Origin of the sequence: Neisseria mucosa (genome assembly GCF_003044445.1) — a bacterium.
Lineage (GTDB): Bacteria > Pseudomonadota > Gammaproteobacteria > Burkholderiales > Neisseriaceae > Neisseria > Neisseria mucosa_A.
This window is the reverse complement of the sequence record NZ_POWX01000004.1, coordinates 115344-169816: the sequence shown is the minus strand read 5'-3', so window position 1 is coordinate 169816 and position 54473 is coordinate 115344. Positions and strand designations below refer to the sequence as shown.

Annotated in this window: 46 protein-coding genes and 4 pseudogenes (1 of these 50 only partly in view); 24 read left to right on the top strand and 26 right to left on the bottom strand. The window is 52.0% G+C overall.

Annotated elements, in window-relative coordinates; translation table 11 throughout:
• Positions 1 to 150, top strand: a pseudogene (locus DBY90_RS04020) (helix-hairpin-helix domain-containing protein); the annotation flags it as partial.
• 1060 nt (positions 151 to 1210) lie between these two features.
• On the opposite strand, the gene mog reads toward DBY90_RS04020, so the two are convergent.
• From mog to DBY90_RS03995, 5 genes and pseudogenes are all read right to left on the bottom strand, one after another.
• The gene (mog, locus tag DBY90_RS04010) at positions 1211 to 1783 is read right to left on the bottom strand and encodes a molybdopterin adenylyltransferase (protein WP_019269898.1); all 573 of its coding nucleotides are present in this window, start codon (positions 1781 to 1783) and stop codon (positions 1211 to 1213) included.
• Positions 1784 to 2145: 362 nt separating this feature from the next.
• Positions 2146 to 3314: pseudogene (locus DBY90_RS04005) on the bottom strand (molybdopterin dinucleotide binding domain-containing protein); the annotation flags it as partial.
• A 3-nt stretch (positions 3315 to 3317) separates the two neighbouring features.
• Positions 3318 to 3737, bottom strand: a pseudogene (locus tag DBY90_RS13110) (DUF2478 domain-containing protein); the annotation flags it as partial.
• Between the two features lie 238 nt (positions 3738 to 3975).
• Positions 3976 to 4806 carry a basic amino acid ABC transporter substrate-binding protein gene (locus tag DBY90_RS04000; protein ID WP_070440169.1) on the bottom strand — a complete coding sequence of 277 codons (831 nt, stop codon included), beginning with the start codon at positions 4804 to 4806 and terminating at the stop codon, positions 3976 to 3978.
• Between the two features lie 73 nt (positions 4807 to 4879).
• Complete coding sequence (locus tag DBY90_RS03995; RefSeq protein ID WP_070492654.1) at positions 4880 to 5131, bottom strand: NGO1151 family protein; 252 nt, start codon at positions 5129 to 5131, stop codon at positions 4880 to 4882.
• 102 nt (positions 5132 to 5233) lie between these two features.
• On the opposite strand from DBY90_RS03995, the gene DBY90_RS03990 reads away from it, so the two are divergent.
• Both DBY90_RS03990 and DBY90_RS03985 read left to right on the top strand, forming a co-directional pair.
• Positions 5234 to 6046: a hypothetical protein gene (locus DBY90_RS03990; RefSeq protein WP_070492653.1), complete on the top strand. Its 813-nt coding sequence runs from the start codon at positions 5234 to 5236 to the stop codon at positions 6044 to 6046.
• Between the two features lie 108 nt (positions 6047 to 6154).
• Positions 6155 to 6745 (top strand): DUF3465 domain-containing protein, encoded by a 591-nt coding sequence (locus DBY90_RS03985; protein ID WP_070492652.1) that lies wholly within the window; start codon positions 6155 to 6157, stop codon positions 6743 to 6745.
• A 73-nt stretch (positions 6746 to 6818) separates the two neighbouring features.
• Here DBY90_RS03985 and DBY90_RS03980 read toward each other — a convergent pair whose 3' ends face one another.
• Positions 6819 to 7457 carry a DedA family protein gene (locus DBY90_RS03980; RefSeq protein ID WP_070492651.1) on the bottom strand — a complete coding sequence of 213 codons (639 nt, stop codon included), beginning with the start codon at positions 7455 to 7457 and terminating at the stop codon, positions 6819 to 6821.
• Between the two features lie 56 nt (positions 7458 to 7513).
• Here DBY90_RS03980 and DBY90_RS13480 point away from each other — a divergent pair, with 56 nt between their 5' ends.
• From DBY90_RS13480 to glmS, 11 genes are all read left to right on the top strand, one after another.
• Positions 7514 to 7639, top strand: coding sequence for a hypothetical protein (locus DBY90_RS13480; protein WP_019269920.1), 126 nt, complete (start codon positions 7514 to 7516; stop codon positions 7637 to 7639).
• Positions 7636 to 8304, top strand: coding sequence for a DnaA regulatory inactivator Hda (hda, locus tag DBY90_RS03970; protein WP_070492650.1), 669 nt, complete (start codon positions 7636 to 7638; stop codon positions 8302 to 8304). The genes DBY90_RS13480 and hda overlap by 4 nt, the downstream gene beginning before the upstream one ends.
• Entirely contained in the window at positions 8301 to 8969 is a 669-nt protein-coding gene (locus DBY90_RS03965) for a histidinol-phosphatase (protein WP_107986561.1), read from the top strand. Before hda ends, DBY90_RS03965 begins: the two co-directional genes overlap by 4 nt.
• 131 nt (positions 8970 to 9100) lie before the next feature.
• On the top strand, positions 9101 to 9382 hold the full coding sequence (locus tag DBY90_RS03960) for a TonB family protein (RefSeq protein WP_070492648.1): 282 nt from the start codon (positions 9101 to 9103) through the stop codon (positions 9380 to 9382).
• Positions 9383 to 9392: 10 nt separating this feature from the next.
• On the top strand, positions 9393 to 9716 hold the full coding sequence (gene cutA / locus DBY90_RS03955; RefSeq protein WP_070492647.1) for a divalent-cation tolerance protein CutA: 324 nt from the start codon (positions 9393 to 9395) through the stop codon (positions 9714 to 9716).
• 133 nt (positions 9717 to 9849) lie between these two features.
• Positions 9850 to 10233 carry an aspartate 1-decarboxylase gene (gene panD, locus DBY90_RS03950; protein ID WP_003767516.1) on the top strand — a complete coding sequence of 128 codons (384 nt, stop codon included), beginning with the start codon at positions 9850 to 9852 and terminating at the stop codon, positions 10231 to 10233.
• Between the two features lie 87 nt (positions 10234 to 10320).
• Positions 10321 to 11163: a 3-deoxy-8-phosphooctulonate synthase gene (gene kdsA / locus DBY90_RS03945; protein WP_039856340.1), complete on the top strand. Its 843-nt coding sequence runs from the start codon at positions 10321 to 10323 to the stop codon at positions 11161 to 11163.
• Between the two features lie 143 nt (positions 11164 to 11306).
• Positions 11307 to 11768 (top strand): transcriptional regulator NrdR, encoded by a 462-nt coding sequence (gene nrdR, locus DBY90_RS03940; RefSeq protein WP_070492646.1) that lies wholly within the window; start codon positions 11307 to 11309, stop codon positions 11766 to 11768.
• Positions 11769 to 11807: 39 nt separating this feature from the next.
• Positions 11808 to 12338, top strand: a complete 531-nt coding sequence (locus DBY90_RS03935) for a hypothetical protein (RefSeq protein WP_070492645.1) — start codon at positions 11808 to 11810, stop codon at positions 12336 to 12338.
• Between the two features lie 70 nt (positions 12339 to 12408).
• Positions 12409 to 13506, top strand: a complete 1098-nt coding sequence (ribD, locus tag DBY90_RS03930; RefSeq protein WP_070492644.1) for a bifunctional diaminohydroxyphosphoribosylaminopyrimidine deaminase/5-amino-6-(5-phosphoribosylamino)uracil reductase RibD — start codon at positions 12409 to 12411, stop codon at positions 13504 to 13506.
• Between the two features lie 267 nt (positions 13507 to 13773).
• The gene (gene glmS / locus DBY90_RS03925) at positions 13774 to 15612 is read left to right on the top strand and encodes a glutamine--fructose-6-phosphate transaminase (isomerizing) (RefSeq protein WP_070492643.1); all 1839 of its coding nucleotides are present in this window, start codon (positions 13774 to 13776) and stop codon (positions 15610 to 15612) included.
• A gap of 680 nt (positions 15613 to 16292) precedes the next feature.
• Here glmS and katA read toward each other — a convergent pair.
• The 3 genes from katA to DBY90_RS03910 all read right to left on the bottom strand — a co-directional run bounded on the left by katA (position 16293) and on the right by DBY90_RS03910 (position 20082).
• Complete coding sequence (gene katA, locus DBY90_RS03920; protein ID WP_070492642.1) at positions 16293 to 17807, bottom strand: catalase KatA; 1515 nt, start codon at positions 17805 to 17807, stop codon at positions 16293 to 16295.
• Between the two features lie 309 nt (positions 17808 to 18116).
• On the bottom strand, positions 18117 to 19409 hold the full coding sequence (locus DBY90_RS03915) for a valine--pyruvate transaminase (RefSeq protein WP_070492641.1): 1293 nt from the start codon (positions 19407 to 19409) through the stop codon (positions 18117 to 18119).
• 100 nt (positions 19410 to 19509) lie between these two features.
• Positions 19510 to 20082 (bottom strand): UbiX family flavin prenyltransferase, encoded by a 573-nt coding sequence (locus DBY90_RS03910; protein WP_070492640.1) that lies wholly within the window; start codon positions 20080 to 20082, stop codon positions 19510 to 19512.
• Positions 20083 to 20265: 183 nt separating this feature from the next.
• Between DBY90_RS03910 and DBY90_RS03905 the strand changes: the two genes are divergently transcribed.
• Entirely contained in the window at positions 20266 to 20949 is a 684-nt protein-coding gene (locus DBY90_RS03905) for a 2,3-diphosphoglycerate-dependent phosphoglycerate mutase (RefSeq protein ID WP_003744516.1), read from the top strand.
• Between the two features lie 75 nt (positions 20950 to 21024).
• On the opposite strand, the gene DBY90_RS03900 is transcribed toward DBY90_RS03905, so the two are convergent.
• Positions 21025 to 21984, bottom strand: coding sequence for a siderophore ABC transporter substrate-binding protein (locus tag DBY90_RS03900; protein ID WP_019270885.1), 960 nt, complete (start codon positions 21982 to 21984; stop codon positions 21025 to 21027).
• A 212-nt stretch (positions 21985 to 22196) separates the two neighbouring features.
• Positions 22197 to 24365 (bottom strand): TonB-dependent siderophore receptor FetA/FrpB, encoded by a 2169-nt coding sequence (gene fetA / locus DBY90_RS03895; RefSeq protein ID WP_070492639.1) that lies wholly within the window; start codon positions 24363 to 24365, stop codon positions 22197 to 22199.
• Positions 24366 to 24790: 425 nt separating this feature from the next.
• Here fetA and groES point away from each other — a divergent pair, with 425 nt between their 5' ends.
• Together groES and groL are read left to right on the top strand one after the other, a co-directional pair.
• A complete protein-coding gene (gene groES, locus DBY90_RS03885) occupies positions 24791 to 25078 on the top strand; it encodes a co-chaperone GroES (RefSeq protein ID WP_003684150.1) in 288 nt (95 codons plus the stop codon).
• A gap of 96 nt (positions 25079 to 25174) precedes the next feature.
• Complete coding sequence (groL, locus tag DBY90_RS03880) at positions 25175 to 26809, top strand: chaperonin GroEL (RefSeq protein WP_003744506.1); 1635 nt, start codon at positions 25175 to 25177, stop codon at positions 26807 to 26809.
• Between the two features lie 106 nt (positions 26810 to 26915).
• On the opposite strand, the gene DBY90_RS03875 is transcribed toward groL, so the two are convergent.
• The 3 genes from DBY90_RS03875 to DBY90_RS03865 form a co-directional block, all read right to left on the bottom strand.
• Positions 26916 to 27668, bottom strand: a complete 753-nt coding sequence (locus tag DBY90_RS03875) for a lysophospholipid acyltransferase family protein (protein ID WP_070492638.1) — start codon at positions 27666 to 27668, stop codon at positions 26916 to 26918.
• Between the two features lie 336 nt (positions 27669 to 28004).
• Positions 28005 to 28571 carry a D-glycero-beta-D-manno-heptose 1,7-bisphosphate 7-phosphatase gene (gmhB, locus tag DBY90_RS03870; RefSeq protein ID WP_070492637.1) on the bottom strand — a complete coding sequence of 189 codons (567 nt, stop codon included), beginning with the start codon at positions 28569 to 28571 and terminating at the stop codon, positions 28005 to 28007.
• Positions 28568 to 29032, bottom strand: a complete 465-nt coding sequence (locus DBY90_RS03865) for a DUF7832 domain-containing protein (RefSeq protein ID WP_070492636.1) — start codon at positions 29030 to 29032, stop codon at positions 28568 to 28570. Before DBY90_RS03865 ends, gmhB begins: the two co-directional genes overlap by 4 nt.
• 212 nt (positions 29033 to 29244) lie before the next feature.
• On the opposite strand from DBY90_RS03865, the gene DBY90_RS03860 reads away from it, so the two are divergent.
• Complete coding sequence (locus DBY90_RS03860) at positions 29245 to 30477, top strand: multidrug effflux MFS transporter (protein ID WP_070492635.1); 1233 nt, start codon at positions 29245 to 29247, stop codon at positions 30475 to 30477.
• Between the two features lie 154 nt (positions 30478 to 30631).
• Here DBY90_RS03860 and DBY90_RS03855 read toward each other — a convergent pair whose 3' ends face one another.
• Entirely contained in the window at positions 30632 to 30946 is a 315-nt protein-coding gene (locus DBY90_RS03855) for a late embryogeneis abundant protein (protein ID WP_070492634.1), read from the bottom strand.
• A 255-nt stretch (positions 30947 to 31201) separates the two neighbouring features.
• Here DBY90_RS03855 and DBY90_RS03850 point away from each other — a divergent pair, with 255 nt between their 5' ends.
• Positions 31202 to 32260, top strand: coding sequence for an AI-2E family transporter (locus DBY90_RS03850; protein ID WP_070492633.1), 1059 nt, complete (start codon positions 31202 to 31204; stop codon positions 32258 to 32260).
• 224 nt (positions 32261 to 32484) lie between these two features.
• On the opposite strand, the gene DBY90_RS03845 is transcribed toward DBY90_RS03850, so the two are convergent.
• The 5 genes from DBY90_RS03845 to pxpB form a co-directional block, all read right to left on the bottom strand.
• Entirely contained in the window at positions 32485 to 33177 is a 693-nt protein-coding gene (locus DBY90_RS03845) for a YgjP family zinc-dependent metalloprotease (RefSeq protein WP_070492632.1), read from the bottom strand.
• A gap of 107 nt (positions 33178 to 33284) precedes the next feature.
• Complete coding sequence (locus DBY90_RS03840) at positions 33285 to 34478, bottom strand: NRAMP family divalent metal transporter (protein WP_070492631.1); 1194 nt, start codon at positions 34476 to 34478, stop codon at positions 33285 to 33287.
• 130 nt (positions 34479 to 34608) lie between these two features.
• Complete coding sequence (gene pxpA / locus DBY90_RS03835; protein WP_070492630.1) at positions 34609 to 35346, bottom strand: 5-oxoprolinase subunit PxpA; 738 nt, start codon at positions 35344 to 35346, stop codon at positions 34609 to 34611.
• The gene (locus tag DBY90_RS03830; RefSeq protein WP_107986559.1) at positions 35333 to 36262 is read right to left on the bottom strand and encodes a 5-oxoprolinase subunit C family protein; all 930 of its coding nucleotides are present in this window, start codon (positions 36260 to 36262) and stop codon (positions 35333 to 35335) included. Before DBY90_RS03830 ends, pxpA begins: the two co-directional genes overlap by 14 nt.
• Entirely contained in the window at positions 36259 to 36906 is a 648-nt protein-coding gene (pxpB, locus tag DBY90_RS03825; protein ID WP_070492629.1) for a 5-oxoprolinase subunit PxpB, read from the bottom strand. The genes DBY90_RS03830 and pxpB overlap by 4 nt, the downstream gene beginning before the upstream one ends.
• 184 nt (positions 36907 to 37090) lie before the next feature.
• Here pxpB and uvrD point away from each other — a divergent pair, with 184 nt between their 5' ends.
• From uvrD to DBY90_RS03805, 3 genes are all read left to right on the top strand, one after another.
• On the top strand, positions 37091 to 39298 hold the full coding sequence (gene uvrD / locus DBY90_RS03815) for a DNA helicase II (RefSeq protein ID WP_070492628.1): 2208 nt from the start codon (positions 37091 to 37093) through the stop codon (positions 39296 to 39298).
• 419 nt (positions 39299 to 39717) lie between these two features.
• Complete coding sequence (locus DBY90_RS03810) at positions 39718 to 41070, top strand: pentapeptide repeat-containing protein (protein WP_185952181.1); 1353 nt, start codon at positions 39718 to 39720, stop codon at positions 41068 to 41070.
• A 393-nt stretch (positions 41071 to 41463) separates the two neighbouring features.
• Complete coding sequence (locus DBY90_RS03805) at positions 41464 to 41997, top strand: SMI1/KNR4 family protein (protein WP_070492625.1); 534 nt, start codon at positions 41464 to 41466, stop codon at positions 41995 to 41997.
• 98 nt (positions 41998 to 42095) lie between these two features.
• Here DBY90_RS03805 and DBY90_RS03800 read toward each other — a convergent pair whose 3' ends face one another.
• The 4 genes and pseudogenes from DBY90_RS03800 to DBY90_RS03785 all read right to left on the bottom strand — a co-directional run bounded on the left by DBY90_RS03800 (position 42096) and on the right by DBY90_RS03785 (position 49114).
• Positions 42096 to 43223 carry a Fic family protein gene (locus DBY90_RS03800; RefSeq protein ID WP_234405096.1) on the bottom strand — a complete coding sequence of 376 codons (1128 nt, stop codon included), beginning with the start codon at positions 43221 to 43223 and terminating at the stop codon, positions 42096 to 42098.
• A gap of 542 nt (positions 43224 to 43765) precedes the next feature.
• A pseudogene (locus tag DBY90_RS12695) lies at positions 43766 to 43878 on the bottom strand (IS5/IS1182 family transposase); the annotation flags it as partial.
• 302 nt (positions 43879 to 44180) lie between these two features.
• Positions 44181 to 47486, bottom strand: a complete 3306-nt coding sequence (locus DBY90_RS03790) for a DUF2339 domain-containing protein (protein ID WP_107986557.1) — start codon at positions 47484 to 47486, stop codon at positions 44181 to 44183.
• 170 nt (positions 47487 to 47656) lie between these two features.
• Complete coding sequence (locus DBY90_RS03785; RefSeq protein ID WP_003760257.1) at positions 47657 to 49114, bottom strand: TrkH family potassium uptake protein; 1458 nt, start codon at positions 49112 to 49114, stop codon at positions 47657 to 47659.
• Positions 49115 to 49365: 251 nt separating this feature from the next.
• Here DBY90_RS03785 and DBY90_RS03775 point away from each other — a divergent pair, with 251 nt between their 5' ends.
• Both DBY90_RS03775 and DBY90_RS03770 read left to right on the top strand, forming a co-directional pair.
• The gene (locus DBY90_RS03775) at positions 49366 to 51000 is read left to right on the top strand and encodes a CTP synthase (protein ID WP_070492620.1); all 1635 of its coding nucleotides are present in this window, start codon (positions 49366 to 49368) and stop codon (positions 50998 to 51000) included.
• A gap of 439 nt (positions 51001 to 51439) precedes the next feature.
• On the top strand, positions 51440 to 52561 hold the full coding sequence (locus DBY90_RS03770; RefSeq protein ID WP_070492619.1) for a porin: 1122 nt from the start codon (positions 51440 to 51442) through the stop codon (positions 52559 to 52561).
• An 88-nt stretch (positions 52562 to 52649) separates the two neighbouring features.
• Here the strand turns inward: DBY90_RS03770 and DBY90_RS03765 are convergent, their stop codons facing one another.
• Positions 52650 to 53378: an SIMPL domain-containing protein gene (locus DBY90_RS03765; RefSeq protein ID WP_070492618.1), complete on the bottom strand. Its 729-nt coding sequence runs from the start codon at positions 53376 to 53378 to the stop codon at positions 52650 to 52652.
• Between the two features lie 138 nt (positions 53379 to 53516).
• On the bottom strand, positions 53517 to 54473 hold the 3' portion of the coding sequence (gene trkA, locus DBY90_RS03760; RefSeq protein ID WP_070492617.1) for a Trk system potassium transporter TrkA. 456 nt of this gene lie beyond the right edge of the window; only the last 957 of its 1413 coding nucleotides appear in the window; its start codon lies off the right edge, out of view; the stop codon is at positions 53517 to 53519.

Below are 54473 nucleotides of genomic sequence, written 5' to 3'. Positions count from 1 at the left end.
CAGCATGGTGCCTTCAAATCGGTGGAAGAGCTCAAAAACGTTAAAGGCATCGGCGAGGGTATCTTCTCCAAACTGAAGGCCGAAGCAACCGTCGCGCCCGCACCTGCAAACACAAAAGCTAAAAACGCCGTCCCATCACCTAAAAAATAAACCTATCCGCGTATTCGTGAAATTACAGATGAATACGATGGCCAAACTAAAAAACGTCCAATCCCGGAAGGGAGCGGGCGTTTTTGTTTGTTGGACCGATCTTGTTCCCGTGGCACAGAGCGGGGAAAGACAATGTAACGTTTCGGCAATTCCTACAATTACAATATTGTGAAATTATACTCGTATGAATGGTAATGATCTGATGTAAGAAAACATCGAGTTGTTTACACAACAGGTTGAGAAAAATAAGCCTGTAAAACCTCAAAAGGCACTCCCTTCAGACTTTTATGTGATTTTACTATATTTTATAAAAATTCACAAATTATTGCGGTTTATTTTGCTGGTATTCTGAATCCCTAAATAGAAACTCATTATGCCATATTTCCATCAAGGTGCGGATCACACGTTTCGCCTTCCTGTTGATCTGCGGTCAGGTAACTCGAATAAAATTCTAACCAATACTGCCCTCATAACAAGTCATACCGAAAGCATGGTTGGCCAAGCTTTTGTATCGCGTACTTATTATCAGAGTAAACGTATTTAATCAGGTGCTTGGTCAGAATCTTGACTGTTCTGTCTGAGGTTTTGTCCAGCAAAATGGCGGTATATAACTTTATTGAAAATCCGTCGATAGCGATAAACAGGTAACCAAAAGCTTATCGGTGGCTTTCTATCCTTTGAGTAGTGGTAGCCTTTTGGTACCCAAATGATGTAAATACTCAATTATATTTAGGTTATGAATTATTATTCAGCTATATGATGTAAAGGAGTAAAGTTAGAATAGAGAGTCGTCTGAAAAGGAGGGTAGGATTAAGTTTGCTTTTCAGACGACTTTTATAATTTTAGACTTTTGAAACGGTGGATATTCATAGTAAGCATATAGCTTTGAAATTATGTATTGATTATGGTTTGTTTACAAAAGCTTGATGCTAACAGTTTTTTAATTTATTTGTCCTATAAATAGGAGTTAAGCGATTAGAATCTTCGTGCAGGTATGATTCAGCAGTTAGAGAGCGGGAGTAACTATAGCCGGCCATAAAAATATGGAAGAAGTTTATTTTTATTTGGGGCGGAAGGTGGTACAAATGGCGGTATCGGTTTCAATGAAATCACCGCCGATTAAATCTACGCAATAAGGAATGGCGCCGAATAGACCTGGTACAACGATGCTGCCATCTTCCGAACGTACGCCGCCCAATGTTTCAGCAATGGCTTTCGGTCGGCCGGGTAGATTCACAATCAGGCTGTTGCCACGAATGCCTGCTGTTTGGCGTGACAAAATGGCTGTGGGTACATAATGAAGGCTGATACGGCGCATTTGTTCGCCAAAACCGGGCAGTTCTTTGTCTAATACGGCTTGCGTGGCTTCGGGGGTGATGTCGCGAGGGGCAGGTCCTGTGCCGCCGGTGGTAAAAATCACATCGCAATGCTCTTCATCTGCCATATGGATAAGCACGCTTTTGATTTCGTCTTGATCGTCAGGAATAAGGGCTTCTACATAACGGATCGGATTGAGGACGGCTTTGTCAAGCCAGCTTTTGAGTGCGGGAATTCCTTCATCGGCATACACGCCGCTGCTGGCGCGGTCACTGGTGGAAATTAGGCCGATGGTGATGGTAGGGAGTGTGTTCATGATAATAGCAGACCCAAAAGATAGAAAACTACATTGTACCTGATTAGCTGTATCTGTTGTGGGTGTTGGCAATGTGCAAAATAGCAGGACTTAAAATACATATCTTCAGGTAAAGGCTAGCTTGAGAAGTTGTCTATAAAAATCATTTCTCAATAAATGTACTCAATCTCAAATAGGATGATATTCTGATTATCTCCTCATTATTGTTCTGCTCAACAAGTAGTTAGCTATGAATGAAATCTTGTGCATAAATTGCCTCAGCCGCTTTATTTCCTATTGACGGAGAATTTGATAATAAAAAATGCCTGTCTGAAAGTTTCCTCTTAGACAGGCATTGCTCTTCACTAAGTTTTCAGACGACCTTAACCTGCCGGTTCGTCCATCCAATCCACTTTGTTCATTTTACGCACAATCACCCATTCATCACGGTTAGAGCCTACTGTGCCGTAGTAGTTGAAGCTGTACGCCAATTGCGCGTAGCCGCCTATCATGTGGGTCGGGTTCAAGACCGCCTTGGTTACCGAGTTGTGGATACCGCCGCGTTTTTTGGTGGTTTCTGCCGCCGGAGTATGTACCAGTTTTTCCTGAGCGTGGTACATCAAAATCATAGTTTCGGGAATACGCTGGCTCACAATCACACGGCAGGCAATCGAACCGTTGGTGTTGAACACTTCCACCCAGTCGTTATCCACCAAACCGGCTTTCTTGGCATCGATTTCGGAAATCCACACGTGCGGGCCGCCGCGTGAGAGCGTGAGCATACGCAGGTTTTCCGAATAGGTACTGTGGATACCCCACTTCTGGTGCGGCGTGAGGAAGTTGAGTGTGATTTCCGGATTGCCGTTAGGCATTTTACCCAGCAGCTGTTTGGTGGTTTTGGTGTCCACCGCCGGACGGTACACGCAGAAAGCAGCACCGAAATCGCGCATCCACTTGTGGTCTTGGTAGAACTGCTGGCGGCCGGTCAGCGTGCGCCACGGAATCAGCTCGTGCACATTGGTATAGCCAGCGGTGTAGCACACTTCTTCGCTCTCCACGCCCGACCAAATCGGTGAGGTAACAATCTTGCGCGGCTGGGCGACGATGTCGTGGAAGCGGATTTGCGTGTGCTCGCTGGCATTAATCAGATGTGTATGGTCGCGGCCTGTAGCTTTGCCCAAGGCTTGCCAAGCCTTTTTTGCCACATGTCCGTTAGTTTACGGAGCGAGGGTTAATATCATCTCGCAGGCGTCAATGGCAGTTTCGATTTTCGGTTGACTTTTTCCAGCAACGGGCCGACTGAAGTGAATTTTTCGTAAATCGCGCCGTAATCGCGCTCGACCACGGTAATTGCAGGCATGGTTTTGCCCGGAATCGGGTCGCATTCGCCATGTTTCCAGTCTTTCGGATCAAACGGTTGTCCGAGCTCTTGCGGGCTGTCGTGCATCAGCGGTGTCAGTACGACGTCTTTTCGCACGCCGATATAGTCTTTGGCCAATTCGCTGAATTTCTTAGCGAAGCCTTTGTAGATTTCACAGTCGGTTTTGCTTTGCAAGGTGGTTAGAACCGGAATGCCTGAGCTGATAGCGGCAAGGTATTCCGACAACAAACCGCAGCTATCGATTTCTGCATGGCCAAATTTGTTAATGACTACCAAATCCGTGCCTTCCGCTATGGCTTCGCGAATCACCGAACCTGCTGCTGCCAGTGCGCCGGCATCTAGTTTGCAGCCGCTGGAATGGTTGCCGAGATTTTGGAAGATGGAAAAGCATCGGTTGTCTGCGACGGAAGCCAGCTCCGAATTGCTGTGCTTGCCTTTGTTGTCTATCGGATTCAATAGTCCTGCCACGCGCCATCCGTCTTGTTGCAACCGGCGCACGGCCTGCCATAATGCAGTTATCGCAGCATCGCCTTCATCAGCATATACCACGGCAGCGATGGCATAGTCTGATTGTTGTTCTATTTGATTAGACATAAATTCACTTTCAAGGGTATTGAAGTTTTGGGCAAAATCTTGCAATGTCGTTGCAAACATTAAAAAAACGTTTGAATCTCTTGGGACGATTGTTCGTAGATGTCAGTCGGAAAATTGTAGGGACAGTATAGCCGTCATTAGAGATAAAATGGCCGGCTCATTAAACAAAAGGTCGTCTGAAACCCGTGATACAGGCTTTCAGACGACCTTTCTTATTGCTTAAGAACGTTGAAACAGATTATTTGGCTGCTTCAGGTTGGCTGGCGGCTGCCGCTTTATCGCCTTCTTTGGCGAAGTATTTGGCGTGGATTTTGTCGTATTCGCCGCTGTCGCGTACTTTTTTCAGCGCTTCGTTCAGCATTTTGACGGTCGCTTCGTCGCCTTTGCGTGCGGCGATGCCGTAGTTTTCAATCGTGAAATCAGGCAGGGTGATGAAGTCCATGCTTTTGGTCGGGTTGTTTTTCACATAATTGGCGATGACCGCGCTGTCGCTGACTACGGCATCCACGCCGCCGTTTTCCAGTTCTTTGATGACCAAGGGAACGCTCTCAAAGCGGGCGATTTTAGGATTGTCGTTGCCCAAGAGTTTGGAAACGGAGAAGTCGCCGGTTTGACCGGTAACGACACCGACTTTCGCCATGTTTTTGAGGTCGTCTGAAGAGGCGACTTTTTTGCCTTTGGGAACGAGGACGACTTGGGTGATTTCAAAATAAGGGTCGGTGAAATCCATGGACTGCTTGCGCTCGTCGGTAATGGTTACGCCGGAGATGACGATATCCGTATCGCCGTTTTTGAGCGCGGGGAAGAGGCTGTCCCAAGGCTGGTGTTTGAATTCGACTTTGAATTCGCCGGCTTTTGCCATGGCGTTCATCAAATCGACGTCGAAACCTTCAACGTTGCCGGCGGAATCCAATGATTCGAAAGGGGCGAATTCGGCGTTGGCGGCAACGCGGTACACTTTGTCGGCTTTAGGGGCTGACGAGGATGCGTCTTTGCTTTGACCGCCGCAGGCGGAGAGTGCCAGAGCGGAGCAGGCGAGGGCGGCTGCAATCCATTTTTTCATGTTCATGGGGAGGTTCCTTCTTTACGGATATTAATAAATAAACGGATAGTTTAACACGGTTTGGGGAAGTCGCTACGCGTCAGTGTTCTTTTTCGCGGAAAAAAGCGTAGGTTACGTCATGGAAGAGGTCGGTATGCGGGCTGTCTTCGTAGTTCAACTCGGCGAGTGCGTCTTCAAAGGCAAGCTGGATGGACTCGACGGATTCGTTTGCCATCTCGGACGGCAGCGAACGGATCAGGCCTTTGAGGGCGGTGGCGAGGACGTGGTTCTGCATACGCAAAACGTCGTTGGCTTCTTCCAAATATTCGAGGCGTTGTTCGATGCTGCTCATGATGTGTTCCTGGGAATCTGTTAAAATACCGCATTATAGCAAATCACGGCATTCGCTATGCGCGTGAAATGAAATGACACAACGGAAGAACGAAAGCTAAAAATGGATACGAATCGTCCCGATACGCCACAACAAACGGATGAAAGCCTGGATTGGGAAAGCCGCTTGGAAAAGCTGCGGCAAACCCGCCAATTGAACGCACCTTACACACACGCGCCTTTGGTGCGCGAATCTCAAGAGCCAGCCGTCGAGCAGAAGCACAAAGCCAAAACCGCCAAGCTCGACGATGCCAACCGCGATGCCGTCTTGACGGAATATCTGCGCAAATGGCAGGAGGAACACAACGCCATGCTGGAGGAAGACGCTGCCGAAACGGCGGAGACCGATGCGATGGTGATTTTGCAGGAAAACTGGCTGAACGCGCAGTCTTCGCTGCAAATGAGCGCGTCCGACAGGCAAATTGAGTCCACGCGCACGGTTTGGCTGAACCCGAAACGTAAAACGGTCGAATTTGACGCGCCTGCAAAGGCAGAGGCAACGTCGTCTGAAAACGAAAATCCGCAGGTGCAAGAGCAGGTTTCAGACGACCCCAAAGAAGAAACGCCGCCAATTACCGTCCATATCAACGTATTAAACCCGCAGGTCATCAACCGCAGGGAAGTGTTCTGCATTTCCGAGCAAGACCTGAGCGAGCGTTTAATCAAACGCCTGCGCCCGCACGTTGCCGATGCCGTCAACGGCATGATACGCACCGCCGTGCAGAAACAAATGGCGCTGTTTACCTACCAGCTCCAACAAACCCTCAGCGAACAGGCGCCCGATTTGGTGGAACAGCTTTTGGATTACAACGTGAAAAAAATCCTGAACGACATCAAATACGAAATGAAATACAGTCAGGGGAACAAAAAAGCGTGATAACGCAGCCGCCGCTTCAGGTATCGGACTGAAAATGCTGATTTTTCCGCCGGTTTTGTATATAATGGCGGCTCACGTTATCGTGATTTAACTCCTTTCAAATAATTTATGCCCGATGAACCGTCGGGCATTTTTTTGGGCGTGGATTTTATGAACAAAAACAAATGGATTTGGATACTGATTGTTGCCGCCGTGGTAGTCGGTTATCAAAAAATGCAGCAGGGGCGGCAAGGTCAGGCAGCGGATACCGTACCAACCCAAACGCAGCCCCAAACCCAGGCGGAAAAACGCCAATCCGAGCAGTCTGAATCCAAAAAATCGCAACCGAAGCAGCCGAAGTCCGACCGCCAAGCAGGGCATGGCAGCGCGGAACAAATATTGCAGCAAGCCTTTGAAAACCAAGAGAGCGATATTCAAGTGAAGGGTGCAGGTACGGTTCTGAAAACGCTGCCCGACGACAACCAAGGCACGCGCCATCAGCGTTTTATCTTGAAACTTTCCAGCGGGCAAACGCTTTTAGTGGCGCACAACATCGACCTCGCCGACAAAATCAAAGGCTTGAAAAAAGGCGATAAAGTCGGCTTCTACGGCGAATACGAATGGTCGGAGCAGGGCGGTGTCCTCCATTGGACGCACCACGACCCCGCAGGCCGCCATACCGACGGCTGGCTGGAACACAATGGATGTGTTTATCAATAAAAGACTGGAACGATTGTAAAAGGTCGTCTGAAAAACGTTTTCAGACGACCTTTTCTTATGGCTCAAACAATTTTTATTTCTTCGCCGCCCTTCTCGCGCGTATGACTTCGACCACGCCCGGCAGGATGGAAATCACGATAATCGCCACCATCACCAAAGCCAAATTGTTTTTGACAACCGGAATATTGGCGAAGAAATAGCCGGCATAGGAAAACGACAAGACCCATAATACCGCGCCGATGATGTTGTAGCGGATGAAGGTGCCGTAGTGCATGCTGCCCATGCCTGCGACAAACGGAGCGAACGTCCGCACAATCGGGACGAAGCGGGCGATGATGATGGTTTTGCCGCCGTGTTTTTCGTAGAACGCGTGGGTTTTCTCCAAATACGACCGGCGGAAGATTTTGGAATCGGGGTTGGCAAAGAGTTTGCGCCCGAAAAACTTGCCGATCATGAAGTTGGCGGCATCGCCCAAAATCGCGGCGGCCAAAAGCAGCGCGACCATGACATGAATGTTCATGCTGCCGACCGCGGCAATCCCGCCCGCGGCAAACAGCAGCGAATCGCCCGGCAGAAACGGCGTAACCACCAAGCCCGTTTCGCAGAAAATAATCAAAAACAACACCGCGTAAATCCATACGCCGTATTGCGCGGAAATCTCGACCAAATGCTGGTCGATGTGGAGGATAAAATCAATAAGGGTCGAAATCACGAAATCTTCCTGAAATGAAAAAGACAGGGGTCGTCTGAAAACAGACGCGTCGCCAAATGTCTGCCATTGTATATGAAACCCATGCCGCGCGCCCCTTTTTCAGACGACCCCGCGCCTTGATACGCGCTGACAAAACAACGTACAATAAACCCGATTCCAACCCATCCGGTATGCCTTTGTGAACCAGCTTATTTTCGATTTCGCCGAACGCGGCTATCCCGGTTTCGACAAATTCCTCGGAACGGAAAATGCCGAACTGGTCTATGTGTTACAGCATAAACACGACCCGTTTATCTACGTCTGGGGCGAAGAAGGCGCGGGCAAAAGCCACCTGCTGCGCGCGTGGGTCGCCCAAGCGCTCGACGCGGGGAAAAAAGCCGTCTATATCGACGCCGCCGCTACGCCGCTGACCGAAGCTGCCTTTGAAGCCGAATACCTCGCCATCGACCAAATCGAAAAACTGGGCAACGAAGAACAATCCCTCTTGTTTGCCGTATTCAACCGCTTCCGCAACAGCGGCAAAGGCTTTCTGCTGTTAAGTTCCGAACACGCGCCCCAACAGCTCGTCATCCGCGAAGACTTGCGCACCCGCATGGCGTACTGCCTCGTTTACGAAGTCAAACCCCTGACCGATCAAGAAAAAATCGACGCGCTCGTCAGCATAGCGGCGGCGCGCCAAGTCACCATAGACCCCGAAATCTTCGAATACCTGCTCAACCACTGGCGGCGCGACATGGACAGCCTGATGCAGATGCTCGACACGCTGGACAACTACGCCGTTACCATGGGCAAACGCATCACCCTGCCGCTTCTGCGCCAGCTTCTGAAACAACAGGAAACCCAATGAAAAACCTCGCCATCTTCGACCTCGACAACACCCTCATCAACACCGATTCCGACCATTCATGGCCGCAATACCTCATCAAAAAAGGCCTGGTTGACGCTGCCGAAACCGAAGCGCAAAACGAAAAATTCTACCGCGACTACCAAAACGGCTGCCTCGACATCGACGCCTTCCTCAAATTCCACCTCGCCCCGCTCGCCCGTTACAGCAAAGAAGAGCTGGCGGAATTTCACCGCGAATTTATGGCACAGTTCATCACGCCCCACATCTCGCCCATGCAGCGCATGCTTGTGCAGAGCCACCAAATGGCGGGCGATGAAACCCTCGTTATCTCCTCGACCAACGAGTTCATCATCACCCCCATCTGCCACCTTTTCGGCATCACCAACATCATCGGCACCCAACTCGAAACCGGCACTGACGGTCGCTACACCGGCAACTACATCGGCACACCCAGCCTAAAAGAAGGCAAAATCACCCGCCTGAACCAATGGCTCGCCGAACGCGGCGAAACGCTCGAAAGCTACGGCAAAACCTATTTTTATAGCGATTCCAAAAACGACCTGCCGCTGCTGCGTCTCGTCAACGAACCCGTCGCCGTCAATCCCGATGCCGAGCTGGAACAGGAAGCCAAAGCAAAAGGTTGGCCGATATTAAACTTCAAATAATCAAAACCGCGCCCGCCCGCTCAAACGGGTTCAATGCCGTAGCGTGGGCTTCGCCCACGGAAAACAAAGGGTCGTCTGAAAACAAATGGCAGCAAGTTGCTTGAAAAACTTTTCAAACAAGGAAAACAATCATGACCATCCGCGCCATCATTCTCGCCTTGCTGCTTGCCCTTACCCTGCCTGCGGCCGCGCAAAACGACAATCCGGTAAAACAAGCCTCCGCCCCCGAAAATTCCGTCAAACTCGCCGTCATTGTTTCTCCCGAAGGCGAAGCCAAGGAGATTAACATCATCGAATCCGGTGGTTACAGCAAATTCGACAAAGTAGCCGTGGCCGCTGCCCAAAAAGGCAATTACAACGCCACAGGACGATGGATGAAATATCTCGCAACCGTTGAATTCAAACCCCAATAGGCCGTCTGAAATGTCCGCGTTCAAACCCGTTATCGTTACCACCACCGCCCCGACCCGCGAAGAAGCCGAAAAAATCGGCAGCCTGCTGCTGGAAAAGCAACTCGCCGCCTGCGTGCAATACGAAGCCATCACCAGCCAATACCTTTGGAACGGCGAAATCTGCCGCGACGACGAAATCCGCATCACCATCAAAACCTCGCGCCACTGCTACCGCGAAATCCAAAAAACCATCCTCGCCAACCACAGCTACGAATGCCCGCAAATCCTGATGCAAAACGTCTCGCGCGGATACGCCCCCTATTTGCGCTGGCTGAAGCAGAGTTTAGGTTTATAAGCAGCTACTCGAGGTCGTCTGAAAAACGCCCAAGCATCATTATGAATTTACAGGGAAGTCCACTATAATGACGGCTTTTGATTTTCAGACGACCTTACGTCTGCATCCGCAATCCCAAACCAAAAGGAAACCCATGTTCCGCACCATGCTCGGCGGCAAGATACACCGCGCCACCGTTACCGAAGCCGACCTCAACTACGTCGGCAGCATCACCATAGACCAAGACCTGCTCGACGCCGCAGGCATCCTCGTCAACGAAAAAGTCGCCATCGTTAATAACAACAACGGCGAACGTTTTGAAACCTACACCATCCCCGGCGAACGCGGCAGCGGCGTCGTCTGTCTCAACGGCGCCGCCGCACGGCTCGTCCAAAAAGGCGACATCGTCATCATCATGTCCTACGTCATGCTGTCCGAACCCGAAATCGCCGCACACGAACCCAAAGTCGTCCTCGTGGACGAACACAACAAAATCCGCGACATCCTCTCCTACGAGCCGCCGCACACCGTCCTATAAAACACAAAGGTCGTCTGAAACCGCAAAATCCGCTTTCAGACGACCTTTCAACCATTTTTAGACGACCCACGAGAAAGCCCCATCATCATGAACATCCGCATCAACAACCTCACCGTCGGCAACGACCTCCCCTTTACCCTGTTCGGCGGCATCAACGTACTGGAAGACCTCGATTCCACCCTCAAAGCCTGCGAACAATACGTCAAAGTAACCGACAAACTCGGCATTCCCTACGTCTTCAAAGCCTCCTTCGACAAAGCCAACCGCTCCTCCATCCACTCCTTCCGCGGCGTCGGCTTGGACGAAGGCATGAAAATCTTCCAAGCCGTCAAACGCGAGTTTAACGTGCCCGTCATCACCGACGTCCACGAACCCTACCAATGCGCCCCCGTCGCCGAAGTCTGCGACGTCATCCAACTGCCCGCCTTCCTCGCCCGCCAAACCGACCTCGTCGTCGCCATGGCAAAAACCGGCAACGTGATCAACATCAAAAAACCCCAGTTCCTCAGCCCCTCGCAGATGAAAAACATCGTTGAAAAATTCCAAGAAGCGGGCAACGGACAAATCATCCTCTGCGAACGCGGCGCCAACTTCGGCTACGACAACCTCGTCGTCGATATGCTCGGCTTCGGCGTCATGAAACAAACCTGCGGCGGCCTGCCCGTCATCTTCGACGTCACCCACTCCCTGCAAACCCGCGAATCCGGTGCAGCCGCATCCGGCGGACGACGCGCGCAAGTGCTGGATTTGGCGCTCGCCGGCATGGCAACCCGCCTCGCAGGCCTCTTCCTCGAATCACACCCTAACCCCGACCAAGCCAAATGCGACGGCCCCAGCGCCCTGCCGCTTGCCCAGCTGGAAGACTTCCTGACCCGCGTCAAAGCCGTGGACGAAACCGTCAAATCCTTCGCGCCTATGGACATCCGTTAACGGGTATTGCAAACGAAAGGTCGTCTGAAAAACAGAAAACAGTTTTCAGACGACCTCTTCAACCCACAATAAACCCACCGACTATACGGGAATAGCTCAATCGGCTACAATTCCGTTTCACAAACAAATAAATTCAAAAACTTATGAAATGTCCGTTTTGTCAGCATCCTAATACTCAAGTCACTGATTCGCGACTCTTGGAAGAGACGAACAGCATCCGCCGCCGCCGCCGCTGTTTGGAGTGCGGGCAGCGGTTCAGTACGTTTGAAACGGTTGAAATGCGGATGCCGCAGGTCATTAAATCCAACGGCACGCGCGTGGCGTTTAATCCGCACAAGCTGAAAACCAGTTTGGAACGGGCTTTGCACAAACGCCCCATTGCGCAGGAAAAAATCGACGAAACGGTTGCGCTGATTGAGCAGCGTCTGTATCAGTCGGGTAAAAAGGAAGTGCCGTCGCGCATGGTGGGGGAAATGGCGATGGAGGAATTGGCAAAAATCGATCAGGTCGCTTATGTCCGTTTTGCTTCCGTTTATAAAAGTTTCAACGACGTGTCCGAGTTTACTCAGGCAATCGCCACGCTGGTGCAGACCGACGGGAAATAGGTCGTCTGAAAGCGGTGTGTTGATATGAAGAGGATGTTTATGAAAAGAGTTTTATCCGTAGCCGCCGCACTATTCTGCCTTGCCGCCTGTAGCCCCGAGCAGGGCGATACCGTGTCGAAAGCCGCCTCCGATACGGTTCAAACGCTGACGAGCATGGATGGCAAAATTTCTATCTCCGTTCACAACAGCCACTTCACCGACATCATTGCCGATTCCGCCCGCCATCCGAAAAACGTTCCCGCCTCCAGCCTGATTCTGCTCCAACACGACCCTGAAGCGCGCATTACGATTTATGCGGCGAACAACGGTCCAGCCCAAACGGATGCCAAAGCCTATTTCGCCGAACTCAAAACCGCGCTGCAATCGGACGAGACTCAAAATGTCCGCGTCGGTATCGCCACCGACAACCGCATGAATTACCAAACCGACCGCGAAGACCGGCAAGGAAAGTTCAACCAATACTGCATCGCCATTCACGAAGCCAATATTTATACCGTTTGCGCGTACAGCCATCACGCGGGCCAGAAGGAATTGTCGGAAGTGTTGAAAGAATTGAGCTTGTCGCGTTAATGCTTTGACGAACTGAATACGGTGAAAGAAAAGGTCGTCTGAAAACGGAAAACTTTAAGAAATCCAAATTATGTTTGATTGTATTGATACCCAAATGATGCAAAACGCCCTTGCCCTTGCGCGGCTCGGGCGTTTTTCCACTTCACCCAACCCGCGCGTTGGCTGCGTGATTGCACACGGCGGCCAAATCGTCGGACAGGGGTTTCATGTCAAAGCGGGCGAACCGCATGCCGAAGTACATGCGCTACGGCAGGCTAGCGAAATGGCGCACGGGGCGACGGCTTATGTGACGCTCGAACCGTGCAGCCATTACGGTCGCACGCCGCCTTGCGCCGAAGCCCTGATTAGTTCAGGCGTATCACGCGTGGTCGCCGCCATGACTGACCCCAATCCTCTGGTGGCAGGCAAAGGCTTGGCAATGCTGGAAGCCGCCGGCATCCGCACTGAAAGCGGTTTGCTGGAAACCGAAGCGCGCGAACTCAACCGCGGCTTCCTCTCCCGTATTGAACGCGGCCGCCCGTTTGTCCGCGTCAAATGCGCCGCCAGCTTGGACGGCAAAACCGCGCTCGCCGACGGACGCAGCTACTGGATTACCGGCGAAGCAGCGAGGGTAGACGTACAAACCTTGCGTGCCGAGAGCTGCGCCGTCTTAACCGGCATCGGCACAGTGCTTGCAGACAATCCTCGCCTCAACGTCCGCACCTTTCCAACGCTGCGCCAGCCCGCGCGTATCGTGTTGGACAGCAAACTGCAAACGCCGTTGGGCAGCCACATGGTTTCAGACGACCTCAGCCCCATCGTCATCGTAACCGCCGTCGATGACGAAGAACGTCTCAAACCATACCGCGCATTCCCTCATATCCGCATCTTGAGGTCGTCTGAAAACGCCGCAGGACGCATAGACCTCGCCGCCCTGCTGCCTCAGTTGGCAGAACTGGGCTACGGCGAGATTATGGTCGAAGCGGGCGCGACACTGACCTCTGCCTTTATCGAAGCGGGCTTGGCAGACGAAATCGTGTTGTACCAAGCGCCGAAAATATTAGGCGAAGGCAGAAGCCTACTCACCCTCCCTGCCAACCCCGCCGTTTTAACTTCGGAAGGCGAGTGGGAAAGCCGTTCGGTAGAACTGATCGGGCAGGACGTAAAATGGGTTTTGCGTAAAAAATAGGCTGATGATTGGATTTTGAAACTGTTTTAGTTATCTAGGAAAAAAACAGTTATTTTGTTACTAGAGCAGGGGAAAGGCCGTCAGAAGCTTTGGAAATGCTTTTTAGCCCGCCGTTTATGCCGATATGGCAAGCGTATTGCATGGTTTTTAAATGTTAATTTCTTTAAAATTCAGTATGATACATTCTGCTGTGATATAATACTCGGGCAAGGCGTTCGGAAGCCGGCGTCTTGTCTTTTTTCAACTTTTAGATACTAAGGAACTTATATGTGCGGTATCGTCGGCGCCATCCGCGCCAATTACAATGTAGTCGATTTTCTGACCGACGGTCTCAAACGCCTTGAATATCGTGGCTATGACTCGTCGGGTATCGCCGTCAACGCAGACGGCAAAATCAAACGCGTGCGCCGTGTCGGCCGCGTGCAGCTGATGGAGGACGCCGCGCGCGAAAAAGGCGTGTTCGGACACATCGGCATCGGCCATACCCGTTGGGCGACCCACGGCGGCGTAACCGAACCCAACGCCCACCCCCACATCTCCGGCGGCATGATCGCCGTCGTCCACAACGGCATCATCGAAAACTTCGAAGCCGAACGCGAACGCCTCAAAGCTTTGGGTTACACCTTCGAATCGCAAACCGACACCGAAGTCATCGCCCACAGCGTCAATCACGAATACACCCAAAACGGCGGCAAACTGTTTGAAGCCGTCCGCGCAGCTACCGCCCGTTTCCACGGCGCGTACGCCATCGCCGTGATGGCGCAGGACAAACCCGAAGAAATGGTCGTTGCACGCATGGGCTGTCCGCTCTTGGTGGCATTGGGCGATCAAGAAACCTTCATCGCCTCCGACGTATCCGCCGTCATCGCCTTTACCCGCCGCATCGCCTATTTGGAAGACGGCGACATTGCCGTATTGAGTGCGAACGGTATTGAAAAACTGATCGACAAAACCGGTGCCGACACCCAACGCAAAGTCAAAGTATCCGAGTTGTCGCTCGCTTCGCTGGAGTTGGGCCCTTACAGCCACTTCATGCAAAAAGAAATCCACGAACAACCGCGCGCCATCGCCGATACCGCCGAAGTCTTCCTTGACGGTGGCTTCGAACCCGAAAACTTCGGCGCGAACGCACGCGAAGTGTTCGACGACATCCGCAGCATCAAAATCCTTGCCTGCGGTACGTCCTACTACGCCGCGCTGACCGCCAAATACTGGCTCGAGTCCATCGCCAAAATTCCGACCGACGTCGAAATCGCCAGTGAATACCGCTACCGCGACGTGATTGCCGATCCGAAACAATTGGTCATCACCATTTCCCAATCCGGCGAAACCTTAGACACGATGGAAGCCCTGAAATACGCGCAGTCTTTGGGACACAAACACAGCCTGTCCATCTGCAACGTCATGGAATCCGCCCTGCCGCGCGAAAGCGAATTGGTGCTGTACACCCGCGCCGGCGCAGAAATCGGTGTCGCCTCAACCAAAGCGTTTACCACGCAACTGGTTGTTTTGTTTGGTTTGGCGGTAACGCTGGGCAAACAACGCGGCTTTGTTTCCGCCGAAAAAGCGCATGAATACGTCGAAGAACTGCGCCAACTGCCCGGCAGCATCCAACACGCCCTCAACCTTGAGCCGCAAATCGCCGCTTGGGCGCAAAAATTTGCCAAGAAAAACAGCGCACTGTTTTTAGGTCGCGGCATCCACTTCCCGATCGCTCTCGAAGGCGCGTTGAAGCTGAAAGAAATCACCTACATCCATGCCGAAGCCTATCCCGCAGGCGAATTGAAACACGGCCCGCTGGCATTGGTGGACGAAAACATGCCCGTCGTCGTCATCGCGCCGAACGACGGTTTGCTGGACAAAGTCAAAGCCAATATGCAGGAAGTCGGCGCACGCGGCGGCGAACTCTTCGTCTTCGCTGATTTGGACAGCAATTTCAACGCCACCGACGGCGTGCACGTCATCCGCGCCCCGCGCCACGTCGGCGTACTCTCGCCGATCGTGCACACCATCCCCGTGCAGCTTCTGTCCTACCACGCCGCCCTCGCACGCGGCACGGACGTGGACAAACCGCGTAATCTGGCGAAATCGGTTACAGTTGAATAAAGCCTGATTGGAACGGTAAAAGGTCGTCTGAAAACTAGGAAACCAAGTTTTCAGACGACCTTTTTTAAATCAACGAACGCTTGAGAGAAACCAACATCGTAGCGTGGGCTTTGCCCGCGAGATTTGTTGTCCGTCAGTATGAATCGGGCAGTTGTGCGCTTACATCTGCTTCGCGGGTAGAACCCACGCTACGGTTTGCTTTGAGGGTGTCTTATCTATTTCCTGAACTGATTAAGAAAGCAGGGTTGAGATTGAAAAGAGGTCGTCTGAAAACTTTGGTTTCCCAGTTTTCAGACGACCTTGATTAATCAAAACACGCTGTGGATAAGCCGAACCCCGTAGCGTGGGCTTCGCCCGCGAGATTTTTTTGTCCGTTAGTCTGAGTCGGGCAGTTGTGCTTACATCTGTTTCGCGGGTAGAACCCGCGCTACGGTTTGCTTTAATGGTATATTATTCACTTCCTAAGTCGCTTAAGAGGGCAGGTTTGAGATTGAAAGAGGTCGTCTGAAAAAACGGATTCCCAAGTTTTTCAGACGACCTTATATATTGCTCCCAAAAAAGGGATGCTTAACAATACTTCCTTATTTGCGTATCACGCCCAAGTCGGCGGTTTACGGTTTACGGTATCTGATTGCGTGGGATAACAACGCTTCAATCTCTATCCACATAACCCCTCCCATTTACAGCAAACCGGGCTGACCCAATGCGGGGTCGGTCGCGCGGGCGGCTTGTGCGTCTTCAACGGTCAGCCCCAAGGCTTTTGCCACGCCTTCGCCGTAGGCGGGGTCGCAACGGTGGCAGTTGCGGATATGGCGGTATTTGATGAAGTCGGGCGCGTCGCCCATGGCGGCAGCGGTGTTGTCGAACAAAGCCTGTTTCTGCGCGTCGTTCATCAGGTTAAACAAGGCGCGCGGTTGGCTGAAGTAGTCGTCATCGTCTTGACGGTAGTCCCAGTGCGCTGCGTCGCCGTTGATTTTCAAAGGCGGTTCGGCGAAGTCGGGCTGCTCCTGCCATTGACCGAAACTGTTGGGTTCGTAGTGCGGCAGGCTGCCGTAGTTGCCGTCGGCGCGGCCTTGTCCGTCGCGCTGGTTGCTGTGGACGGGGCAACGCGGGCGGTTGACGGGGATTTGGCGGAAGTTCACGCCTAAGCGGTAGCGTTGCGCGTCGGCGTAATTGAACAGACGGGCTTGCAGCATTTTGTCGGGGCTGGCGCCGATACCGGGCACAAGGTTGCTCGGTGCGAAGGCGGATTGTTCCACATCGGCGAAGAAGTTTTCGGGATTGCGGTTCAACTCGAATTCGCCCACTTCAATTAACGGATAGTCTTTTTTCGGCCAAACTTTGGTCAGGTCGAAAGGATGATACGGCACTTTTTCCGCATCGGCTTCAGGCATGACTTGGATGAACATCGTCCATTTCGGAAACTCACCACGTTCGATGGCTTCGTACAGGTCGCGTTGGTGGCTTTCGCGGTCGTCTCCGATGATTTTCGCAGCTTCTTTGTCGGTCAGGTTTTTAATGCCTTGCTGAGTGCGGAAATGGAATTTCACCCAAAAACGCTCGCCCGCTTCATTCCAGAAGCTGTAAGTATGCGAACCAAAACCGTGCATATGGCGGTAGCTGGCGGGGATGCCGCGGTCGCTCATGACGATGGTAACTTGGTGCAGGGCTTCGGGCAACAGCGTCCAGAAGTCCCAGTTGTTCGTGGCAGAACGCATATTGGTGCGCGGGTCGCGTTTGACCGCCTTATTCAGGTCGGGGAATTTGCGCGGGTCGCGCAGGAAGAACACAGGCGTGTTGTTGCCGACCATGTCCCAGTTGCCTTCTTCGGTATAGAACTTCAAGGCAAAGCCGCGGATGTCGCGTTCTGCATCGGCTGCGCCGCGCTCGCCTGCCACGGTGGTGAAACGGGCGAACATCTCGGTTTTCTTACCGACTTCGCTGAAGATTTTGGCGCGGGTGTATTTTGTAATGTCGTGCGTCACGGTAAACGTACCGAATGCGCCCGAACCTTTGGCGTGCATACGGCGTTCGGGAATCACTTCGCGCACGAAATCGGCAAGTTTTTCATTCAGCCACAAATCCTGCGCCAGCAACGGACCGCGCGGACCGGCGGTCAGGCTGTTTTGGTTGTCGGCAACGGGCGCACCGTTGTTCATGGTCAGGTGGGTTACAGGGCATTTAGAGACGGTCATGGTGATTTCCTTTGTGAAATGGTAGGTGGTTTATAAAACGATTTGCCGAAAGGCATATTCGTAGCCGGTTTCTTGGCATTCATAAATTTCTTGTATCGACATTTATTTTTCCTTTTGTTTAAGCTATGAATAAGACTATACAGAAAGATTTTGTCTATTAAAACTATGACTTCAATTTAATATTGTTATTATTAATTGAATTTTTATTTTTGTTAAATTTTTATTATCAACTAACACATGAAATAGAAAAAGGTCGTCTGAAACTGTTTTCAGACGACCTTTTGACTGAATGGTTCTCAACTTTACTGTTTACGCCGCATCATACAACCCGCGCACCACCCTGCCGATGGCGGCGATGCCTTTTTCCAGCGTTTGAGCGTCCTGCGCGATGCTCATGCGGATGCACTCGTGGGCATGCGGATAATCTTGCGTGTCGATGCCGACGAAGAAATGTTCGCCCGGAATAATCAGCGTGCCTTCGGCTTTGAGCATTTCGTACAGGGTTTGCGACGAAACGGGCAGGTTTTCAAACCAAAGCCACAGGAAAATTGCGCCTTCTGGCTTGTGGATTTTCAGCGGATACGCGCCCAGCTCCCGCTTGAGCAGTGAGACGGCAGTTTGCGCCTGATTGCGATAAAACGGCCGGATGACGTCGTCTGAAAGCTGTTTCAGACGACCGTCCCGCAACAGCGGCGTTGCGATGGCCGCGCCGAAGCGGGTGGGCGACAGATTCACAATCGCGTTCAGGCTGCTGACGGCTTTGACCACTTCGGGCGCGGCGACGATGATGCCGGTGCGCACGCCCGGTAAGCCGACTTTGGACAGGCTGAAGCAGAGGATGATGTTTTCGTGCCAATTCAGCGTAACGTCGCTGTAAATGATGTTGGGGAACGGCATTCCGTAGGCGTTGTCGATAATCAGCGGAATGCCGTGTTCTTGCGCCAAAGCATCCAGCCGCGCCATTTCGCCGTCGGTCAGCACGTTACCGGTCGGGTTGGTCGGGCGCGAACAGCAAATCGCGCCGATTTTGCCCGCTTTGAGTTCGGGCAGGCTTTCCAGCGCGTCAAAGTCCACGCGGTATTTGAAGAAGCCTGCTTCGCCTTCGTGTTCGACAGCTTCGATTTTCGGTTTGACGGAAACGAAGTGCTGCCCTTCGACATGCACGTCGGCATAGCCGATGTATTCGGGCGCGAGCGGCAGCAGGATGGCTTTCTCTACGGAAAGGTCGTCTGAAACCTTGAATTTGCCGCCGAAGAGGTTGAAAAGATAGAAAAACGCGTTCTGCGAACCGTTGGTCAACGCGATATTGTCGGCGGTCAGGTTCCAGCCGTATTCGCGGTTGAGGAAGGCAGTCAACGCGTCAATCAGCGCAGCATCGCCTTGGGGATTGGAGTAGTTGCCGATGTTCTCGACCGCGTGTTCCGCCGCCAGCTTGGAAAATACGTCGGCGAACACGGCGTTGACTTCGGCGATTCGCGCCGGATTGCCGCCGCCGAGCATGTTGACGGGCTTGTCGCTTTTGAGCGCGTCGCCGAGGTCGTCCATAAGTTGCAAGATGCCGCTGTGTTGTGTGAATTTTTCGCCGAATGCCGAGAACTGCATGATGACTCCGTGTAAATATGATTGGCGGGGATTATATCAGCTTGATATGGAGGGAGGCTTTCTGTCGGCCTGAAAACGGGTTTCAGACGACCTTTGATGTTTAGGAAGATGTTCCACCCGTCCATTCGGGTACGGTGCCGGTATCGAAGCCTAAAAGTGAAAGCGCGTGGGCGGTGCTGTGGGTAATGATGTCGTCTATGGTTTGCGGCTGCTGGTAGAGGGCGGGGGTAGGCGGGAAGACGATGCCGCCCATTTCGGTAACGCGGCGCATATTGTCCAGATGGGCAAGGTTGAGCGGGGCTTCACGCACCATCAGCACAAGGCGGCGGCGCTCTTTCAGGACTACGTCCGCCGCGCGTGTCAGCAGGTTGTCGCCGAAGCCGTTTGCGACTGCGGCCAGCGTGCGCATCGAACAGGGGGCAATCAGCATCCCGTCGGTTTTAAACGAACCGCTGGCGATGGCTGAGCCTATATGGTTTATCGGATGGACGACATCGGCAAGGCGGTAGAGTTCGTCTTTTTCATACGGTGTTTCCAGCGCGCGCGTCATTTCCGCGCTTTTGGATACCACCAGATGCGTTTCGACATCGTGTGCGCGCAAAAGTGCCAAGGCCTTGATGCCGTATTGGAAACCGCTGGCTCCGCTGATGCCGATAATCAAACGTCGGGTCATGAAAGTCTTTCGTAAAAGCGTATTTTGGCAACATTATAAAGCAGGTCGTCTTAACAGGCAGGTTTCATATTTTGAAAAGCGGCTGTTTGACTGAAGGCAAGGGTAGGGTAGGTGGTTCGGCAGAAGCCGTCGAAATATGTTATAAATAAGCCCTTCTACCGAACTCAAATTGGAGCATACGACATGGAATTGGTATTTATCCGCCACGGACAAAGCGAATGGAACGCAAAAAACCTGTTTACAGGCTGGCGCGACGTGAAACTGAGCGAGCAGGGGCTTGCCGAAGCTGCCGCCGCCGGTAAAAAACTGAAGGAAAAAGGCTACGAGTTCGACATCGCCTTCACTTCCGTCCTGACCCGCGCGATTAAAACCTGCAACATCGTTTTGGAAGAATCCGACCAACTGTTCGTGCCGCAAATCAAAAGCTGGAGGCTGAACGAACGCCACTACGGCCAGCTGCAAGGTTTGGACAAAAAACAAACTGCCGAAAAATACGGCGACGAGCAAGTCCACATCTGGCGCCGCAGCTACGACACCCTGCCTCCGCTGCTCGATCCGAAAGACCCGTTCTCCGCACACAACGACCGCCGTTATGCCAACCTGCCCGCCGATGTCGTACCCGACGGCGAAAATTTGAAAGTTACTTTGGAGCGCGTATTGCCGTTTTGGGAAGACCAAATCGCCCCTGCATTGCTCAGCGGCAAACGCGTCTTGGTCGCCGCACACGGCAACTCCCTGCGCGCATTGGCAAAACACATCGAAGGCATTTCCGACGAAGACATCATGGGCTTGGAAATCCCGACCGGTCAGCCGCTGGTGTACAAATTGGACGACAATTTGAAAGTGGTTGAAAAATTCTATCTGTAAGTTTTGCGGATAATAAAAAGGTCGTCTGAAACCCTGATTTGTGGTTTCAGACGACCTTTTTTAAATCAAATCAACTTACTTCGCCGCATTAAACGCGTCGGTAACTTGTTTGGACGCGTTCAGCAATTCTTGTGCGCCGCCCGCCGCCAAGTAGGTTTCGGGAACGAGGTAAACCACCTGTCCTTTTTTCCATGCAGTCGTTTCGGCGACCAGCGGATTGTTCAACACGTCTTTCGCCGCCTGCCCTTCTTCGCCGATGGCTGCGCTTCGGTCTAGGACAAACAGCCAGTCGGGATTTTTCTCTTTCAGGTATTCGAAGCTGACGGGCTGACCGTGGCTGCCTTCTTTGATGGCTTCGTCAACGGCCGGAACGCCGATGTCTTTGTGCAGCCAGCCGCCGAGTCGTGAAGACGGTCCGAAGGCGGACATTTTCCCGCCGTTGACCAGAATCACCAAACCTTTGCCTTTACCTTGCGCGGCAGTTTTCGCGGCTTCAAAAGACGCGTCGATTTCCGCCTTCAGCTTGTCGGCTTCCGCCTGTTTGCCGAAGATTTGCGCCAAAGCGTCGATACGCTCTTTGGCACTTTCTTTGAGGTTGGCGGTATCGGCGGTCATCTCGATGGTCGGCGCAATGGCGTTCAACTTGTCAAACGCTTTGGCTGCGCGGCTGCCGATGATGATGAGCTGCGGTTTGTAAGCGTTGAGTGCTTCGTAATCCGGCTCGAACAGCGTACCGGCAGGTTTTGTCGTTTTGAAATATTCGTCCAAATAAGGCAGACGGTTTTTATCGACGGACAAACCGGTTTTCACGCCCAATTTGCTTAAAGTATCGAGCATACCCAAGTCATAAACGGCGATGCGTTCAGGATTTTGCGGCACTTTCGCGTCGCCGCGCGTCGTTTTGACGGTCAAATCTGCGCCTTCGGTTTGGGCTGCGGAAGCGGTTTGGGCGTTTTGGTTTGAAGCGGAATCTTTCGGCGAACACGCGCCCAAAGCAAGGGCGCAGCATACGGCTAAAGCAGTTAAACGTAACATGGGATAATTTCTCCGTTGTCGGGTTCGGGGCAGATAATATGGACGGGTCGTCTGAAAATCCGCAAAGCGGATGCTCGCATCAAACACCTGTTCCAATCCTGCCGTTGTCAAAAAAGTTTGGAAAATGCCAGATTGAGAAATCCGATTGACAGGCAGGTCGTCTGAAAACCGAAGCTGATTCAGACGACCTGCCCGTATTTTACCCGCTCTTTTTAGAAGCGGTAGTTCACGCCCAAGCGTACATCACGTCCGGTACCTGGTAGGGTATTGGTCCAGCGTTGACTGTGCGGATAGTAGAACTTGTTGAACACGTTGTTAACTGAAAGATTGATATTGAGCGTGTCTTTGCCCAATGGTTTCCAGTTGGCGAAGACATCGTTCACACCGAAACCTTGGCGTACAACGTTTTCCAGTTTGCCGTCGCGACCTTTTTGACCTGCCACCAATATCGAACCCACGGCTTTTTGAACATAGCGTCCGCGCCAGCCGATTTCCAGATTCGGATTTTGGAAGCGGTAGGCAAGGGAAGCCGTCCAAGTGCGGCCGGTTTGTGCGCCAAACTCGGGGTTCGCGCTTAACAATTTATCTTTGTGTGTATCGTAAAAACGCGGTTTGCTGTGGCTTACGCCGACTTTGGCAGTCAAGCCGCCGGTGCGGTAGGACGCGCCCAATTCGTAACCGTGGTTTTTGATGTAGCCGGCATTGACGGCTTCACGGATGGCGACAGAGTCGTGGCGGTTTTGCGGATTGGCAAGCGCGTCTTTGATGGTCTGCCAGAAGTAGCTGCCGTTTGCGGCAAACGTGCCGTCGTTGTAGTTGAAACCGATTTCGGTATTGCGCGCGCGTTCGGCTTTGGTGCCGTCGGCAATCGAGATGATGCCGCGCTTGCCGTGGGTTTGCAGCGCGTCATACAGGCGCGGGCTGCGGCTGGCGTAGTTGTGGCTTGCGCTGAAGCTCCAGTGTTCGTGCGGCTGCCAAATCACGCCGAAACTCGGGTTAAGGCTGCTGCTTGAAACGGTTTTGCCGTCATGGGTTTTCACCTTGAAGCGGTCGTAACGCAGTCCGCCGGTCAGGGTAAAGCCGTTAATTTCGTGAATGGCTTCGATATACGCGCCGGTATCGGTTTTGGTCGGGTTGGACAGTTTGTAGGAATGGACAAGATCCATATCTTTCTTGTCTTTCGCTTTTTCTTCATCAGTCTTATCTATTTCTTTTTTAGGATCTTTTGGGTCTGGTTTCTTACCGGAGATCTTAAATTCGTTGTTCAAAAACGCTTGCGGCTCGATTTCCTGATGGCGGTAGTTGATACCGTATTTCAACAGGGTTTGTTCGGCAAGGCGGCTGTCGAAGTTGAAGTTCGCACCACGAGTGGCGATTCGGGTATGGTTAGGGCCGACCACATTGCCTGCGTAACCGCTGCCGCTGTCATCGGCGGAATAGCGTTCGTTTTCCAACACATAGGCGTTGGCGTTCAGTTTTTCGACAAAGCCCAGGTTTTTACCCGTGTACTCCAAGTTGGTGTTGGATTGGGTAGTTTCACGGTATGAGGGTTTCTGCCTGTCTTTTGCAGGGTCGGACTCGAAGATTGTAAACTCTTCACGCACAGTACGGATGCCCCGGTGCTGGTCTTTCATGTGGCTCAACACGATGCGGTGGTCGCCGTCGCCGAAGGTTGTTCCGATTTTGGCCAGGTAGCTGCGTTTGTCCAGTGCGCTGTGAGGTACGGTTTTGCCGCCGTTGGGACTTTTGTAGCCTTTACCTGCTTCGTAATCTTTTTCATCGTTGCGGTTGTAAGAGAACAAACCGTCGAAGTTGCCCTCTTTTCCGAATACGCTTGCGCCGTAGTTTACGCCGTCATTAGAGGCATAGCCGCTGCTGAGGCGCACGCCCCAGTTTTTATCCAAGCCTTTGAGCAGGTCTTGGGCATCGACGGTTTTGGTAATAATCGCGCCGTTGGTCGCGCCGATACCGGCAGATGCGGAGCCTGCGCCTTTCTGTACGGAGACGATTTTGACCAGCGCAGGGTCGATGATGAAACGGCCTTGGTGATACAGTATTTGGCTGTCGGAATAGGCATTGTCCACCTTAATATCCACCGAGTTTTGACCCATGCCGCGCAAAGTCAGGTGTTGGGACGTGCCGTTGCCGCCGCCGAAATCGATGGCAGGTTCGTCTTTCAACAATCCGCGCAAATCGGTTGCCGTGCTTTCGTCTTTTTGTTGAAGGGTAACGATATTAGTTTTGATTTTGCTGCCTTGGCGGTCACCTTTTACGGTAACGGTATCAAGGGTAACGCTTTCTTTTGCTTCGTTTTCCGCGTGGGCAAAACCGGCGGCGAGTGCCATTGAAAGCAGGCTGAAGCGGAACAGGGGCGAAGTCATGGAAATTTCCTTCTGTTGGATAAGTTTCAGTTAATCGATAAATTATTTATTAATAATAATTTTTATTTATTTTAAAGGTGGGATATTATTTTGTAAAGGTGTGCATAGTTTTGCGCCAATAATGTTTGGTTTTTTGTTGATTGAAGCATGTGAAGCCCCCCGTCTGTAAAAGGTCGTCTGAAAATGCCTGCCTGCTTGATCAGCATTGAAAGTAGGGCGGGGATGGTGCGCAACTTGTCATGTCTGTTTTCAGACGACCCCGCATAGAAAATTTTTACTTCTTCCCTTGAATTTATCGGGACAAACCCTAATTTGCCGCTGTGTTAAGGTAAGTTTGTTGACAAACTTGCCGCCTTCTTTTTCAAACCGCATCTGCCGGATAAAGGCAGATGATTGTTTTCAAACTATTTATCGGAGCATAAAACATGACCATCCGTCCTTTACACGACCGCGTCGTCGTCAAACGCTTGGAAGCTGAAGAGAAAACCGCATCAGGCATCGTCTTGCCGGGCGCAGCCGCTGAAAAACCCGATATGGGCGAAGTGATCGCCGTAGGTGCGGGCAAAATCGGTAAAGACGGCGAACGCCGTCCGCTGGATGTCAAAGTCGGAGACAAAGTGATTTTCGGCAAATACAGCGGTCAAACCGTTAAAGCCGACGGCGAAGAGCTGTTGGTTATGCGCGAAGAAGATATTTTCGGTATTGTCGAATAAACATTCCGTGCATTCAGAACGACAGGTCGTCTGAAAAGGCATACAAGGTTTTCAGACGACCTCAGACAACATTAAACAATTTTGGAGAATCAAAACATGGCAGCAAAAGACGTACAGTTCGGTAACGAAGTCCGCCAAAAAATGGTCAGCGGCGTGAACACTCTGGCAAACGCCGTCCGCGTAACTTTGGGTCCTAAAGGCCGCAATGTAGTGGTTGACCGCGCATTCGGCGGCCCGCACATCACCAAAGACGGCGTTACCGTCGCTAAAGAAATCGAACTGAAAGACAAATTCGAAAACATGGGCGCGCAAATGGTGAAAGAAGTCGCGTCCAAAACCAACGACGTAGCGGGCGACGGTACGACTACCGCCACCGTACTGGCTCAAGCCATCGTTGCCGAAGGCATGAAATACGTTACCGCCGGTATGAACCCGACCGACCTGAAACGCGGTATCGACAAAGCCGTTGCCGCTTTGGTTGAAGAGCTGAAAAACATCGCCAAACCTTGCGATACTTCCAAAGAAATCGCCCAAGTCGGCTCGATTTCCGCCAACTCTGACGAACAAGTCGGCGCGATTATTGCCGAAGCGATGGAAAAAGTCGGCAAAGAAGGCGTGATTACCGTTGAAGACGGCAAATCTTTGGAAAACGAATTGGATGTCGTCGAAGGTATGCAGTTCGACCGCGGCTACTTGTCCCCTTACTTCATCAATGACGCGGAAAAACAAATCGCTGCGCTGGACAATCCGTTTGTTTTGCTGTTCGACAAAAAAATCAGCAACATCCGCGACCTGCTGCCTGTTTTGGAACAAGTGGCCAAAGCCAGCCGTCCGCTCTTGATTATCGCTGAAGACGTAGAAGGCGAAGCCCTGGCGACTTTGGTGGTGAACAACATCCGCGGCATCCTGAAAACCGTTGCCGTGAAAGCTCCGGGCTTCGGCGACCGTCGCAAAGCCATGTTGCAAGACATCGCCATCCTGACCGGCGGCACCGTGATTGCCGAAGAAGTCGGTCTGTCTTTGGAAAAAGCCACTCTGGAAGACTTGGGTCAAGCCAAACGCATTGAAATCGGTAAAGAAAACACCACCATCATCGACGGCTTTGGCGACGCTGCCCAAATCGAAGCGCGTGTTGCCGAAATCCGCCAACAAATCGAAACCGCAACCAGCGATTACGACAAAGAAAAACTGCAAGAGCGCGTTGCCAAACTGGCAGGCGGCGTGGCAGTGATTAAAGTCGGTGCCGCTACCGAAGTCGAAATGAAAGAGAAAAAAGACCGGGTGGAAGACGCGCTGCACGCTACCCGCGCAGCCGTTGAAGAAGGCGTGGTTGCCGGCGGCGGCGTAGCCCTGTTGCGTGCCCGTGCCGCTTTGGAAAACCTGCACACCGGCAATGCCGACCAAGACGCAGGCGTACAAATCGTCTTGCGCGCCGTTGAGTCTCCGCTGCGCCAAATCGTTGCCAACGCAGGCGGCGAGCCTAGCGTAGTTGTGAACAAAGTGTTGGAAGGCAAAGGCAACTACGGTTACAACGCAGGCTCCGGCGAATACGGCGACATGATCGAAATGGGCGTACTCGACCCCGCCAAAGTAACCCGTTCCGCGCTGCAACACGCCGCGTCTATCGCCGGCCTGATGCTGACGACCGACTGCATGATTGCCGAAATCCCTGAAGAAAAACCAGCTATGCCTGACATGGGCGGCATGGGTGGTATGGGCGGCATGATGTAAGGTTGCCCAAACCTGAGCGCAAACAAAAACCTGCACGGACAACCGTGCAGGTTTTTTCTTATTTGAGGGAAGGTCGTCTAAAAACTGATTTTCAGACGACCTTTTATCATGATGGCGATGCTGTTGCTTTCCTATTTTTTGCGGCAAACGGTCCTTTTCCTTCGATAAGGGGTTGTTGCGTTTCAATCCGTTTTTCGCATTCCGCCATCAATTCGGCTTCCGTCCCTCTGCTGTGGGGGATGACGGGGTTGATGACGACGGTGATGGTGCCAGGGTGTTTGAGGAAGGCATTTTTCGGCCAAAATTCGCCGCTGTTGAGGGAGACGGGGACGATGTCCATTTCAAACATTTTCGCCATGCGCGCGCCGCCGAGTTTATAGCGGCCTTTTTCGCCGGGCGGCAGGCGTGTGCCTTCGGGGAAAATGGTAATCCAGTAGCCTTCGTTTTTGCGCGCCATGCCTTGTTCCATCAGTTGTTTGCTGGCTTCGCGGCTGTTGCTGCGGTCTATGCCTATGGTTTTGACGAGTTTCAGGCCCCAACCGAAGAAGGGGATTTTGAACAATTCGCGTTTGGCGACGTAAACCTGCGGAGGGAAGATTTCTTGCAGGGCGAGGGTTTCCCAGCCGCTTTGGTGTTTGGCGCAGATGATGGAGGGGCGGTCGGGGATGTTTTCGGCACCGATGAGGCGGTATTTGAGTCCGATGATGTGTTTGAGCGACCAGTTGAGGATGCGTACCCAGATCTGCGCCATTTTGTGCGCGCCGCCTTGGACGGGCAGGGCGAGGAGCATGAAGGGGAAAAGTAAAATCAGGCTGGTGCTGAGGATGAACCAGTAGGTCAGGTTGCGGATGAGGAGCATGTTTTTACCTGTCGGATAGGTCGTCTGAAAAATAGGGAGGACAAAATATATAGTAACCTTCAAATCAGGAACATTCATTCCCTCATTCCCGCGCAGGCGGGAATCTAGAGTTTGGGATTACAGTAACCTTTGAATATTTCTGAATACTGACAGTCTGGATTCCCGCCTGCGCGGGAATGACGGCTGTTTAGGTTTCTTTTTTGCGAAGGCTGTCTGAAAATTTGGCCGCGGACAAGGTTTCAGACGACCTCTTTCAGTAATTGCAACGGCAATCTTGTTCTTGCCTCTGTTCGGCGGGAGGAGGCAGATTGCCGAATATGGCTGTTACGGTTTTACCTATCCGTCTGCACAGTCTTGCGCGGTTTCGTGCATGATGTATTGGGAGAAGGCGAGCAGGTTGTCGAAAACTTGGGTGTTTTCGGGTAATTCTTTTTCCTGTTGCGATAGGGTTTTCTTGCCTTTGCCGGTCAGGACGAGCGCGGTTTTGCCACCCGCTTCGTGCATGGCTTGCAGGTCGCGCAGGCTGTCGCCGACCAGCCAGGTTTCGGTGGGGTTGGCTTTGAAGCGTTCGAGGATGTCGTAAATCATGCCGGGCTTGGGTTTACGGCAGTCGCAGTTGTCGGCGGCGGTGTGCGGGCAGAACCAGATGCCGTCGATTTCTCCGCCTGCCTGACGGACGAGGCGGTGCATCTTGGCGTGCATTTCAGTCAGGTCTTGGACGGTGAAGTATTTGCGGCCGATGCCGGATTGGTTGGTGGCAACGGCGATGTTGTAGCCTGCTTGTGTCAGGAAGGCGATGGCGTCCATACTGCCTTCGATGGGTATCCATTCGTCTACGGATTTGACGAAGTCGTCGCGGTCTTGGTTGATGACGCCATCGCGGTCGAGGATGATGAGTTTCACGGTTGCTCTCCGACAGGGGATTCCAAATTGTTTTTCCATTGCTCAAACGCTGCTTGGAAGACGGGTTTGAGGCGTTTGTAGATTTCGGGGGTGTTGGGGACGTGGTAGAAGCCGCCGAGCGACGGGGTGTCGAGAGTGCGGACGTAATCTTCTAGAAATGCGCCGTAGCCGTCTTCTTCATTGTCGTAGTAGTAGGAGGTGAATTGCCGCCCTTGTTCGGTGAAGTCGTCGGACGTGAGCACGCCGTCCATGTGTTTGAGCAGGAAGCGGCGGCCGCTGGTTCTGCCTTTGAGTATATTGGCGAAATCTTCCGCGCTTTCGGGGGCGGTTTGCCAAACGGGATTCGCCAGCCCTGCCTGCGCCGCCCATATCCAGTACATGCCGATATGCGTGGCGGCGTTTTCGGACGGCAGTCCTTCGGGATATTCTTCGTCTAGGTGGAAGCGGATGTTGTCGTACATGGACGGTCGTGTGCTGTGATTCGGAGGGTGTTTATTGTAACGGAAAACGGGAGAGGTCGTCTGAAATCTGTCGGGACGTTTTTCAGACGACCTCTCTGTGAATAGGGGGGATGCTGCGGCCCGGTATGAAAACATGATATACTTCTTTTTATTTCAACCGCCTAGGATATGTCAGGGCGGTTTGTTTCGTTTGAACATTCTGAAAGTCCCTTATGTCCCAATCCACCCCCTCCCCGCTGGGTGAAAAGCAAATGGCGGTTTTGATGGCGATGTTGGTTGCCCTGATGCCGTTTTCGGTCGATGCCTACCTGCCCGCCATACCGGAAATGGCGCAGTCGCTGAGCGCGGATATACACCGTATCGAGCAGAGTTTGGTTTTGTTTATGTTCGGCGTGGCGTTCGGGCAGATTGTCGGCGGTGCGGTTTCGGACATCAAGGGGCGCAGACCGGTGGCTTTGGTCGGTTTGAGCATTTATTTTGCGGCCGTTGCCGCGCTGACGATGGTGCAGTCGGTGGACGGGCTGTTGAACCTGCGCGCGGTACAGGCGTTCGGCGCGGGGATGACGGTGGTCATCGTCGGGGCGATGGTGCGCGATTATTATTCGGGCAGGCAGGCGGCGCAGATGTTTGCATTAATCGGCATTATTTTGATGGTCGTGCCACTGATTGCGCCTATGGTCGGCTCACTGTTGCAGGAATTGGGCGGCTGGCGTTTTATTTTCGGCTTTTTGGCGGCGTATTCGTTTGTTTTGTTTATCTTGGTGTTTACTTTCCTGCCGCGTCCGAAGCAGACGGGCAAAATCGGGATGGATATTTTCGGACTGGTGGCGGGACGGTTCGCCAGAGTGCTGAGAACGCGGGCGGCGATGGGCTATCTGTTTTTTCAGGCGTTCAGCTTTGCGTCGATGTTTGCATTTTTGACGGAATCATCGTTTGTTTACCAAAAGCTGTACCATGTTACGCCACGCGAATACGCTTGGGTGTTTGCGCTGAACATCCTCACGATGGCTTCGTTCAACCGCATCACGGCATGGCGGCTGAAAACGGGGGCGCACCCGCAAAGTATTTTGAAATGGGGCATTATCGTGCAGTTTGTGGCGAACCTGACGATGGTGCTGCTGGTTCTATTGCTGGGGCTGCCGCCGATGTGGGCTTTGGTGCCATGCGTGATGTTTTCGGTAGGCACTCAAGGCTTGGTCGGCGCGAACACGCAGGCTTGCTTTATGACTTATTTCAAGCAGGAAAGCGGCAGTGCGAACGCGGTATTGGGCGTGTTCCAATCCATCATCGGCGCAAGCGTGGGGCTGTTGGCAACACGGCTGCACAATGGTTCTGCGTTGGTGATGGCGGGCATGATGCTGGCTTCGACGGTATGCGGGATTGTGTTGCTCTGGCTCTGCTCGCATCAGGCTTGGAAAGAAAACGATAAAAGCGAATATGTGTGAATCGTGAACGGCAAAAGGTCGTCTGAAAACTTTTCAGACGACCTTTTGCCTGCGGTAGACATTTAATGGCCTAAATTCAAAAAGGACGACAACCGTCAAAAACGGTGCGTGGGAAATAAAATCCCTCTTTTAATTCAGTCCACTATAATCCTGCTTATTTTGCAGCAGGGGTTTGGTTGGCGGGAGCTTGTTCCAGATCTGCTGCAGGGGCGGTCTGGGTTGCGGCCTGGCCTTGTTCGCCCATGGCTTTAACTTCGGCATCGGCGGAAGTGGCTTCAGTTGTTGCAGCTTCGGCGGCTTTGTCTTGTTTCAGATCGTTGGCTTGTTTTTTAGCTTTGTTGGCTTTTTTGTGAACATGTCCTGCTTTAGTAGCGGCTTTACCGGAAGCAGGTTGGGCCATAGCCACAGGAGCAGCGATCAAACCGGCAGAAACAAGAACGAGTGAAGTCAATTTAGACAATGTTTTCATGTGTAATATCCTTTCGGGAAATTTGTCTGATAAAATAATTCCGTCAAATGCCAAATGGCAATTTGCGTAAAGACAAACGCATAACTACTTGGTACGATTGAGTTTTTATTGTAACGGTTTGTTTGTAAACCGAAGTCAGGTCAAGCGAAATTGAAATAAAGTTTCAAAAGGCGGGTTAACCCCCTTGTCCTGCTTTATTAATCGCATCTCATAGCTTGATTGTTTAAATTTATATATTTCATGGCATTACATCCAATGATTTTCGAACATTCCCGCTTTCGCAATGCATCCTACATCTTGATGGGGATTGCCCTGTTTGTGGTGCTGTACTTCCACTTTTTGCCCCTTTTGCTCGCCGTCATCCTGACCTACGTCTTCATCACCAAGACCAACGGCCTGATTCTCTGGCTGCGCCGCCGTACGCTCGCGCGCAATACGTTTCTGCACAAATCGCTCAACGCGCACAATATCAACCTGATTTCGACCACGCTGACCATAGGCATCGTATTGACGGTTATCCTGTTGATGTCGCTGGGGATTTACCACCTGATTCACGGCGGGCACATCACCGTGATGCTGACCAAGCTGGCGGCGATTTTGGAAGACACGAAAAACAGCAGCAGCCTGCCGCAGTCGGTTTTGAACATGCTGCCCAACAATACCGCAGAAATCAAAGCCTATGCGGTCAAATTGATTGAAGAATACAGCGCCGCACTGACGCGCATCAGCAAAAACAGCTTCACCTCGTTCGTGTATATCCTTATCGGCATCATCATCGGCGCAATGCTCAGTTTCCACCGCCTCAACATGCGCAAAAACCGCCGCAAAATGCCGCCCTTCAAGGCAGAGCTGGTGCGGCGGATTGTAAACTTCGAAACCAGCTTCGAGCGCGTGTTTCTGGCGCAGGTCAAAATCTCGCTGATCGATACCGCGCTGACGGGCGTGTACCTTTATCTGATCCTGCCGCTTTTCGGCGTGGAGTTGCCGTTTAAAATAACCGTGTTGGTGATCGCCTTCATCGTCGGGCTGATTCCCGTCGCGGGTAACCTGATTTCCAACACCATCATTATCATCTTGAGCCTCGGCGCGTCTTTATATGTGGCGGTCGCCTCGCTGGTGTTTCTGGTCGTCATCCACAAGCTCGAATACTTCCTGAACGCGAAAATCATCGGTTCGGAAATCGAATCAAGCGCATGGGAACTGCTGGTAGCGATGGTCGTATTCGAACGGATTTTCGGCGTCGGCGGCATCATCGTCGCACCGGTTTATTATGCGTATCTGAAGAATGAGTTGAAACAGCAGAAATTGATTTGAGTGTTGACGCGGTAATGTGGAAAGGTCGTCTGAAAACTATTTTCAGACGACCTTTTTCAGTTACAGCAGCTTGATCCCTTCCCCTTATCCGACGGGGGAAAGCTGGGATAGGGTGGCTTGCAAATATACGGAACAAGGGACAAGAGCCACCCTCTCCCCAACCCTCTCCCGTCGGACGGGAGAGGGCGGATTCTCGCGGGCGAAGCCCACGCTACGGTTACCCTTCACCCCAGAACAAACAATTCCCGCCCGTGCCACTTCAGCCAACTTTTAGCATTGTCGGTATGCGGCGTCAGCGTGTTCACCAAATGCCAAAAGCGCGGACTGTGGTCGGGGTGGCGGAGGTGGCAGAGTTCGTGGATGCAGACATAGTCGGCGACGTACTCGGGCGCGCCGATCAGCCGCCAGTTGAGGCGGATGCCGGTGTGCGGGCGGCATACGCCCCAAAAGGTTTTGGCGTTGCTCAGGTCTGTGGCAGCGGGCGTCAGTCCTGTTTCGGCTGCGTGTTTTTTAAGGCGGGGCAGCAGGTATTCGCGGGCGCGTTCGTTCAACAGGCGGCGCAGGTGGTCGATTTGTGCGGCGGTTTCTTTTCGGGGAAGCAGGATTTCAGACGACGTAATACGGATATGGCTTTGGCTGTGGGTATCCAGCTTGGTCTTTACTCCCAGATACCAAATCCACTCGGGTAAGTTTGGATGGGAAACAGGATGTACGGGCGTTTTGGCAAGCGTGTTCCGCAATATCGTTTCGTTTGTCGACAGCCAGTTTGCCAACGCGTGGTCTTGAAAAAAGGGTGGGACGTTGATGCTGACCGTTTGCATATTGACGGGGCGTAGAATCAGATTTTTCTTGGCACTGCGTTTGAGTTCGATTTCGATGCACAAACCGTCGGAAAGAGGATAGGTGAAGCGTTTCATAGTTGTGAATAGGTTTCAGACCGGATACATCGTCTGAAACAGGGATTTTCCATATCAGGCGGCAAACTTCGGATAATATACAAAATCAAACATCTGCGCTACAAGGTTCAGCCGAACAAACCGCCGATATATTTGCTGATGGTGATGGCGCTGAGTACTGCCATCAAACCGACCACAATCACGCCGGAAACAGTGAGCCACAGCGGGTGTTTGTAGTCGCCGACAATTTTGGTTTTGTAGGTGGCAATCAGAATCAGACCGAGGGAAATCGGTAAAATCAGGCCGTTTAATGCGCCTACGAACACCAGCACCTGCGCCGGTTTGCCGATGGTGGAAAATACGGCGGTAGACACGGCGATAAAGGCAATAATCCATTTGTTTTTATTGCGTTCGATAGACGGGCTGAGACCGGAGAAGAACGACACCGAAGTATAAGCCGCACCAATCACCGAAGTAATCGAAGCCGCCCAAATCACCACGCCGAAAATCAGCAGACCGATGTATCCCGCCGCATATTCAAACGGTGTGGAAGCAGGGTTGTCGGGATTGAGCTGCACGCCTTGGCTGACCACGCCCAAAACCGCCAAAAACAATACAATCCGCATAATCGAGGCAATCAGAATCGCCCGCACCGAGCTTTGGCTCACTTCCGGCAACGCCGATTTGCCTTTGATGCCTGCGTCCAGCAGACGGTGCGCACCGGCGAAGGTGATGTAGCCGCCGACCGTGCCGCCCACCAGTGTAACAATCGCCATTGCATCGAGTTTTTCCGGCATAAAGGTATGCACGGCGGCATCTGCCAGCGGCGGATTCGCCTGCCATGCCACATAAACCGTCAGCGCAATCATTACGAAACCCATCACTTGGGCGAATTTGTCCATCACTTTGCCTGCTTCTTTAAACAGAAACACACCGATGGCAATCACGCCGCTGATCACGGCACCGGTTTCCGGCGACAGTCCGGTCAGCAGATTCAGACCCAAGCCTGCCCCGCCGACGTTACCGATATTGAACGCCAAACCGCCCATCACAATCAGCACAGCCAAGAAATAGCCTGCGCCGGGCAAGACCTGATTGGCAATATCCTGCGCCCGTTTTTCGGAAACGGCGACAATCCGCCAAATATTGAGCTGCGCCCCGATGTCGAGCAGAATCGAGAGCAGAATAACAAAGCCGAAACTTGCCGCCAGTGCTTGGGTGAAGGTGGCGGTTTGGGTCAGAAAGCCGGGGCCGATGGCGGAAGTCGCCATCAGGAATGCAGCGCCGATTAAGGCATTTCTGCGGTTTTTTTGATCAGACATAATCGCTTATTCTCTATATAAAATTGGTTGTTACTGTGTTTGGGCGAAACCTGCGGTTTTAGCTACGCAGAAACTCGCTTTGCTCGTTTTGGCGAAACCTGCGGTTTTCAGACGGCCTATGAACTGTTTTTCAAGCAGAAACTTTGATGCCTGCCGCCAATAGTTCCTGCCGGATTTTTTCGGCAAACACCACGGCGTGCGGCCCATCGCCGTGCAGACAGATGCTGTCAGCTTGCACGGCAACCAGGCTGCCGTTCACTGCTTTGACCTGCCCGTCCCGCACCATCTGCAATACTTGGGCGATGGCTTCTTCGTCGCTGTCCACCTGCGCATCGGGGCGGCTGCGGGGAACCAGCGTACCGTCGGGCATATAGCGGCGGTCGGCGAATACTTCGGAAATCACGCCCAAGCCTGCGGCTTTTCCGGCTTCCAAGAGCAGGCTGCCGGAAAGTGCCATCAGTTTCAATTTCGGGTTGAAATCCGCCACAGTTCGGGCAACGGTATCCGCCAGCGCACGGTTTTTCGCCGCTTGGTTGTACATTGCGCCGTGCGGTTTTACATAAGCCATTTCCAAATCCTGATCACGGCACAAGGCCTGCAATGCGCCCAACTGGTAATTCAGACACGCCCGCAAATCGGCTTCGGACAGATTCATTTCGGTACGGCCGAAGTTTTCTCGATCGGGATAGCCGGGGTGTGCTCCAATGCGCACGCCGTTTTGTTGGGCATACGCCAATGCCGCACGAATATCGGCAATGCTGCCGGCGTGTTGGGCGCAGGCGATGTTGACCGAAGTAATCACCTGCAACAGGACTTCGTCGCTGCCGCAGCCTTCGGCGAGATCGGCGTTTAAATCAACCTGCTTCATGGGCGATTCTCCGTATTTGGTTCAGATAGGCTTGGTTTTTGCGCCGCAGGGCGGCGGCTTCTTTCAAGCCGATTATTTTGAATTTTATTTTGCTGCCGAAACGCACCTGTGCCAGCCTGCCCAAATCGGCGGCGGCAACGGTGGCGATTTTCGGATAACCGCCGGTGGTTTGCGCATCGGCCATCAGGATAATCGGTTTTCCGCCGGGCGGCACCTGCACGGTTCCTGCCTGAACAGCGTGGGACAGCATTTCCAAAGGTTGCGACAGGGCCAGCGGCTGTCCGTCGAAGCGGTAGCCCATGCGGTTGCTGTCGCTTTGCAGCGTCCACGTTTCCCGTTCCAGATTCAGACGGCCTTCTTCACTGAAAGCGGCATATTCCGACGAAGGAACAAGGTGGACGGTATCGGTAAACGGTATCGGGGCGATGCCGACTTTGGACAATTCCTGCGCACCTTTGCCGATGGGGAGACAATCGCCTTTTTGCAGCATTCTGCACTGATGGCCGCCGAAACCGGCTTTCAGGTCGGTGCTTCTCGAACCCATCACTTCCGGCACATCAAATCCACCCGCCACGCACACATAGCCGTACATGCCCTGCACGGCACGCACCAGCTTCAAGGTCTGCCCTTTGCGGGCGGTATAACGCCAATACGAATAGACCGGTTCGCCGTCCAATTCCGCCTGATACACGGCACCGGTGAGACAAAACGGCGTATCCCGTTCAAACACCAGCATTATCCCGCCCAAAGCGATTTCGATTGCGGCCGTGCCTTCGTCGTTGCCCAATAAAATATTGCCCGCCGCCAAAGCAACCGTGTCCATCGCACCGGCATGACCGATGCCGAAACGCCGGTGTCCGTAGCGTCCGGTATCCTGAATATGCGCCGGTGCCTGCACTGCCGAAACGTGAATCATGGCTCAATCCTTTCTGCAACAAAGCGGACTTGGTCGCCCGCCGCCAGCAGGGTCGGCGGATTCAAATCGGCTCGGAACAAGGGTAATTCGGTTCTGCCGATAATCTGCCAGCCGCCGGGCGAAGCGAACGGATACACACCGGTCTGACTGCCGCCGATACCGACCGAGCCGGCGGGAACGGACGTTCTCGGCACGGCACGGCGGGGCGTGTGCAATGCTTCGGGCAAGCCGCCCAGATAAGGGAAACCTGGCTGGAAGCCTATCATAAATACGGTATAGGTTTGCGCCGTATGGCGGCGGACGATTTCGGAAATATCCGTCTGATGGAAAGCAGCGACTTCCGCCAAATCCGGCCCGTATTCGCCGCCGTAGCAGACGGGAATTTCCACCAGTTTGCCCTGATGTTTTGTAACGGCGGTGTGTTCCCACACATATTGCAATTCATCGGCAAGCGTCGCCAAATCGGTATCGAAACGGGTGAACACGGTAAGATTGTTCATGCCGACCACCACTTCCTCAATCCTGTCGTGCTGCTCGAGCGCAGCGGCAAACGCCCACAACTTTTGCTGTTTGCCCAGTTCGGAAGGTGCATTCAGTCGGCAGACCAAAGCGGACTCGCTGATTGGTGTGATCTCTATTCTCATTTGTTGTTCATTTTGGTTATGTTTTAATGAATCTATATGTAGGGGAGGCGGTTTGTCAATATCTTCTGTGCCGCATCATCAAACCGTCGATTGGAAAAGTGCTGCCCTGCCGCTGCACTTTTTCAGACGACCTTAAACCGTTTCTATTAAAATACCGTATTCCTACTTTTTTCATGCGGTATTTATGTTTTCCGAATCCCCTTCCTCAGCCCTCCTGCAAGGCTTAAACCCCGAACAACTTTCCGCCGTAACCTGGCCGCCGCAATCCGCCCTCGTTTTGGCGGGCGCAGGCAGCGGGAAAACCCGCGTGCTGACCACGCGCATCGCATGGCTTTTGCAAACCGGTCAGGCAAGCGTACACAGCATTATGGCAGTAACGTTTACCAACAAGGCCGCCAAAGAAATGCAAACCCGACTCGGCGCGATGATTCCCATCAACGTCCGCGCCATGTGGCTTGGCACGTTCCACGGTCTCTGCCACCGCTTTCTGCGCCTGCACCACCGCGATGCGGGTCTGCCGTCTTCCTTTCAAATCCTCGACAGCGGCGACCAGCTTTCCCTCATCAAACGCCTGCTCAAAAGCCTCAACATCGCCGAAGAAATCATCGCGCCGCGTTCGCTGCAAGGCTTTATCAACGCGCAAAAAGAATCCGGTTTGCGCGCTTCTGTGTTGAGCGCGCCCGATCCGCACACAAGCCGCATGATCGAATGCTACGCCGAATACGACAAAATCTGCCAATGCGAAGGCGTGGTCGATTTTGCCGAACTCATGCTCCGCAGCTACGAAATGTTGCAAAGTAACGAAATCCTGCGCCAGCACTACCAAAACCGCTTCAACCACATCCTAGTCGACGAGTTCCAAGACACCAACAAGCTGCAATACGCCTGGCTCAAACTCATGGCGGGCGGCAACGCGGCGGTATTTGCCGTCGGCGACGACGACCAAAGCATCTACCGTTTCCGCGGCGCGAACGTCGGCAACATGACCGCGCTGATGGAAGAGTTCCACATCGACGCGCCCGTCAAGCTCGAACAAAACTACCGCTCCGTCGGCAACATCCTCACCGCCGCCAACGCTGTTATCGAAAACAACGACGAACGCCTCGGCAAAAACCTGCGCACCGATGCCGAAGCAGGCGACAAAATCCGCTACTACTCCGCCTTTACCGACCTCGAAGAAGCCCAATTCATCGTTGACGAAACCAAAGCTCTCGAACGTGAAGGCTGGGATTTGGACGAAATCGCCGTCCTCTACCGCAGCAACGCCCAATCCCGCGTCATCGAACAAAGCCTGTTCCGCAGCGGCATCCCCTACAAAATCTACGGCGGGTTGCGCTTCTACGAACGCCAAGAAATCAAACACGCGCTCGCCTACCTACGCCTCGCCGTCAATCCCGACGACGACAACGCCCTCTTGCGCGTCATCAACTTCCCACCGCGCGGCATCGGCGCACGCACCATCGAAAACCTTCAGACGGCCTCAAACGAACAAGGCATCACCCTCTGGCAGGCAGCCTGCAACGCCGGCGCAAAAGCCGCCAAAGTCGCCGCCTTCGTCCGCCTGATTGAAGCCCTGCGCAACCAAGTCGGACAAATGCCCCTGCCCGAAATCATCGTCGGCATCCTCAAAGACAGCGGCCTGACCGAACACTACAAAACCCAAAAAGGCGACAACCAAGACCGCCTCGACAACCTCGACGAACTCGTCAACGCCGCCATCGAGTTCAAACCCGAAGACAGCAACTTCGAAATCCTGCCCGATAACATTTCAGACGACCCCGCCTTCCCCATCCTCGCCTTCCTCAGCAACGCCGCCCTCGAATCCGGCGAAAACCAAGCAGGCGCGGGTGAAAAAGCTGTCCAGCTCATGACCGTCCACGCCGCCAAAGGCTTGGAGTTCAACGCGGTCTTCCTCACCGGCATGGAAGAAGGCCGCTTCCCCAGCGAATACTCCCTCACCGAACGTGGCGGCCTCGAAGAAGAACGCCGCCTCATGTACGTCGCCATCACCCGCGCCCGCAAACGCCTTTACATCACCATGGCGCAGCAACGTATGCTGCACGGACAAACACAATTCGGCATCGTCTCCCGCTTTGTCGAAGAAATCCCGCCCGAAGTATTGCACTACCTGTCCGTCAAAAAGACCGCCTACGACAGCTACGGCAGCCCGCGCCAAACCGCCACATTCAAAGACAAAATCATCGAAGACTTCAAACAGCCGCAAACCTACGCAGGCTTCCGCATCGGACAAAACGTCCGCCACGCCAAATTCGGCACCGGCGTCATCATCGATGCCGTTGACAAAGGCGAATCCGCCCGACTGACCATCAACTTCGGCAAACAAGGCGTGAAAGAGCTGGACACCAAGTTTGCGAAATTGGAAGAGATGTAAAAGGGAGATGGCAGGGGTCGTCTGAAACCCGTAGCGCGGGCTTTGCCCACGAATCAAACTCAAAATTTCAGACGACCTCTTTTAGCCAATATTATCGTGGGCGAAGCCCACGCTACGATGTACACCGAGAGGAAAAAGGTCGTTTGAAAACGGGAACAACAATTTTTGCCGAAACCTCCGCCGTCATTCCCGCGCAGGCGGGAATCCAGAAGTTTGAAATTGCAGCAACCTTGAAATGTTCCCGAAATGCCGAGGTCTGGATTCCCGCCTACGCGGGAATGACGGCGGTAGGTTAGCTTCCATGCTTGAGAGGGGCGACCGTATCTACGGCTTAGGTTAGTGGATTACTTTTTTAAGTCAATCCAATGATTACGATTAATTTAGAGAAAATAATGGAACGAACATACAAGAAGATAGACATGGACACCGCAGTATCCATGCTGAAAGACCATCAGTTATGGCTTTCAAGTGGTGGCAAAGAAGGTAAACAAGCTGTTTTTACGGGATATGATTTAAGCGGCTTAGATTCAGATTATGCAGAGGCAAGATATGTAGTTCCTCCTTTTTGGGAGAAGGATCTCTCAAAAATAGATTTGAGTTATTCAAACCTAAGTGGATTGTATTTTAGGGACGTAAACTTGAGCCAAGCTGATTTTCGCGGTGCAAATCTGAAAAACACCCATTTTTATTGGGCAATTTTATTTGATGCAGATTTCAGCGGGGCGGATATTAGTGAGGCAAACATTGAGGAAAGCTCTCTAGTTCAAGCAAATTTGACGAAAGCAGATCTCTTTAAAACAGGTATAACCTATTCATATCTCGAAAATGCAAACCTTCAAGATGCGAACTGTCAAGAAACGAATTTTCGGAACACACAACTGCAAGGGGCAAATTTGCATGGGGCTAATTTTCATAGTGCAGACTTTGGAGGTGCAACTATAGAAGAAAATCAATTAATTCATATCAGATTTGCGGAAAATATCGATTTTGATATTGTTAAAGTAGAGAATGAGTCTCTAAAAAATCAAATATCCTTATTCGAGGATAAAATTCAACTCTTACAGAAAGGGTTGGAACAGACACAATCGGAGTCTAATAGTAGAGGAAATCAGGAAGAAATTGACAAACTACAGAAACAAATCAAACAGATAGAGGAAGAGAAAAATCAAAGTTTAGAAGACCTGAAAAAGTCATTAAAATTACAATGGCGCAATCAAATTCAGTACGCTAGAAATTCACTCGCTCATGCCTTAAAAAATACCGACAACCAAATCAAAAATAACGAAAATACAGCCTGTTGGTTCAAGCGGTTAGGTATTGCTTTGTTCATTATCACCATAATTTTACTATTGATTTTCAGTATATTCGTTTTATGCGCTCCCGATTCTTTCCTCACCCAAAATTTCAATATTTTATTTTACACATTCCCTATCATCACTCTAATGCTGATTGGCACAACCTGTCTACGCCATCAGAAAAATCTGTTGGGGGAAGTCCGTCATTTTTCCAATATGAAACACCAAATCGAACTGTGTAGTGGTTTGCTTGAAGCCTCTCAGCATGCTGCCGCCAGCTTCAATAATCCGGAAAAAGCGGATGAATATGTGCAGGAAACCTTTACCCAGATACGAAATCGTTTGCTCAATAGTCAATATCTGCCCGACAATTCATCGGCAGATAAGCAGTCGGACAATGATTTCGGATCGGATAAGGTGCTTGATTTGTTGAATAAGATCGCCGATTTGTCCGGCAAAAAATCTATGGGGAATTAACTAAGAGGCAGTTGTTACCTGAAAGGTCGTCTGAAAACGTTTTAGCGAAACTTGCTGTCCGTTTTCAGACGACCTTTGTTTTGAAATAGTCATTGTCCGTTCGGGTTTATAGCTATTCTTTGGTTCAAGGTTTTCAAACGGATTTCGTGGGCAAAGCCCACGCTACGGGGTGGTAGTGCGTCGATACTGTCTTGCCGATCGGATTCGATTGTTTAATCTGTCGCAGTCATTCCTGCGCAGACGGGAATCCAGACCTTGGCATTTCGGGAACATTTCAAGGCTGCTGTAATTTCAAACTTCTGGATTCCCGCCTGCGCGGGAATGACGGACGGTAAAAGTCGGGTATAGATACCTAACCCCTGTTTATAGCTGAAATCAATAAGAAAGAACATTATGTCCCAAGTTTTTAAAGATTTTGATTTGTCCTCCGTATGGAAAACTAATAGTTGGGCAGATGAAAACTACAAAGAAGCCCCGTTTACCCCTGAAATTTTGGCTGCCGTAGAAAGTGAGCTAGGCTATAAATTGCCGCAAAGTTTTATTGAATTGATGGCAGTACAAAACGGCGGGATATTTGTTAAAAGCTGCTTTCCGACCACGCAGAGAAATTCGTGGGCGAAAGATCATGTGCAAATTTGCGAGGTATCGGGAATCGGTTTTGAAAAAGAAGGGAGTCTGTGCGGTGAGATGGGGCAAAAACTTTGGCTGGAAGAATGGGAATATCCGCCTATCGGCGTGTATTTTGCCAACGACCCGTCAGGAGGGCATGCCCTGTTTGCCTTGGACTATCGAGAGTGTGGAAAAGACGGAGAGCCGAAAGTAGTATTTGTCGAACAAGAATCGGATTTTGAAATAGTCGAACTTGCCCCCGATTTTAAAACCTTTATCTGCAGCTTGCGGCATGAAGATGAGTTTTCAGATGAGTAAATACAAAATCGAAAAGAATAGGTCGTCTGAAAATTCATCTGCCGTCAGTTTGCGAGGTAGGTTGAACATTCATGTACAACCTACCTGCTTACTCTTTTTTACCTCAATCTTTCCTTCAAATCACCTAATGCAACAAAATGAATGGCGTTTCCGTCTTTAAGACGCCCCAACAACTTCAGGGCCGCCAATCGGTTTAAATCTGCGCGTGCGGTGTTTTCGGCAACATCGAATTGTGCGGCGGTGTCTTTGACCTTGAAAGTCCGTCCCTTGTCTTGGACGGCAGTTTGCAAGATTTCAATTTGGCGGCTGTTCAGTTGATGCCTTTCTGCAAATTGTGCAATTTCGGCGGTAAAGTTTTTCAGTTTGGCCGATTCCCGTTCCACATAAGCCTGCAAATCTAAAATGGCACGCTTGATAACATCCAGTTGGTAGTAAATAAAATATGTCATATCCAAATCATCATATTCGGTATAAAGATAAGATTTGGCATATTTGGACGGAGCTTGGTTCAACAATCGGCTGATGGAAATATATTCAAACAAGCCATAACCGTTTTTCAGCATAAACCAATAAAACAAGGCGCGTGCGGTACGGCCGTTCCCATCGCCGAACGGGTGGATATACCCCGTCAGGAAATGCAGCATAACGGCTTTAACAACCGGATGAATAAACAGAGGATTTTCAATACCATCATGGTCGGTATTGGCAAAATTGCACAATGTTTCCATCAGCTGCGGTACTTCGGAACATTTTGGAGGCTGATAAACAAGGTTTCTATCATAATCGGCGATATGAATATCGTCCGTCTGACGGAACGCTCCGGAAACGGCTTGGTTTTCGATGGCTTCCTCGGTTGCAATACGGTGCAGGGATAAAATCAGATCGATACTTAACAGCTCGTTTTTCAACTCGACAACCTTTTGCATCAACCTGTAGTTATTCACAATCATTTTTTCATGTTTGTCTTTTGGCTTTTGCCGCTTTAAATGCAATAAGGCTTTGGCAACTTTCCTAGTCGTGGCTGCTCCTTCCAATTGCGCCGATGTAATTGATTCTTCCATCATCAAGGTTTTTTTATCAGCTTCAGGAAGCTTGAGGCCGTCTGAAAGCATCATATGGCTGCCGCAGGTCTTATCGATAAAATGCAATAATGATTGCATAGTGTCGGGCACGCAGAAACTGAATTCGTGATTTTGAAAATCCGTAATCTTTTTCTTGCCTGCCAAACGGTTAATCTTGGTTGCCGCCCACACCTTTTCCGCCTGTTTGCCGTATTTGTGTTTGATTTTATCCCAATACAGATAACGGCCTTTTTCGTCCGTGGCTTTATGGGTAGTCATCAGGCAGTAGCCTTCTTCGAATAATTTTTCAGCATCGGCCAATACTTGTTCTTCCGGTATGGGGATATTCAGGCTTTGAATTTGAACAGTCCGGGATGGGAATGATTCTTCTGTCTCCGGACGGACTGCCCCGTCGGCCGTATTTTCTAATTGGTACGGCTTTTGCTCCATATTCGGTAAAAACGAGTCAGTAACTTTCTTTAGCACATTCTCAAATAAAATCTCTTCTACTTTCGGCGGTTTGGTTACTTTCATTATCAACCCTCTCAAACTCACGCAATTTTCAATATTTTGCGTGAGTTTATCTCTTTTCAGGCGATCTGTCTTGTTTTAAGCTGTTTTTCCAATCTTAATAATCCCCACGTTCCTTCTCTCTACCGTCCGTAATACTATTAATCTGTACACTTCCCACTCTCCTACAAAACGGTAATGTATAGTGGATTAACTTTAAACCAGTACGGCGTTGCCTCGCCTTGCCGTACTATTTGTACTGTCTGCGGGGCTTCGTCGCCTTGTCCTGATTTAAAGTTAATCCACTATAAAACAGAAAAAGATGAGGAAGGCAATATAGTCAGCATTACTTACAAAGGCCGTATGGAAGCGGGCGAATTTACTGCTTTCCCATTTATCGCGCTGAATCCTAAAGGCGATGTATCAGTGAAATACAAAGCTTATGTAACATACGCGGACGGCGTCGTTGTGCCGTTTGATGGTTCGGAAGAAGCAAAAGGCTATCAACCGACGATTCATCTGAAATAACAGTCGGGTACGTTTGCCCTGTTAAAAAAGGTCGTCTGAAAACCTGAATCGGTTTTCAGACGACCTTTGCTTTGGGGGACTGGACTATGCTTTGTCCTCTTCGTTTTCCACCGCTTTCGGCGGAACGGGCGCGAACCAGCCGACCAAGAGCAACAATACGCCGACGATGATGAAAGAGGCAATGCGGGCGATGCCGCCGCTGTTGGAAAGCTCGATGAGGAAGAGCTTGACGACGACAATCGCCATCAGCGCCGCGCCGGTTATCCAGAAGGGGCGCAGTTTGCGACGGTTGCCGTACACCATGAGGATGATGGCGGTAACTGCCCAGACGACGGAGAGGCTGGCTTGCAGTCCGAAGGATTGGAGCATGATGTCGAGTTGCCAAGTGATGCCGTCGTAGAAGTGCCACAGGCGCATCACACCCGCGCTGATGACCATGAATGCGAGGGCGGCGACGCCGGGCGCGTTCACGCGGCGGTATTCCGCAGGCAGGGCTTCGGGCAGGGACTTCAGGGCAAACCACAGCATTCCGGCGCAGGCGAGTTCCAGCGGGTTAAGCAGCGGGATATACGGCAACGGCGCGGGTTGGAACGGGGTGGAGAAGTTCGTCCATATCATCCAACTTGCCGATGCAAGGGCGGCTATCGGCAGGGCGAAATGCTGATAGGCAGCTTGATGTCGTCTGAAAAAGTCGCGCTGCCGCTGCGTATGGAGGACGACCCACATGATCAGCGGTACGGCAAGCCACGAGAGCTGCGACCAAACGCCGTCGAGACGATCGCCGACATACATTCCTGCCCAAAGCGACCAAAGGATGCCGATCAGGATGATGTTGAGTTTGTGCAAGCCGATAGGCGCATTGGTTTGGCGGTTATTCAGGATGACGAAGTTCAACACGGTAGCGGCGGCAAGCGGCAAGGCTGCGGCGGCAGTCCATAGGTGTTCGAGGTGATAGCCGATAAAGTGCAGGGCAAACAGGGGCATGAATGCCAAGGTCGTCTGAAAAAGCTCTTTCCAGTTCAAACGGTTGGCAAGCAACAGCAAGGTAGTGAATATCGGCAATGCCCAAAGCTCGATAAACAGGGTTTCTTCGCCCGTCCATTGGGTATAGGTGGCGAAGCCGCCCAGCATCAGGGCGATAACGAGGATAGCCCAGCCTGCAATCTGCGAGAACGGGAGGGTTTGGTCTTGTTTGTCTCGGTTTTCAGATGCTTCGGTTTGGACGCGCGGATATTGCAGCATGTAGGCAGCGGCAAACAGCAGCGGCGCAGCAGCGAAAAGATGCCAGTGTGTCAAAAAGCCGTAGGGTTCATCATTAATCGAGGCTTGGAAGAACAGAATAAAGATTGCATTGCCCAAGGCGAATGTGCTGAACACGTCCGACTTGCCCTTGCGTCGGCAGAACGCCCAAGCCGCCACCAAAGCAGAGAAAACGATGATGCTGCCGCGTTCCGCGAAAAACAGCAAAGGCAGGATGGATGTGTAGAACAGGGCGGCGCAGAGAGCTGCGTCTTGAAGCGTCTGTTCCCATTGCGCAGAGCCTTTACGGCGGTAGAGATGCCATTGCAGGTAAATTGCCGCACCGCCGAACAGGGTCAGTAGGGTGGTGAACCATTGACCTTGCAGGATGGTGGTTTCTCCCGGTTGATAACCGCTCAGCTGGATCAGCGCCGCCAGCAGATAAACGACGAGCGCACCCAAACGCATATGCGGACGCTGTTGGCGCAGTCCGAAGAAATACACGAGTGCGGATTCTACCGTCCACAGGATGACGGTGTTGCCGCGTTCAAAGTAAAGCGGAACGGCGAGCGTGAGGAACAGCAGCGACAGAGTAAAAAACGCCTGACGCAGGATATACAAACCCTGTTGCCGTTTCAGCATCAGCGCGGCAAGTCCGTAAACGGCGGCGAAGCCCAGCGCGGAGAATGCGTCCGCAGACGGCCAGTGTTCCACCATGCGGTATTGCAGTCCGAACGCCGCCGCCATCGTGCCGAACAATAAAGTATGGTCAAGGACGTGGACGCGCAGACCGTGGGAGCAGAGGCTGTTCCAAATTTCTTCCAGCGTCGCATTGTCGGCAACGGGCGCGAGCGTGTCTTCGCGGTTTTCCGTCAGCTTGCGGCGGGCAAACAAATAGGCAATGAAGGTGTAGAGCAGCCAGTGGTAAATCAGGAAAGGCTCGGTAGTGGCGAAATGCTGCGGCGTATAGCTTTGCATGCCCCACAACGCGGCGATGGAGAAAGTTCCGGCAAAACCCGTCAGGTTCAGCGGCCGCCATGCCTTAAACCAAGCAATCGCCGCTACGCCGGCATTGAGCAGGGAAAGGTAGGAAAACAGCACCAAATAATTGCCACTGCCGTCGGATGTCAGGATGGGCGCCGCCAGACCGCCGACCAAGGCAACCTGCGCCATAATCTGCGCGTTTTGCCTGATTGCCAGCAACGCCATCAATACAACCATTGCCACCATCAGCACGAACACGATCGGTGCGGGCAAGAGCGGATGCAGTTTCAACGCTGCTAAAGAGGTCAGATACATCACCGCCACGCCGAAGCCCTGCAATATCAAGCCGTATTCGCGTTTGCGGCTTTGCAGCTTCCAGCCGCCGACGACCGCCGCCAGACCCGCGCCTGCAACTGTCAGATAACGCATTTCCACCGGCACATGAATCCGCTCGGAGGCATAGCGCAAAAGGAACGCCAAGCCGAGGAACAGCACCACGATACCGGTTTTCAGCAGCGGATTGCCGCGCAGGAACCAAGCGACAATCGGATTTTCGGAGAATTTGAAATCGAAACCTTCTTCCTTATGGATAACGGTTTCACGAGAATCTGCGTCTGCGGTTTCTAATGATGTATTTTCAGACGACGTCAGCAAGGCAGGCGCGTCTTGTTCGAGTACGTCCTCTTGAATAGCGGAAACTTGGGCAGGCGTTTCCACGCTGTCTGCGTGCAAAGCAGGTTCGGACTGTACGGGAGATTCAGCGGAAACAGGGGGAACAGGTGTAGAAAAAGAGGGCGCGACGACCGGTTCGATGTGCGGCTCGACGGGCGTATTGTCCGCCGTTGCCAAAGATTCAACCTTCTCATGAAGCGGCGCAGAGGTCGTCTGAATATTGTCGACATGTTCGGACAAAACAGCACGCAGTTTCCGCGCCTGCCCGACTTCTGCTTCATCATGAACGGTTTCTTGTTCCAAAGCCGTCAAACGCTGCTTCAGCAACTCGATTTCTTTTTCCAGATTTTGCAGTTTTGCATCATGTTCTTCCTGATGCGGCTTGCCGAGTTCCCGCGCAAACAACCATAAAAGGGAGCCGAAAATGACGCCGACGGTCATTTCGTCAAGAAAATAGCCAATGAGGATGGGGATGAGTAGGCAGAAATACTGCATAAAACACCTGTCCGATAATGGTAAAAATATGCCAATTGTAGCATCCTTGTCATTGGGCATATGTATAGAAGGCGTAACGGTAAGAAAAGGTGTTGTGCGGTAATGAAGATGTGTCAGTGAAGCAAAAAGGTCGTCTGAAAACCCGAAATCCGTTTTCAGACGACCTGTCTTTATTTTTTCCAATAAGCCGGTGTCAGCAGAATCAACACGGTAAAAATTTCCAAACGCCCCAGCAGCATGACGGCCGAACACAGCCATTTCTGCACATCGCTCAATACCGCATAGCTGCCCGCCGGTCCGACTTCGCCCAAGCCCGGTCCTGCATTGGTGATACAGGCGATGACGGCGGTGAAGGCTGAGATAAATTCCATCCCGCTTGCCATCAGCAAAAAGCTGAACACAATCGTCGTCATGAAATAAATCGAAATAAACGCCATCACGGTCAACGCCATACGGTCGGGAATCATGCGCCCGTTGACCTTGACCGTACGCACCGCTTTCGGGTGCAGCAGAATCATCATCTCGCGCAGGCTGAATTTGAACAAGACCAACGCCCGCACGTTTTTAATGCCGCCGCCCATAGAGCCTGAGCTTGCCAACAGGTTGGACAGGAAAAACATCCACAGCGACACGATCAGCGGCCATTGCGCAAAATCCGTGTTGGAAAAACCGCTTGCCAGCCCGATGGAGACAAAGTTGAAGCTGACAAAACGCAGCGAATCCCCAAAGGTTGCATAAAAATCTTTCTGCCACAGATACACCGCCGACATCAAAATACTGCCCGCCAGCAGCACCAGCAGTACGCGGCATTCCTCGTCCTGCCAATAAGATTTGAGCGAACGCCGTGTCAGCGCCGTGAAATGCGTAGCGAAATTCACACCGCCCCAAAGCGTAAAAAACATGATCGCCCATTCGACGGTCAGCGAATCAAAATAAGCGATGCTGGCATCGTGTGTCGAAAAACCGCCTAGCGACACCGCCGACATCGCGTGGCAAAGCGCGTCAAACCAGCTCATCCCCGCAAAATGCAGCGTCAGAAAAGCCGCCGCCGTCGTCATCGTGTAGAAGAACCAAAGCTTTTTTGCCACCTGCGAAATGCGCGGCGCCATCTTGCTTTCTTTGTCCATTCCCGGAATTTCGGCCTTGAAGAGCTGCGTTCCGCCCACGCCCAGCATCGGCAGAATCGCTACCGCCAGCACGATGATACCCATGCCGCCCAGCCAGTTGAGCATATGCCGCCAAAAATTCACCGACGGGGCCAGCGTGTCCAAGCTCGTCATGACCGTCGCGCCCGTCGTCGTCAGTCCGGACATCGCCTCAAAAAACGCATCGGTAAAACTGATGCCCGGGATGTGAATATAAATCGGCATCGCCGCCACCAGCGCAAACGCCAGCCACAACATCAAAACCAACGTAAACCCGTCGCGCGGACGCAGCTCGCGGCGGAAATGGAAGGTCATCAGCCAAACCGCGCAAGAAGTCAGTGTCGTTGCCAAAGCCGTGTAGGCAAACGCCGGAAACGCATTGTCCAGAAAAAAATACGACATCAGCGTCGGTACTGCGAGCACCATTGAAAACAGCAGCCCCAGTCTGGACAAAACGTGGACAATAGGAAGGAACTTATACATATCAACTAATCTTAACAAACCGGCTGAATCATTCGGCGGTATGGGATGGCGATGAGGAAGCCGATATTTTCAGACGACCTTATCGTCATCAGTAATCGTAAACAGACGTTATTTTAACAAATTATTGCCTTGCCTAGACGCAAAAGGGTAGAAGCGAAGGTCGTCTGAAAACCACATCCGCATCCCGTCCCGCGTTTGCCAGAAAACCCGCTTAAAGGTAAAATTCCGTATTCCAACATGGGTACTGCATCATGACTAAATTTATTTTCGTAACCGGCGGCGTCGTATCTTCACTCGGAAAAGGTATCGCCGCCGCTTCTATTGCCACCATTCTCGAATCGCGCGGTCTGAACGTGACCATGCTCAAGCTCGACCCCTATATCAACGTCGACCCCGGCACGATGAGTCCGTTCCAGCACGGCGAAGTGTTCGTCACCGACGACGGCGCGGAAACCGACCTCGACTTGGGACACTACGAACGTTTCATCAACGCCACCATGACCCGCCGCAACAGCTTCAGTACGGGGCAGGTGTACGAAAACGTTATCGCCAAAGAACGCCGCGGCGACTACCTCGGCGGTACGGTTCAAGTCATCCCGCACATCACCGACGAAATCAAACGCCGCATCCACGAAGGCGCGGCGGGTTACGATGTCGCCATCGTCGAAATCGGCGGTACGGTTGGCGACATTGAATCGCTGCCGTTTTTGGAAGCCATCCGTCAGATGCGCAGCCAGTTGGGACGCAACAACACCTTGTTCGCACACTTGAGCTACGTTCCCTACATCGCCGCCGCAGGCGAAATTAAAACCAAGCCGACCCAGCACACCGTTAAAGAAATGTTGAGCATCGGTTTGCAGCCCGACATCCTGATTTGCCGCATGGATAGGGAAATGCCCGCGGACGAACGCCGCAAAATCGCCTTGTTCTGCAACGTGGAAGAACGCGCGATTGTGGGCAGCTACGACGTGGACAGCATCTACGAATGCCCCGAAATGCTGCACGACCAAGGCATCGACAACATCATTACCGAGCAGTTGCAGCTTAACGTGCAACAGGCGGATTTGACTGCGTGGAAAAAAATCGTCCATGCCATCAAGAATCCGAAACACACCGTCAAAATCGCCATGGTCGGCAAATACGTCGATTTGACCGAATCCTACAAATCGCTGATCGAAGCCTTGAAACACGCGGGTATCCACACCGAAACCGACGTGCAAATCACCTTCGTTGACAGCGAAAACATCGAGAAAAACAACGGCGACGTTTCCATGCTCAAAGACATGGACGCTATCCTCGTTCCCGGCGGCTTCGGCTCGCGCGGCGTGGAAGGCAAAATCGCCGCCGTGCGCTACGCCCGCGAAAACAACGTGCCATACTTGGGCATCTGCCTCGGTATGCAGATTGCGCTGATCGAATACGCCCGCGACGTGGCAGGCTTGAAGGGCGCGAATTCCACCGAGTTCGACCTCAAATGCGCCGCGCCCGTCGTCGCCCTGATTGACGAATGGCAAACCGCCGACGGCAGCGTCGAAACCCGCGACGAATCCGCCGATTTGGGCGGTACCATGCGTTTGGGCGCACAAGAGGTTGAATTGAAAGCAGGCAGCCTCGCCGCCAAAATCTACGGCAGCGAACACATCCGCGAGCGCCACCGCCACCGCTACGAAGTCAACAACAACTACGTTCCCGCGCTGGAACAGGCTGGCTTGGTTATCGGCGGCGTATCCGCAGGACGCGAACGCTTGGTCGAAACCATTGAACTGCCGAACCATCCTTGGTTCTTCGCCTGCCAGTTCCACCCCGAGTTCACTTCCAATCCGCGCAAAGGCCATCCTTTGTTCACCGCGTTTGTCAAAGCCGCGTTGAACAATAAAAAAAGCTGATGCTTGGCAAAAGGTCGTCTGAAAAGAGAAAAAGCACCTCGATTGAGGTGCTTTTTCTCTTTTCAGACGACTATGGATAATGTTCATTCAAATAAAAATGGCTATCGTCTTATCTCCCGCGAAATGGAAAAACGATTCTTAGTATTTTAAGAAGGATGTAAGGGGGAAGACAATTTTAAAATTTCAAAATTCTAGCCTGTTCTGAAATGATGAGCTATGCCTTTCTATTTGAATTGACTATAAAAATGTCGTATTGTTGTAAAAAGTCTAAACTCTAATGAATAATAATTCCTATCAAGATGAAAAGCATTGTTTAAATATCGAAAGTTCATTATGATTGCGCAAACTGTTCCACGGGTCTGCTGTTTTTGGTTTTGAGTCTCTTATTTTTGTAAAACGATAGGCCTAGATTTGATTCTTTGATTAAAGAGGAGTTTGTATGAAAAAAGCCATTATTGCCCTGACTGTTGCGGCTTTGCCTTTTGCAGCATCCGCCGAAGTTGTCCTGTACGGACAAGTTAAAAGCACCATCACCTCCGGACAGGTGAAAATCAAAGGTAACGAAGGTACGGAAAAAAGCGCGACTGCAACCCGTATCAACGACAACACTTCGCGCATCGGTTTCAAAGGCAACGAGAAACTTTCAGACGACCTCAAAGTCATTTGGCAGGTTGAACAGCGTACTTCCATTTTGGGTGAATCCAACAGCCAGCGTTTCGGCAACCGCGATTCCTTCATCGGCTTGGAAGGCACGTTCGGTAAGGTACGTGTCGGCAATATGAACAATATGCTCAACGAGATGGATACCATCGACCCGTGGTTGTACAAAACCAACGCGATGGGTTTGGGCATCAACACCCGCACCGGTGTGCGCACCACATCCGTACGTTACGACAGCCCTTCGTTTGGCGGGTTCAAGTTTAATGCATCCTACGCGCCGCGCGACAACCGCAATCCGGACGACAAATATAAACATGAACAACCCGGCAAGGAGCAATATACCGCCGGTTTGACTTATGAAAACAGCGGTTTCACCACCAACCTTGCCTACGGCCATTACAAAGGCGCGTACACCGACAAGAACGGTAAAACCAAAGCCGCGCAAATCGCTAAAATCGAGAGTTACTACGACAAAAACAACCTGTTTGTCGGCGTAGGTGGGCAATACGCTAAAGGTCATGAAAACGCGAACAAATATTTGGGTTACTTTACCGATGATTTCAATACGTACAAAGGCACTGACATTACTGCCGATGCCGGTAAAAATGAAGCCGTCAAAGTCGCCGATGCAGCCGTTACCGTGGGTTATACCTTCGGCAACCTGACCCCACGCCTCACTTACGCCCACGGCTGGGCAGCAAAAGGCGTGAACAGCGGCGAGAAATTGGTTGATAAATTCGATCAAGTAGTAGTTGGTGCCAACTACAAATTCAGCAAACGTACTTCTATGCTTGCTCATGCCGGCTATATGAAACTGGGCAGCAAAACCCGCCTGACGCCGACCCAAACAGGGTCTGTTGAGCAAAAAGCCGTTTCTTTGGGCATGGTTCATAAATTCTGATGAAACCGTAAGGATAATCAGAAAATATAAAAGGTCGTCTAAAACCTGATTATGGGTTTCGGACGACCTTTTTTGATTGTGTGGAACTTTACATCTGCACTGAGCCGATGACCGTGATGCTGATTTCTTCTGAGCCGGGAGAAGGGGCTTGGATGGCGTTGTTTTCGTCGCTTGCCGCACTTCTAACAATAGCGGATTCGGCACTCATCATTTTGGCGCGGGCGAAACCCAAACGGTCGTCGATGGAGCGGTTGCCGATGTGACCTAAATTGAGTTTGACGATTTTGTAGTTGGAAAAACCGAGCGTTTTCGCTAAATCTTGTGCGCGGTCTTTGAAGCGCAGGATGGCGGCTTTGCTGACTTGATCGACGGCGGCTTCGCGTTTTTCTTTGGATATGCTGAAGCCGATGTGGTTGAGGGTTGCAGATTGCAGCGTCTCGTCAGTCAGGCGGTTGATGGCGTCAAAGTCTTTGCTTTCGACTTTGAACGAGGCAACTTCTTCCCAGCCTGTTTGGATGCGCTTGCCGTTGTTGTATTCATGGCGAGGGCTGGCGCTGCGGCTGAGGAGTTCGGCTTGGAGCTTGTTGTTTTGTACGGCTTTGTTGAAGTCGTTGAATTTTTTCTGAAATGCTTTATTCACCGTAGCGCGGTCTTTGCCTTCGGCATTGATGCTGAAGTGGGCGGTCATGGTATCGCGGGTTATTTCCAGATTGGCGGATTCGGCAAACTCGACCATGTTGTAATGAAGGGTGTCGGTTTCGGCTGCGGCGGGCAGGGCGGTTGCGAGCATAAGAGCGGCAAGAATCGGGCGTAACATGGATTTTCCTTTTGGTATCAGATGTGGAAACGGATAATATTGGATAATTTGTGTCAGGTCGTCTGAAAGTACGGTTTCGACGAAGTTAAAAAAGGTTTTGACTTTACTGCAACCAGTTTCAGACGAACTTTGATAGTGTTAGCCGAAAAAGCCCATTTTGACTTGGATGAGTTTTTCGAGTTCGGGCAAGACGCGGCGGCGGGAAACGAAGAAAATGATGTGGTCGCCGTCTTGAACGAGGACGTCGGTGTGGTGTCCCATGATGACTTCGCCCGTTTCGGCACGGACGATGGCGGCGATGTAGCAGTCGCCCGGCCATTTGATGCCACTGATGCGCCTGCCGACGATGGCGGAGGTGTTTTTGTCGCCGTGGACGACAACTTCGATGGCTTCGGCAGTGCCGCGTCTGAGGGGGTGGACGGCAACGATGTCGCCTCGGCGGATATGGGCGAGGATGGAGCCGATGGTGATGAGGTGCGGCGACACGACGATGTCGATTTTGTTGCCTTCGAGCAAATCGACGTAGCTGGAGCGGTTGACGATGGTGACGACGCGCTTGGCGCCGAGGTTTTTCGCCAACAGGCTGGACATGATGTTGTTTTCGTCATCGTTGGTCAGGGCGCAGAAGACGTCGATTTCGTCGATATATTCTTCGTCCAGTAGCGTTTCGTCGGTGGCGTTGCCTTGCAGGACGAGGGTGTTGTCGAGGTTTTCGGCGAGCCACTCAGCGCGGCGAGGGTTGTGTTCGACGATTTTGATGTCGTATTTGGATTCGAGCTGCTTGGCGAGGCGGTAGCCGATGTTGCCGCCGCCGGCAATCATGATGCGGCGGGTGCGCGCTTCTTTGGGACGCAGTTCGCGCATGATGGTGTTGACGCTGTTGGTGTCGGCAGCAAAAAGTACCTCGTCGCCTTCAATGATGACGGTTTGCGGCGTGGGGACGATGAGGCGGTTGTTGCGGTATATGGCGCAGATTTGGCAGTCCACGTCTTCGGGGAGGTGTTGGTTGATTTCGGCAATTTCACGATTGACGAGCAGCCCGCCTTTGCGCGCCTGTACGATGATCATGCGGACTTTGTCGTCGGCAAACCGCAA

Excerpts from the sequence above, each read along its gene's own strand:
- mog (WP_019269898.1), bottom strand. The coding sequence starts at position 1,783 with ATGAACACACTCCCTACCATCACCATCGGCCTAATTTCCACCAGTGAC.
- DBY90_RS04000 (WP_070440169.1), bottom strand. The coding sequence starts at position 4,806 with ATGAACATGAAAAAATGGATTGCAGCCGCCCTCGCCTGCTCCGCTCTG.
- DBY90_RS03995 (WP_070492654.1), bottom strand. The coding sequence starts at position 5,131 with ATGAGCAGCATCGAACAACGCCTCGAATATTTGGAAGAAGCCAACGAC.
- DBY90_RS03990 (WP_070492653.1), top strand. The coding sequence starts at position 5,234 with ATGGATACGAATCGTCCCGATACGCCACAACAAACGGATGAAAGCCTG.
- DBY90_RS03985 (WP_070492652.1), top strand. The coding sequence starts at position 6,155 with ATGCCCGATGAACCGTCGGGCATTTTTTTGGGCGTGGATTTTATGAAC.
- DBY90_RS13480 (WP_019269920.1), top strand. The coding sequence starts at position 7,514 with ATGTCTGCCATTGTATATGAAACCCATGCCGCGCGCCCCTTTTTCAGA.
- DBY90_RS03965 (WP_107986561.1), top strand. The coding sequence starts at position 8,301 with ATGAAAAACCTCGCCATCTTCGACCTCGACAACACCCTCATCAACACC.
- DBY90_RS03960 (WP_070492648.1), top strand. The coding sequence starts at position 9,101 with ATGACCATCCGCGCCATCATTCTCGCCTTGCTGCTTGCCCTTACCCTG.
- cutA (WP_070492647.1), top strand. The coding sequence starts at position 9,393 with ATGTCCGCGTTCAAACCCGTTATCGTTACCACCACCGCCCCGACCCGC.
- panD (WP_003767516.1), top strand. The coding sequence starts at position 9,850 with ATGTTCCGCACCATGCTCGGCGGCAAGATACACCGCGCCACCGTTACC.
- kdsA (WP_039856340.1), top strand. The coding sequence starts at position 10,321 with ATGAACATCCGCATCAACAACCTCACCGTCGGCAACGACCTCCCCTTT.
- nrdR (WP_070492646.1), top strand. The coding sequence starts at position 11,307 with ATGAAATGTCCGTTTTGTCAGCATCCTAATACTCAAGTCACTGATTCG.
- DBY90_RS03935 (WP_070492645.1), top strand. The coding sequence starts at position 11,808 with ATGAAAAGAGTTTTATCCGTAGCCGCCGCACTATTCTGCCTTGCCGCC.
- ribD (WP_070492644.1), top strand. The coding sequence starts at position 12,409 with ATGTTTGATTGTATTGATACCCAAATGATGCAAAACGCCCTTGCCCTT.
- glmS (WP_070492643.1), top strand. The coding sequence starts at position 13,774 with ATGTGCGGTATCGTCGGCGCCATCCGCGCCAATTACAATGTAGTCGAT.
- katA (WP_070492642.1), bottom strand. The coding sequence starts at position 17,807 with ATGACCGTCTCTAAATGCCCTGTAACCCACCTGACCATGAACAACGGT.
- DBY90_RS03915 (WP_070492641.1), bottom strand. The coding sequence starts at position 19,409 with ATGCAGTTCTCGGCATTCGGCGAAAAATTCACACAACACAGCGGCATC.
- DBY90_RS03910 (WP_070492640.1), bottom strand. The coding sequence starts at position 20,082 with ATGACCCGACGTTTGATTATCGGCATCAGCGGAGCCAGCGGTTTCCAA.
- DBY90_RS03905 (WP_003744516.1), top strand. The coding sequence starts at position 20,266 with ATGGAATTGGTATTTATCCGCCACGGACAAAGCGAATGGAACGCAAAA.
- DBY90_RS03900 (WP_019270885.1), bottom strand. The coding sequence starts at position 21,984 with ATGTTACGTTTAACTGCTTTAGCCGTATGCTGCGCCCTTGCTTTGGGC.
- fetA (WP_070492639.1), bottom strand. The coding sequence starts at position 24,365 with ATGACTTCGCCCCTGTTCCGCTTCAGCCTGCTTTCAATGGCACTCGCC.
- groES (WP_003684150.1), top strand. The coding sequence starts at position 24,791 with ATGACCATCCGTCCTTTACACGACCGCGTCGTCGTCAAACGCTTGGAA.
- groL (WP_003744506.1), top strand. The coding sequence starts at position 25,175 with ATGGCAGCAAAAGACGTACAGTTCGGTAACGAAGTCCGCCAAAAAATG.
- DBY90_RS03875 (WP_070492638.1), bottom strand. The coding sequence starts at position 27,668 with ATGCTCCTCATCCGCAACCTGACCTACTGGTTCATCCTCAGCACCAGC.
- DBY90_RS03865 (WP_070492636.1), bottom strand. The coding sequence starts at position 29,032 with ATGTACGACAACATCCGCTTCCACCTAGACGAAGAATATCCCGAAGGA.
- DBY90_RS03860 (WP_070492635.1), top strand. The coding sequence starts at position 29,245 with ATGTCCCAATCCACCCCCTCCCCGCTGGGTGAAAAGCAAATGGCGGTT.
- DBY90_RS03855 (WP_070492634.1), bottom strand. The coding sequence starts at position 30,946 with ATGAAAACATTGTCTAAATTGACTTCACTCGTTCTTGTTTCTGCCGGT.
- DBY90_RS03850 (WP_070492633.1), top strand. The coding sequence starts at position 31,202 with ATGATTTTCGAACATTCCCGCTTTCGCAATGCATCCTACATCTTGATG.
- DBY90_RS03845 (WP_070492632.1), bottom strand. The coding sequence starts at position 33,177 with ATGAAACGCTTCACCTATCCTCTTTCCGACGGTTTGTGCATCGAAATC.
- DBY90_RS03840 (WP_070492631.1), bottom strand. The coding sequence starts at position 34,478 with ATGTCTGATCAAAAAAACCGCAGAAATGCCTTAATCGGCGCTGCATTC.
- pxpA (WP_070492630.1), bottom strand. The coding sequence starts at position 35,346 with ATGAAGCAGGTTGATTTAAACGCCGATCTCGCCGAAGGCTGCGGCAGC.
- DBY90_RS03830 (WP_107986559.1), bottom strand. The coding sequence starts at position 36,262 with ATGATTCACGTTTCGGCAGTGCAGGCACCGGCGCATATTCAGGATACC.
- pxpB (WP_070492629.1), bottom strand. The coding sequence starts at position 36,906 with ATGAGAATAGAGATCACACCAATCAGCGAGTCCGCTTTGGTCTGCCGA.
- uvrD (WP_070492628.1), top strand. The coding sequence starts at position 37,091 with ATGTTTTCCGAATCCCCTTCCTCAGCCCTCCTGCAAGGCTTAAACCCC.
- DBY90_RS03810 (WP_185952181.1), top strand. The coding sequence starts at position 39,718 with ATGGACACCGCAGTATCCATGCTGAAAGACCATCAGTTATGGCTTTCA.
- DBY90_RS03805 (WP_070492625.1), top strand. The coding sequence starts at position 41,464 with ATGTCCCAAGTTTTTAAAGATTTTGATTTGTCCTCCGTATGGAAAACT.
- DBY90_RS03790 (WP_107986557.1), bottom strand. The coding sequence starts at position 47,486 with ATGCAGTATTTCTGCCTACTCATCCCCATCCTCATTGGCTATTTTCTT.
- DBY90_RS03785 (WP_003760257.1), bottom strand. The coding sequence starts at position 49,114 with ATGTATAAGTTCCTTCCTATTGTCCACGTTTTGTCCAGACTGGGGCTG.
- DBY90_RS03775 (WP_070492620.1), top strand. The coding sequence starts at position 49,366 with ATGACTAAATTTATTTTCGTAACCGGCGGCGTCGTATCTTCACTCGGA.
- DBY90_RS03770 (WP_070492619.1), top strand. The coding sequence starts at position 51,440 with ATGAAAAAAGCCATTATTGCCCTGACTGTTGCGGCTTTGCCTTTTGCA.
- DBY90_RS03765 (WP_070492618.1), bottom strand. The coding sequence starts at position 53,378 with ATGTTACGCCCGATTCTTGCCGCTCTTATGCTCGCAACCGCCCTGCCC.